52 protein-coding genes, 1 tRNA gene and 1 riboswitch (1 of these 54 cut by a window edge) are annotated in these 56536 nt (G+C 56.8%); of the genes, 23 read left to right on the top strand and 30 right to left on the bottom strand.

From position 1 onward, the window contains the following. From kdpB to AFL22_RS02685, 6 genes are all read right to left on the bottom strand, one after another. Nucleotides 1-454: the start of a potassium-transporting ATPase subunit KdpB gene (kdpB, locus tag AFL22_RS02710; protein WP_010671495.1), read on the bottom strand. It extends 1595 nt beyond the left edge of the window; the window shows 454 of its 2049 coding nt (coding positions 1-454); the start codon lies at nt 452-454; its stop codon lies beyond the left edge, outside the window. After that, nucleotides 451-2139, bottom strand: coding sequence for a potassium-transporting ATPase subunit KdpA (kdpA, locus tag AFL22_RS02705; RefSeq protein ID WP_052270751.1), 1689 nt, complete (start codon nt 2137-2139; stop codon nt 451-453). The genes kdpB and kdpA overlap by 4 nt, the downstream gene beginning before the upstream one ends. Further along, nucleotides 2139-2228 carry a K(+)-transporting ATPase subunit F gene (gene kdpF, locus AFL22_RS02700; protein ID WP_010253443.1) on the bottom strand — a complete coding sequence of 30 codons (90 nt, stop codon included), beginning with the start codon at nt 2226-2228 and terminating at the stop codon, nt 2139-2141. Before kdpF ends, kdpA begins: the two co-directional genes overlap by 1 nt. Before the next feature lie 108 nt (nt 2229-2336). Beyond that, the gene (locus AFL22_RS02695) at nt 2337-3503 is read right to left on the bottom strand and encodes an HD-GYP domain-containing protein (protein ID WP_010253446.1); all 1167 of its coding nucleotides are present in this window, start codon (nt 3501-3503) and stop codon (nt 2337-2339) included. Nucleotides 3504-3662: 159 nt separating this feature from the next. Beyond that, nucleotides 3663-4619 carry a 2-hydroxyacid dehydrogenase gene (locus AFL22_RS02690; protein ID WP_052270750.1) on the bottom strand — a complete coding sequence of 319 codons (957 nt, stop codon included), beginning with the start codon at nt 4617-4619 and terminating at the stop codon, nt 3663-3665. Then, nucleotides 4600-5991, bottom strand: a complete 1392-nt coding sequence (locus AFL22_RS02685; protein WP_010253452.1) for an MFS transporter — start codon at nt 5989-5991, stop codon at nt 4600-4602. The genes AFL22_RS02690 and AFL22_RS02685 overlap by 20 nt, the downstream gene beginning before the upstream one ends. 420 nt (nt 5992-6411) lie before the next feature. Between AFL22_RS02685 and AFL22_RS02680 the strand changes: the two genes are divergently transcribed. Beyond that, the gene (locus AFL22_RS02680; RefSeq protein WP_052270749.1) at nt 6412-7329 is read left to right on the top strand and encodes a sugar ABC transporter substrate-binding protein; all 918 of its coding nucleotides are present in this window, start codon (nt 6412-6414) and stop codon (nt 7327-7329) included. A 35-nt stretch (nt 7330-7364) separates the two neighbouring features. On the opposite strand, the gene AFL22_RS02675 is transcribed toward AFL22_RS02680, so the two are convergent. Further along, nucleotides 7365-7865, bottom strand: a complete 501-nt coding sequence (locus AFL22_RS02675; RefSeq protein WP_010253457.1) for a GNAT family N-acetyltransferase — start codon at nt 7863-7865, stop codon at nt 7365-7367. Nucleotides 7866-7937: 72 nt separating this feature from the next. Between AFL22_RS02675 and AFL22_RS02670 the strand changes: the two genes are divergently transcribed. Then, a complete protein-coding gene (locus AFL22_RS02670; RefSeq protein WP_052270748.1) occupies nt 7938-9770 on the top strand; it encodes an ABC transporter ATP-binding protein in 1833 nt (610 codons plus the stop codon). Here AFL22_RS02670 and AFL22_RS02665 read toward each other — a convergent pair. Continuing rightward, the gene (locus AFL22_RS02665; RefSeq protein ID WP_010253462.1) at nt 9767-10891 is read right to left on the bottom strand and encodes a GNAT family N-acetyltransferase; all 1125 of its coding nucleotides are present in this window, start codon (nt 10889-10891) and stop codon (nt 9767-9769) included. The two genes, AFL22_RS02670 and AFL22_RS02665, sit on opposite strands and share 4 nt — an antisense overlap. A gap of 141 nt (nt 10892-11032) precedes the next feature. Here AFL22_RS02665 and AFL22_RS02660 point away from each other — a divergent pair, with 141 nt between their 5' ends. The 3 genes from AFL22_RS02660 (at nt 11033) to AFL22_RS02650 (ending at nt 13600) form a co-directional block, all read left to right on the top strand. Beyond that, entirely contained in the window at nt 11033-11944 is a 912-nt protein-coding gene (locus AFL22_RS02660) for a LysR family transcriptional regulator (RefSeq protein ID WP_052270747.1), read from the top strand. Between the two features lie 98 nt (nt 11945-12042). Further along, complete coding sequence (locus AFL22_RS02655; protein WP_010671487.1) at nt 12043-12984, top strand: glutathione S-transferase family protein; 942 nt, start codon at nt 12043-12045, stop codon at nt 12982-12984. A gap of 10 nt (nt 12985-12994) precedes the next feature. Then, complete coding sequence (locus AFL22_RS02650; protein ID WP_010253470.1) at nt 12995-13600, top strand: prolyl oligopeptidase family serine peptidase; 606 nt, start codon at nt 12995-12997, stop codon at nt 13598-13600. Here the strand turns inward: AFL22_RS02650 and AFL22_RS02645 are convergent. Further along, nucleotides 13597-14412, bottom strand: coding sequence for a sugar phosphate isomerase/epimerase family protein (locus tag AFL22_RS02645; RefSeq protein WP_033773108.1), 816 nt, complete (start codon nt 14410-14412; stop codon nt 13597-13599). The two genes, AFL22_RS02650 and AFL22_RS02645, sit on opposite strands and share 4 nt — an antisense overlap. A 132-nt stretch (nt 14413-14544) precedes the next feature. Next, nucleotides 14545-14922, bottom strand: a complete 378-nt coding sequence (gene crcB, locus AFL22_RS02640; RefSeq protein ID WP_022623971.1) for a fluoride efflux transporter CrcB — start codon at nt 14920-14922, stop codon at nt 14545-14547. Nucleotides 14923-15010: 88 nt separating this feature from the next. Then, nucleotides 15011-15086, bottom strand: a riboswitch (Fluoride riboswitch). 117 nt (nt 15087-15203) lie between these two features. Between crcB and AFL22_RS02635 the strand changes: the two genes are divergently transcribed. Beyond that, a complete protein-coding gene (locus AFL22_RS02635) occupies nt 15204-16124 on the top strand; it encodes a nucleoside hydrolase (protein ID WP_045139528.1) in 921 nt (306 codons plus the stop codon). 23 nt (nt 16125-16147) lie between these two features. Here the strand turns inward: AFL22_RS02635 and AFL22_RS02630 are convergent, their stop codons facing one another. Next, nucleotides 16148-17176 (bottom strand): zinc-binding alcohol dehydrogenase family protein, encoded by a 1029-nt coding sequence (locus tag AFL22_RS02630; RefSeq protein WP_033780926.1) that lies wholly within the window; start codon nt 17174-17176, stop codon nt 16148-16150. A 137-nt stretch (nt 17177-17313) separates the two neighbouring features. Between AFL22_RS02630 and AFL22_RS02625 the strand changes: the two genes are divergently transcribed. Further along, entirely contained in the window at nt 17314-18216 is a 903-nt protein-coding gene (locus AFL22_RS02625; protein ID WP_010671481.1) for a GntR family transcriptional regulator, read from the top strand. 170 nt (nt 18217-18386) lie between these two features. Then, nucleotides 18387-19739 carry an MFS transporter gene (locus AFL22_RS02620; RefSeq protein ID WP_010253488.1) on the top strand — a complete coding sequence of 451 codons (1353 nt, stop codon included), beginning with the start codon at nt 18387-18389 and terminating at the stop codon, nt 19737-19739. A gap of 21 nt (nt 19740-19760) precedes the next feature. On the opposite strand, the gene AFL22_RS02615 is transcribed toward AFL22_RS02620, so the two are convergent. Both AFL22_RS02615 and AFL22_RS02610 read right to left on the bottom strand, forming a co-directional pair. After that, nucleotides 19761-21152 (bottom strand): hypothetical protein, encoded by a 1392-nt coding sequence (locus tag AFL22_RS02615; RefSeq protein ID WP_052270746.1) that lies wholly within the window; start codon nt 21150-21152, stop codon nt 19761-19763. Beyond that, a complete protein-coding gene (locus AFL22_RS02610) occupies nt 21145-22056 on the bottom strand; it encodes an alpha/beta fold hydrolase (RefSeq protein WP_052270745.1) in 912 nt (303 codons plus the stop codon). Before AFL22_RS02610 ends, AFL22_RS02615 begins: the two co-directional genes overlap by 8 nt. Before the next feature lie 167 nt (nt 22057-22223). Between AFL22_RS02610 and AFL22_RS02605 the strand changes: the two genes are divergently transcribed. Continuing rightward, complete coding sequence (locus tag AFL22_RS02605) at nt 22224-22409, top strand: hypothetical protein (protein ID WP_052270744.1); 186 nt, start codon at nt 22224-22226, stop codon at nt 22407-22409. Nucleotides 22410-22590: 181 nt separating this feature from the next. On the opposite strand, the gene cspA is transcribed toward AFL22_RS02605, so the two are convergent. Together cspA and AFL22_RS02595 are read right to left on the bottom strand one after the other, a co-directional pair. Continuing rightward, complete coding sequence (gene cspA / locus AFL22_RS02600; RefSeq protein WP_010671477.1) at nt 22591-22803, bottom strand: RNA chaperone/antiterminator CspA; 213 nt, start codon at nt 22801-22803, stop codon at nt 22591-22593. Nucleotides 22804-23460: 657 nt separating this feature from the next. After that, nucleotides 23461-23724, bottom strand: coding sequence for a DUF2798 domain-containing protein (locus AFL22_RS02595; RefSeq protein ID WP_039388063.1), 264 nt, complete (start codon nt 23722-23724; stop codon nt 23461-23463). Nucleotides 23725-23852: 128 nt separating this feature from the next. Between AFL22_RS02595 and AFL22_RS02590 the strand changes: the two genes are divergently transcribed. Then, nucleotides 23853-24755: a LysR family transcriptional regulator gene (locus AFL22_RS02590; protein WP_033766567.1), complete on the top strand. Its 903-nt coding sequence runs from the start codon at nt 23853-23855 to the stop codon at nt 24753-24755. Between the two features lie 226 nt (nt 24756-24981). Here the strand turns inward: AFL22_RS02590 and AFL22_RS02585 are convergent, their stop codons facing one another. After that, nucleotides 24982-25995: an NAD(P)-dependent alcohol dehydrogenase gene (locus tag AFL22_RS02585; protein WP_022623962.1), complete on the bottom strand. Its 1014-nt coding sequence runs from the start codon at nt 25993-25995 to the stop codon at nt 24982-24984. A gap of 168 nt (nt 25996-26163) precedes the next feature. Here AFL22_RS02585 and AFL22_RS02580 point away from each other — a divergent pair, with 168 nt between their 5' ends. Continuing rightward, a complete protein-coding gene (locus AFL22_RS02580; RefSeq protein ID WP_033773308.1) occupies nt 26164-27069 on the top strand; it encodes a LysR family transcriptional regulator in 906 nt (301 codons plus the stop codon). A 509-nt stretch (nt 27070-27578) separates the two neighbouring features. On the opposite strand, the gene mntP is transcribed toward AFL22_RS02580, so the two are convergent. Continuing rightward, nucleotides 27579-28154: a manganese efflux pump MntP gene (gene mntP, locus AFL22_RS02575; protein ID WP_010253515.1), complete on the bottom strand. Its 576-nt coding sequence runs from the start codon at nt 28152-28154 to the stop codon at nt 27579-27581. 316 nt (nt 28155-28470) lie between these two features. Between mntP and AFL22_RS02570 the strand changes: the two genes are divergently transcribed. Then, nucleotides 28471-28713, top strand: a complete 243-nt coding sequence (locus AFL22_RS02570; protein WP_010253517.1) for a DUF1158 domain-containing protein — start codon at nt 28471-28473, stop codon at nt 28711-28713. Here AFL22_RS02570 and AFL22_RS02565 read toward each other — a convergent pair. Beyond that, nucleotides 28703-30142, bottom strand: coding sequence for a PLP-dependent aminotransferase family protein (locus AFL22_RS02565; RefSeq protein ID WP_052270743.1), 1440 nt, complete (start codon nt 30140-30142; stop codon nt 28703-28705). The two genes, AFL22_RS02570 and AFL22_RS02565, sit on opposite strands and share 11 nt — an antisense overlap. 59 nt (nt 30143-30201) lie before the next feature. Between AFL22_RS02565 and AFL22_RS02560 the strand changes: the two genes are divergently transcribed. The 3 genes from AFL22_RS02560 (at nt 30202) to AFL22_RS02550 (ending at nt 35296) form a co-directional block, all read left to right on the top strand. Next, entirely contained in the window at nt 30202-30657 is a 456-nt protein-coding gene (locus AFL22_RS02560; RefSeq protein ID WP_052270742.1) for a carboxymuconolactone decarboxylase family protein, read from the top strand. Nucleotides 30658-31168: 511 nt separating this feature from the next. After that, nucleotides 31169-32785: a malate dehydrogenase (quinone) gene (gene mqo, locus AFL22_RS02555; protein WP_052270741.1), complete on the top strand. Its 1617-nt coding sequence runs from the start codon at nt 31169-31171 to the stop codon at nt 32783-32785. Between the two features lie 126 nt (nt 32786-32911). Then, on the top strand, nt 32912-35296 hold the full coding sequence (locus AFL22_RS02550) for a phosphoketolase family protein (RefSeq protein WP_052270740.1): 2385 nt from the start codon (nt 32912-32914) through the stop codon (nt 35294-35296). Here the strand turns inward: AFL22_RS02550 and AFL22_RS02545 are convergent. Continuing rightward, on the bottom strand, nt 35293-35880 hold the full coding sequence (locus tag AFL22_RS02545; protein WP_031593770.1) for a LysE family translocator: 588 nt from the start codon (nt 35878-35880) through the stop codon (nt 35293-35295). The two genes, AFL22_RS02550 and AFL22_RS02545, sit on opposite strands and share 4 nt — an antisense overlap. Nucleotides 35881-36014: 134 nt before the next feature. Between AFL22_RS02545 and AFL22_RS02540 the strand changes: the two genes are divergently transcribed. Further along, nucleotides 36015-37502 (top strand): PLP-dependent aminotransferase family protein, encoded by a 1488-nt coding sequence (locus AFL22_RS02540; RefSeq protein WP_052270739.1) that lies wholly within the window; start codon nt 36015-36017, stop codon nt 37500-37502. On the opposite strand, the gene AFL22_RS02535 is transcribed toward AFL22_RS02540, so the two are convergent. Then, complete coding sequence (locus tag AFL22_RS02535) at nt 37469-38092, bottom strand: glutathione S-transferase (protein ID WP_010253536.1); 624 nt, start codon at nt 38090-38092, stop codon at nt 37469-37471. The genes AFL22_RS02540 and AFL22_RS02535 overlap by 34 nt on opposite strands. A gap of 107 nt (nt 38093-38199) precedes the next feature. On the opposite strand from AFL22_RS02535, the gene AFL22_RS02530 reads away from it, so the two are divergent. Continuing rightward, nucleotides 38200-39048, top strand: coding sequence for a PhzF family phenazine biosynthesis protein (locus tag AFL22_RS02530; RefSeq protein WP_010253539.1), 849 nt, complete (start codon nt 38200-38202; stop codon nt 39046-39048). A 44-nt stretch (nt 39049-39092) separates the two neighbouring features. On the opposite strand, the gene AFL22_RS02525 is transcribed toward AFL22_RS02530, so the two are convergent. Continuing rightward, nucleotides 39093-39851: an SDR family oxidoreductase gene (locus AFL22_RS02525; RefSeq protein WP_052270738.1), complete on the bottom strand. Its 759-nt coding sequence runs from the start codon at nt 39849-39851 to the stop codon at nt 39093-39095. Nucleotides 39852-39966: 115 nt separating this feature from the next. Here AFL22_RS02525 and AFL22_RS02520 point away from each other — a divergent pair, with 115 nt between their 5' ends. The 3 genes from AFL22_RS02520 (at nt 39967) to AFL22_RS02510 (ending at nt 43535) form a co-directional block, all read left to right on the top strand. Then, entirely contained in the window at nt 39967-40866 is a 900-nt protein-coding gene (locus tag AFL22_RS02520) for a LysR family transcriptional regulator (protein ID WP_010253546.1), read from the top strand. Nucleotides 40867-40911: 45 nt separating this feature from the next. Beyond that, nucleotides 40912-41931 (top strand): inner membrane protein YhjD, encoded by a 1020-nt coding sequence (yhjD, locus tag AFL22_RS02515; protein ID WP_010671463.1) that lies wholly within the window; start codon nt 40912-40914, stop codon nt 41929-41931. 272 nt (nt 41932-42203) lie between these two features. Continuing rightward, nucleotides 42204-43535: an MFS transporter gene (locus AFL22_RS02510; protein WP_010671462.1), complete on the top strand. Its 1332-nt coding sequence runs from the start codon at nt 42204-42206 to the stop codon at nt 43533-43535. 530 nt (nt 43536-44065) lie between these two features. Here AFL22_RS02510 and ilvC read toward each other — a convergent pair. Next, entirely contained in the window at nt 44066-45541 is a 1476-nt protein-coding gene (gene ilvC, locus AFL22_RS02505) for a ketol-acid reductoisomerase (RefSeq protein WP_010253551.1), read from the bottom strand. A gap of 162 nt (nt 45542-45703) precedes the next feature. Between ilvC and ilvY the strand changes: the two genes are divergently transcribed. Beyond that, nucleotides 45704-46585 carry an HTH-type transcriptional activator IlvY gene (ilvY, locus tag AFL22_RS02500; RefSeq protein WP_008926355.1) on the top strand — a complete coding sequence of 294 codons (882 nt, stop codon included), beginning with the start codon at nt 45704-45706 and terminating at the stop codon, nt 46583-46585. Here the strand turns inward: ilvY and ilvA are convergent, their stop codons facing one another. The 6 genes from ilvA to ilvL form a co-directional block, all read right to left on the bottom strand. Beyond that, nucleotides 46586-48133, bottom strand: coding sequence for a threonine ammonia-lyase, biosynthetic (gene ilvA, locus AFL22_RS02495; RefSeq protein ID WP_052270737.1), 1548 nt, complete (start codon nt 48131-48133; stop codon nt 46586-46588). Nucleotides 48134-48135: 2 nt separating this feature from the next. Then, nucleotides 48136-49986: a dihydroxy-acid dehydratase gene (gene ilvD, locus AFL22_RS02490; protein ID WP_010253556.1), complete on the bottom strand. Its 1851-nt coding sequence runs from the start codon at nt 49984-49986 to the stop codon at nt 48136-48138. A gap of 62 nt (nt 49987-50048) precedes the next feature. Further along, nucleotides 50049-50978, bottom strand: coding sequence for a branched-chain amino acid transaminase (locus AFL22_RS02485; protein WP_010253558.1), 930 nt, complete (start codon nt 50976-50978; stop codon nt 50049-50051). A gap of 18 nt (nt 50979-50996) precedes the next feature. Next, nucleotides 50997-51254: an acetolactate synthase 2 small subunit gene (gene ilvM / locus AFL22_RS02480; RefSeq protein WP_008926359.1), complete on the bottom strand. Its 258-nt coding sequence runs from the start codon at nt 51252-51254 to the stop codon at nt 50997-50999. Then, nucleotides 51251-52897 carry an acetolactate synthase 2 catalytic subunit gene (ilvG, locus tag AFL22_RS02475; RefSeq protein WP_033759177.1) on the bottom strand — a complete coding sequence of 549 codons (1647 nt, stop codon included), beginning with the start codon at nt 52895-52897 and terminating at the stop codon, nt 51251-51253. Before ilvG ends, ilvM begins: the two co-directional genes overlap by 4 nt. Nucleotides 52898-53047: 150 nt before the next feature. After that, the gene (gene ilvL / locus AFL22_RS23910; protein ID WP_072101316.1) at nt 53048-53146 is read right to left on the bottom strand and encodes an ilv operon leader peptide; all 99 of its coding nucleotides are present in this window, start codon (nt 53144-53146) and stop codon (nt 53048-53050) included. Nucleotides 53147-53476: 330 nt separating this feature from the next. On the opposite strand from ilvL, the gene AFL22_RS02470 reads away from it, so the two are divergent. Further along, nucleotides 53477-54997 carry a YifB family Mg chelatase-like AAA ATPase gene (locus AFL22_RS02470; protein WP_052270736.1) on the top strand — a complete coding sequence of 507 codons (1521 nt, stop codon included), beginning with the start codon at nt 53477-53479 and terminating at the stop codon, nt 54995-54997. A 25-nt stretch (nt 54998-55022) separates the two neighbouring features. On the opposite strand, the gene AFL22_RS02465 is transcribed toward AFL22_RS02470, so the two are convergent. After that, nucleotides 55023-55361, bottom strand: a complete 339-nt coding sequence (locus tag AFL22_RS02465) for a DUF413 domain-containing protein (RefSeq protein ID WP_010253568.1) — start codon at nt 55359-55361, stop codon at nt 55023-55025. A 120-nt stretch (nt 55362-55481) separates the two neighbouring features. Here AFL22_RS02465 and hdfR point away from each other — a divergent pair, with 120 nt between their 5' ends. Then, complete coding sequence (gene hdfR, locus AFL22_RS02460) at nt 55482-56315, top strand: HTH-type transcriptional regulator HdfR (RefSeq protein ID WP_010253571.1); 834 nt, start codon at nt 55482-55484, stop codon at nt 56313-56315. 118 nt (nt 56316-56433) lie between these two features. On the opposite strand, the gene AFL22_RS02455 is transcribed toward hdfR, so the two are convergent. Continuing rightward, nucleotides 56434-56509 (bottom strand) — tRNA-Trp (locus AFL22_RS02455). Nucleotides 56510-56536: the final 27 nt, after the last annotated feature.

The raw sequence follows: 56536 nt of genomic DNA, 5'->3' as shown, positions 1-56536 counted from the left end.
AGGCACCGCCTTCCATCACTTCACCGTCGCAGGGGATGATGTCGCCCGCTTCCACCAGCACGGCATCGCCTTTGCGCAGCTCATCGGCACTGACCTGCTGCCACTCGGCGCCATAGCGCGCCGCTGAGAGTTTTTTGGCAAAGCTGGTCTTTTTCACCCCTTTCAGGCTGCTGGCCTGGGCCTTACTGCGCCCTTCTGCCAGCGCCTCCGCCAGGTTGGCGAACAGCACGGTGAACCAGAGCCAGACCGCGATCGCCCCGGTAAAGCTGGCGCTGCCGCTGATCCGGCCGGTCAGCATCGCCAGCGCCAGCAGCGAGGTCAGAATGCTGCCGAGGTAGACTACAAACATCACCGGGTTACGGAACTGCACCCGGGGATCGAGCTTTTTCACTGCATCCCAGGCCGAGGTACGCAGCAATGCTGCGTCAAATAACGCCTGTTGTTGACGACTCATGAGGATTGTCCCTGAACAAGTTGCAGATGCTCAGCCACCGGGCCCAGCGCCAGAGCAGGAATAAAGGTCAGTGCACCCACCAGCAGCACCGTGCCAATCAGCAGTCCGATAAACAGCGGACCGTGGGTTGGCAGCGTGCCGTTACCCACCGGCTGCACTTTTTTCACCGCCATCGCACCGGCAATCGCCATCACCGGAATGATGATGCCGAAGCGGCCCAGCAGCATGCAGGCAGCCAGTAGCAGGTTCCAGAACGGCGTGTTAGCACTCAGTCCGGCAAAGGCGCTGCCGTTGTTGTTAGCCGCCGAGGAGACCGCGTAGAGCACTTCGCTGAAGCCGTGAATGCCGGGATTGGCCATGGCACTGCGTCCGGCGTCGGTCATCATCGCCAGTGCGGTACCGATCAGCACCAGCGCCGGTGTGACCAGAATCGCCAGCGCGGTCATTTTCATCTCCCAGACGTCGATTTTTTTACCGAGGAATTCCGGGGTACGACCGATCATCAGCCCGGCGATAAACACCGCCAGCAGCACAAACAGCAGCATGCCGTAGAGACCGGCACCGACGCCGCCAAACACCACTTCGCCCAGCTGCATCAGCCACATCGGCACCATGCCACCCAGCGCAGTAAAGGAGTCGTGCATGGCATTCACCGCACCGCAGGAGGCGGCAGTGGTGATAACCGCGAACAGGCTGCTGTTAAGAATGCCAAAGCGCGTCTCTTTACCTTCCATGTTGATGGCGCTGTCAGCACCCAGTTGAAGGAAGTGCGGGTTGCCCTGCAGTTCGGCCCACATGACGACCGATACCGCCGCCACAAACATCAGCGTCATCGCCCACAGCAGCATGTGGCCCTGACGACGGTCACGCACGCTTTCGCCAAACGCGAAGCAGAGCGCCGCCGGGATCAGGAAGATGCTCAGCATCTGCACCAGGTTAGTCAGCACCGTTGGGTTTTCAAATGGATGGGAGGAGTTGGCGTTAAAGAAGCCGCCACCGTTGGTGCCCAGCATTTTGATCGCTTCCTGCGACGCCACCGGCCCCATCGACAGCGTCTGCTGCACGCCTTCCAGCGTGGAGAAACTGTGATAAGGCGCGAAGTTCTGGATGCTGCCCTGGCTGACAAAGAACAGCGCCATCAGCAGGCTGATAGGCAGTAAGACATAGAGCGTGATGCGCGTCAGGTCGCGCCAGGCGTTACCCAGGGTCGCAGAGCTGCGATTAGCGAAGCCACGGATCAATGCAAACGCCACGGCGATACCGGTCGCGGCTGAGAGGAAATTCTGCACCGTCAGGCCCACCATCTGACTGAAATAGCTCAGGGTGCTTTCGCCGCTGTAGGATTGCCAGTTGGTGTTGGTGACGAAGCTCACGGCGGTGTTAAGCGCCAGATGCCAGCTCAGGCCAGGCAGCTGCTGCGGATTCAGTGGCAGCGCGCCCTGCATCAGCAATATTGCCAGCAGCACCACGAAACCCAGCGCATTAAACAGCAGAATCGCCAGCAGGTAGTGCGGCCAGCGCATGTCCGATTGTTGTGCGCCCAGCAGTCGCCACAGCGGCGCTTCCAGGCGGGTAAACACCGGCTTGTCAGCCACTAACGACGCCAGACCCCGTCCGAGCGGCTGCGCCAGCACCATCAGCAGTAGCAGATAGAATGCGATGAGTAAAAAAGCATTGGCCGCCATCAGAAGGCCTCCGCATTTAACAGGGCATAGATCAGATAGCCCAGTAACAACACCACCAGCACAATGCCGGTTATTACGCCCACGCTCACAGGAACCTCCAGAGGATTGGATTTATGGCTTAGCTTGCGCGGAGGCGTATAAAGAAGGGGTTAAAATGCAGCGGGCGGGCGTAAAAATAGTGTAAAAATGGCGAAAAATCAGGCGACTTCCAGCGCCCAGATACGATTGAGATCGACGTTACCCCACAGCGTGCTGTCCTCTGCGCCCACAATGCTGTCGGTGCAGAAGCTGTCGCCGAGGTCGAGCTCTTCCGGTTTCACTTCACGCTGGGCGTGCAGCGACCAGAAGACATGCACGCAGGGACGCATCAGCGATTTTTCGCCCGCTTTCACCACCAGCGCCACCCGGCCGGAGGCCAGACGCACCAGCGATCCCACCGGATAGATGCCGATGGTCCGTACGAAGGTGTGCAGCAAGCCAGGGTCGAAATGGCCGCGCCAGCTCAGCATCTGGTGCATCGCCTCGGCGGGTGTCCAGCCGTTGCGATAGGAGCGGGTCGAAGTGACGGCATCATAGACATCGCACACCGCCGCCATGCGGGCGTAGAGCGAAATCGCCTCGCCTTTCAGGCGGTGCGGATAGCCGCTGCCATCATATTTTTCATGATGATGCAGGGTGATATCGAGCAGATCGTCATCGGCGTCGGCTTCTATCAGCATCTGCGCACCGACCACCGGATGCTCACGCATCACCCTGAACTCCTCTTCAGTCAACTTGCCCGCTTTGTTCAGGATCGCCAGCGGCACGGCCGCTTTGCCGACATCATGCAGTAAACCGCCCATGCCCACCCGACGCAGCTCCTGCTCATCCAGTCCAAGTTTTTTACCCAGCGCAATCATCAGCCCGCAGACCGCCATGGAGTGCAGGTAGGTGTAGTCATCATGATTTTTCAGTCGCGCCACGCTCAGCATGGCAGAGGGTTCACGCGTGATCGATCCGGCGATTTCATCCACCAGATCCATCATATAATCGAGCTTCAGGCCGTTACCCAGCCGCGCTTCGTTGAACATCGCCAGCACTTTCGGTTTGCCCTGCAAAAAGATCTGCTGTGCCTGATCCAGTTCCTGGAAAAACGGGGTGCGGCCAATGGTTCTCTTCGCGACCGTGGAGGCGATCGGCGCCTGCACCGATCGATCGAGGTCGATCCAGAGCTGGCGGATCCCTTCAGTGCGAAGCATGGCGATTTGTCGGGGATCGGTGATCAGCATCTCATTATGAATGCGCTGGTCTTTTATCCACCAGACCTCCAGCTTGTGGATAAACATCCCTGGGCGCAATTCATCAATGGTAATCAGCTTTATCACGCTATCACTCTTTAATATCAGCGGGTGGTAAGGTGATATCGGCAGCCGGACAAATTTTCTTCAGGCTGTTTTGTGCGAAGGTGAGGGTCTGGTGAGTGGTCAGAGGAGAGGCGTCCTGCCTCGCCCCCGTTTCAGCAGGGGGTTAAGGCGCCGCTGTGGTTACACTACCCGGGTCAGCACCGGCTCACCACGGGCAAACGCCAGCATATTCTCAAAGACCAGGTCAGCCATCGCCGCCATGGTTTCGCGGGTGCTGCTGGCGATATGCGGCGTGATCACCACATTGTCGCGCTGGCGCAGTGCGTCAGGCACCTGCGGCTCCTGTTCAAACACATCCAGCCCGGCACCGGCGATCTGCCCGGTTTCCAGCGCATCCACCAGCGACTGCTGATCCACCACGCTGCCGCGCGCAATGTTAATCAGATAGCCCTGCGGTCCCAGCGCCTGCAGTACTTCCGCATTGATAATGTGGCGCGTCGCGGCACCGCCCGGCAGGGTCAGCACCAGAAAATCGGCCTGCTGCGCCAGCGCCACCAGGCTCTCATGACGGGTGTAGGGCACATCGGGGCGTGAACGCGGGTTGTAATAGTGAATCGCCATATCAAACGCCTGCGCGCGCCTTGCCACCGCCTGACCGATATTGCCCAGCCCGACGATTCCGCACACCTTGCCACCGATTTTGCTGCTCAGCGGAAAGCGGCCCTGCGTCCAGTGACCGGCGCGTGTGAAGCGATCGGCCTCGCTGATGCGGCGCGCCACATCCAGCAGCAGCGCCATCCCCAGATCGGCGACACAATCATTGAGCACCTCCGGCGTGTTGGTCACCACAATGCCGCGCGACCGGGCGGCTTCCGTATCGATGCAGTCATAACCGACGCCGTTACTACAGATCGCTTTCAGGTTTGGCAGCGCGGCGATCAGCGCGGCCGGTGCGCCCATCACCGCGTTGCCGCTGGTGACCAGCATGTCGATATCTGCGCCCTGCTCAGCCAGAAAGGCTGCCTCATCTTCCGCCTCCCACAGCCGGAACGCGGTGAACGTCTTTTCAATGTTCTCTATCAGCTGCGGTGGCAGGAATTTCCCTCTGATCAGCACATTACATTGCTTTAATGCCATCTTCTTTCTCCTGATTGTTATAGGATGCCGGGCGATCGCTCTCTTCACCAACGCGTTCAATCGGCCCCATCACCAGCAGGAACAGCAGGGCCGCTACCACGCAGTGTGCCGCCACAAACGCCAGCCCGATGCTGTAGCTGCCGGTCAGACCGACGATGATGCCGAACAGCAGCGGCGTGGTGAAACCGGCAATATTGCCGATGCCGTTAAAAATGGAACCTGCCAGGCCCACCGCCTCTTTGGGTGCGGTGTCGCTGATCACCGTCCAGGTGCCTGCCCCGGCCGCTATGCCTTTACCGAAAAAGGCGAAGGACATAATGGCGATAATGCCGCTATTGCCCGGAATGATCGCCGCCAGCACCAGACTGGACGCCATCAGCATGCCGACGATATAGGGCGTTTTACGCGCCCAGGAGACGCTCCAGCCCCGAGCGATTAACTTGTCTGACAGGTAGCCGCCGCTGATCCCGCCCAGAAAACCAAACAGCGCCGGAGCAACGGTGGCGAAGCCCGCCTCCATGATGTTCATGCCGCGCGCCTGCACCAGATAGATCGGAAACCAGGTAATAAAGAAGTAGCTGAGCGCGATGATGCAGTACTGACCGAGATAGGCGCACCAGAGCATGCGATTAGTGAGCAGCTTTCTGAACATCGCTTTACTGACCGGTGGCCGCGCTTTCAGCGTCTGCGCCGAGTCGATATCCACCAGCGCACCACCGTCGACGATGTGGCGCAGTTCACTCTCTGACACGCCAGGGTGATTGCGCGGCTCGCGCATCCAGGCAGCCCAGACAAACACCGCCAGCAGGCCGATGCCGCCCAGCACAAAGAACGGCCACTCCCAGCCAAAGCGCGACACCAGCCAGCCTGACAGCGGCGAGAAGATGGCGACGGCAAAATATTGCGCCGAGCTGAACAGCGATGAAGCCCGTCCCCGCTCTGCGCCAGGGAACCACATAATCACCACGCGCGCATTGGCGGGAAAGCTGGGTGCCTCGATCAATCCCAGCATAAAGCGCAGACCAAACATCAGCATCAGCGCGCCGGTCATGCCGCTGGAGAACTCACCAACGAATCCCATCGCCAGCGTCGAGACTGACCAGAGCGCCAGCGTGACGCCATACACTTTTTTAGCCCCGAAGCGGTCAAGAAACAGCCCGCCGGGGATCTGACCGATAACGTAGGCCCAGCTGAAGGCAGAGAGGATCAATCCCAACTGGATAGCTGACAGGCCGAACTCCTCTTTGATCGCCGATCCGGAGATCGAGAGGATCGAACGGTCAGCATAAGCCACGACCGACAAAAAGAGGATCAGGCAGAGGATCCAGATGCGTACATGAGACGTCCGGTGAGTCGTTTGGTCTTTAAGCATGAGCTGAATTCCTTAAAAAGCGGCAGGTTGCGCCACGAGGTTTTTTTCAGGAATAACGCTGAGATTTCCCGCTTAAGGAAATATAGATAGGAGGCTAACGATGGATCATTGTGCGGATGTTGAGATCGTCAGGCCCGATTCAGCGGTTTTCTGACAACCACCACAAAGGCCAGTGCGATGCTGCACAAAAGCGCAAAAAGCCGCGACTGCCTGCCGCAGAGTGTGCGCCACGTCGAGGATTTCATCGGCGCGGCCAGCTATGACGCGGCGTTTTTACGGCAAAGTGTGGCGGCGCTAGCAAGAGTGAAAAGGGCCGGTTGTCAAACCCGGCGACAGTTCATAAGCTGCAAATGATAATCTTTGTCCATTTTTATAATAAATGAAAAATATATTCCACTCAGTTAACCTCGGGAGTCTGCAATGAAAAAACGTGCATGGGCAATACTCTGTCTGCTCTCTCTTTCCACGTCGGCGCTGGCAGAGAAGATTGGCGTCTCAATGGCCTATTTCGACCAGAACTTTCTGACCATTATCCGCCAGTCGATCGAGAAAGAGGCCAAAGCGCATCAACTGGATGCGCAGTTCGAAGATGCACGCGGCGACGTGGGCCGTCAGACCGATCAGGTGCAGAGCTTTATCAGTTCCGGGGTGGACGCGATTATCGTCGATCCGGTCGACTCCGCCAGCACCCCTGCCCTGACCAGGCTGGCGCAGCAGGCTCACATTCCGCTGGTCTACGTTAACCGCACGCCGGGCGATAAAACCCTGCCGCCGGGCGTGGTGTTTGTCGGCTCTGACGAACGCGAATCGGGCACGTTGCAGATGGAAGCGCTGGCGAAGCAGGCGGGTTATCGTGGCAAGGTCGCCATTATCATCGGTAACCTCAGCGATGCGGGTGCGCTGCAGCGCACCAAAGATGTCGAGCAGGTGGTGGCAAAGTATCCCGACATGAAAGTGGTGCTGAAGCAGACCGCCAACTATTCGCGTAATGAGGGCATGGATTTAATGCTCAACTGGCTGTCGAACGGGGAAGAGATCGATATTGTCGCCGCCAACAACGACGAAATGGCGATTGGCGCAACCATGGCAATTGCCCAGGCGAAACCGAAGAAAACCATTCTGGTGGGCGGCATTGATGCCACGCCGGATGGCCTGAAAGCCCTGGCAAGCGGCAAACTGGCCGTCACCGTGTTCCAGGATGCTGTGGGTCAGGGCAAAAAATCGGTCGAGGTGGCGCAGCAGATGATCAAAGGGGAAAAAGTCGATTCCCACCAGTGGATCCCGTTTGAACTGGTAACGCAGCAGAACATGCAGCAATACAGCAATAAAACTCCGTAATGAAAAGCGGAGCGGCAGCGCTGCCGCTCCGGTTATCACTTCTCGTGCAGCAGTTTCGCCATCATCACCACATCGCGCAGTTGACCGTCGCGCAGGGCAGCCTGCCGCATCACCCCTTCACGCTCAAAGCCCAGCCGCTCATAGAGCCGCAGCGCCCGTTCGTTGTCGTGAAACACCTCCAGCTCCATACGCGTAATCCCCAGCCAGTTACGGGAATAGTCGAGCGCGGTGCGGATCAGGCGCTCACCGACGCCGCGACCGGCGTAATCGGGATGCACACCCAGCCCAAAGCTGATGCAGTGGCGGGTGCGCGGCTTGTTATCCACAAACAGCGTCAGCTCACCGGCCAGCACGCCCTCGATCTCCGCGACAAAGGCGATAAACCCCTCAGCATCCATTCTGGCGATTTTTTTCTCCCAGGTGGCAACGCTGGGAAACGGCAGCTGCAGCGTCCAGGGATAGACATCGGGATGACTGTAGAGTCGCTGATAGGCGGCGGCATCCTGCGGTTCCCGTGCCCGAATAATGATTTCCATATTTTCTCCTTTTAGCCGAACGGGGTTCATGCACTAAGCTGTAGCTCTTTACCGGACGGAAAGAGTATCGCTATGTTGTATCGCCGTTTTGAGCGTTTTATCAATATTTTTCATGACGCGCCCACCGAATCGCCCCCCTCAACGGTCTGGTCGTTTTACCTCTACTATCTGCGGCAGGTCTGGCCGAGTTTCGCGGCACTGCTGGTAGTGGGACTGGCGTCAGCCCTGATTGAAGTGTCGCTGTTCAGCTATCTGAGCCGCATTATCGATATGGTCAATCACTCCACGCCCGCCAGCCTGTTTCGGGATAACTGGCCGATACTGCTGTGGATGGGGGCGGTGGCGCTGATTCTGCGGCCGATTTTTATCGCCCTGCACGACATGCTGGTGCATCAAAGCATCAGCCCGAGCATGACCAGCATGATCCGCTGGCAGAATCACAACTACGTGCTGCGCCAGAGCCTCAATTTCTTCCAGAACGATTTCGCGGGTCGCATCGCCCAGCGCATTATGCTGACCGGCAGTTCACTGCGCGATTCCGCGGTGCAGCTGGTGGATGCCATCTGGCACGTGCTGATCTACGCGGTGACTTCACTGGTGCTGTTTGCCGGTGCCGACTGGCGGCTGATGATCCCGCTGATTCTGTGGATGGTGGCCTACAGCGCCTCGCTGCGTTTCTTTGTGCCGCGCGTTAAAGCGCGTTCGGTGGTCTCCTCAGAGTCGCGATCTAAGCTGATGGGCACCATTGTCGATGGTTATACCAACATCGCCACCATCAAGCTGTTCGCCCACAGCGATCTGGAAAGGCAGTATGCGCGTGAGGCGATTCAGGAGCAGACCGAAAAAACCCAGAACGCCGGCCGCATGGTCACCAGCATGGATCTGACCCTGTCGGCGCTGAACGGCCTGCTGATTGTCTCGACCTCCGGGCTGGCGCTGTGGTTATGGAGCCAGTCGCTGATTAGCGTCGGGGCGATTGCACTGGCGACCGGTCTGGTCATCCGCCTGGTGAATATGTCCGGCTGGATCATGTGGGTGGTCAATGGCATTTTCGAAAATATTGGTACGGTACAGGATGGCCTGAAAACCATCGCGCAGCCGCTGAGCGTGCAGGATGCGCCGCAGGCGAAGCAGCTTAAGGTGATGCGCGGCAACATCCGTTTTGAGGATGTGCGCTTCGATTATGGCGGTGGCCGTCAGGTGATTAACGGTTTTAACCTCGACATCAAACCTGGTGAGAAGATTGGGCTGATTGGTCCCTCGGGTGCCGGTAAATCGACGCTGGTGAACCTGCTGCTGCGCCTCTATGACCTGAACGCGGGGCGGATTGTGATCGACGATCAGGATATCGCCACCGTGACGCAGGAGAGCCTGCGCAGCCAGATTGGTATGATTACGCAGGACACCTCGCTGCTGCACCGCTCAATCCGTGAAAACCTGCTGTATGGTCGTCCCGACGCCAGCGAAGAGGAGCTGCAGCTTGCGATTCACCGCGCCCGCGCCGATGAGTTTATCCCGCTGCTCTCTGACTCACTGGGTCGCACCGGGCTGGATGCGCACGTGGGCGAGCGCGGCGTGAAACTGTCAGGCGGTCAGCGTCAGCGTGTGGCGATAGCCCGCGTGCTGCTGAAGGATGCGCCGGTTCTGATCATGGATGAGGCCACCTCGGCGCTCGACTCTGAGGTGGAAGCGGCGATTCAGGAGAGCCTGGAGTCACTGATGCAGGGTAAAACCGTTATCGCCATCGCGCACCGCCTGTCGACCATCGCGAAGATGGATCGGCTGGTGGTGCTGGATAAAGGCGGCATTGCCGAGATGGGCAGCCATCACGAGCTGCTGGCGCAAAACGGCCTCTATGCCCGGCTGTGGCAGCATCAGACCGGCGGTTTTGTCGGCATCGATTAATCGCCGCGTCGATAGGGTAAGGCGTCGCGTGCTTCTTCCGCCCAGCCGCGCACGCCTTCCCGCTCCTGCACCAGAAAATCTGCCACGGCATCGCGCAGGCCGGGATGCAGCAGATAGTGCCAGGAATGGGTAATCTGCGGCTCGAAGCCGCGCACCAGCTTATGCTCGCCCTGCGCGCCGGCATCAAACCGCGTCAGCCCCTCATCAAGAGCTAAATCCATTCCCTGATAGAAACAGGTTTCAAAGTGCAGCCGGTCAAACTCCGCCAGACAGCCCCAGTAGCGGCCATAGAGCGCGTTGCTGTCCCGCAGATAAAACGCCATCGCGGCCGGTTGCTGCTGTAAACGGGCGATCACCACCACAATATTCTGCGGCATGCGTTCCGCCAGCAGGCTGAAAAAGTCACGTGTCAGATAGGGACGCTGACCGCGCACCGCATAGGTGTTAGCGTAACAGGTGTAGACAAAATCCCACTGATCTTCGCGCAGCTGGTAGCCCAGGTAGCGGTCAAACTCAAAGCCGCTCTGCATCACCTGCTCACGCTCTTTACGCAGCTGTTTGCGCTTGCGCGACATCAGCGAATCCAGGAAATCCTGAAAATCGCGGTAGCCACGGTTATGCCAGTGATACTGACAACCGAGCCGGGAGAGCCAGTCGGGCTGATCGGCCAGCAGCTGGTTAGCCTGCGCATCGGTAAAGTTGATATGTGCCCCGCTTAAGCCCTGCTGTAACAGGCTCTCAGGCAGGGCCGACAGCAGTTGCGCTGCGGCAGCGGTTTCGCCCAGCAGGCGCGCACCGCTGACCGGGCTGAAGGGGATCGCGCCCAGCCATTTCGGGTAGTAGCGGATCCCGGCGCGCTGGCTGGCATCCGCCCAGGCGTGATCAAAGACGTACTCGCCCTGTGAATGGCGTTTGCGGTAGCCTGGCAGCGCGGCGCGGGTCACCCCCTCCTCCCGCCATAGCAGATGATCGGGCTGCCAGCCCGCCTCTAACCGCACGCTGCCGCTCTGTTCTAACGTGAGCAGAAAGGCGTGGCGCAAAAAGGGCTGGTCATCAGGCAACAGCGCATCCCACTCGGCGGCCGGGATCTCCGCCAGTGACGTCAGGTGAATCAGCGACATGAATTACTCCAGAGAACGTCGGGCAGAGAGTCAGTCAAGCAGGTTTTCCGCGTCAGCGAAAGGGTTAAGGCACGCAAAGTGAAGGCTGCATCAGCGGAGCACTGCTTCTATACTGCGACTTTATCTCCACAGGACACCGCCATGGATCGACTCGATTGTGACCGGATGTTTGTCACGGTGCTGGAAACCGGCAGCTTTTCTGCGGCGGCGTTGCGTCTCGGCACCAGCAGCAGTCAGGCTTCCAAGCTGGTTTCAAAGCTGGAGCAGCGGCTCGGCGTCCAGCTGTTTAAACGCAGCACGCGCGCCCTGTCACCCACCGATGTCGGGCGCAGCTATTATGAGCGGGTCAAAAATCTGCTTGATGCGTTTGAGACGCTGGATGCCAGCGTGCGTGAAAGCGCTACGACGCCTACCGGCAGGCTGAAAATCAGCGCCCCCGGCTCCTTTGGTACTGTGGTGTTGTCTGAGGTGCTGGTGGCGTTTGCCCGGCGCTATCCGCTGATTGAACTGGATGTCAGCTTTTCAGACCGGGCCGTCAACATCGTCGATGAAGGCTTTGATATGGCGATCCGTATCGGCACCCTCAGCGACAGCAGCCTGGTCGCGCGCAAGCTGGGTGAGGTGCATGTGCGCATCGCCGCCTCGCCGGTCTATCTTGAGCAGTTTGGCACGCCGCAGCACTGGCGCGAGATGCCCCAGCATCAGTGCATCATCGACACCAATTTTCGCGATCCCTGGCACTGGCCGTTTGCCGGCGGCGGCGGCGGCGGCGGCGGCGAGATTGTCACCGTACCGGTCCGCGGGCGTCTGCGCTTCGCCAACACCGAAGCCTGCCTGCAGGCCGCGATGGCCGGACTGGGCATTGCGCGGCTGCCCGGTTTTATCGCGGCTCCCGCGCTGCAACGCGGTGAGATTGTCCGGCTGCTGGAGAATTTTGACACGCCACCACTTGGCCTGTTTGCGGTTTATCCTCCCGCCCGTCATCTGGCACACCGGGCGCGCCTGCTTATCGACTTCCTGGTGAGCCACTTTACCCGTTTTCCGCCCGCGTAATTTCTTCCAGAATGGAAGAAATGATTGTCTTTATGACCGGATTATCAGCCGTTTAGTCATCAGTTAAGCTGCTTCTCACATTACAGAGGAGTCGCGCGATGTTAGTAGAAGGCAAATGGAGTAGTGACTGGCACCCGGTGCAGTCGACCGATAAACAGGGCGGATTTGTTCGTCAGACGTCCGGTTTCCGGCATTTTATCAGCAGCGATGGCTCCACTGAATTTGCGGCAGAAGCGGATCGCTACCATCTCTATGTGGCGCTGATCTGTCCGTGGGCGTCGCGCGCGTTAATTGCCCGCAAGCTCAAAGGGCTGGAGTCGCTGATTAGCGTGACGGTGGTTGAACCGCAGCTCGGTGCTCAGGGCTGGCGCTTTGGCAATTTCCCCGGCGCACAGCAGGACCCGCTGAATCACGCGCAGTACCTGCATGAAATCTATACCCGCGTCGCGCCCGATTACACGGGCCGGGCCACCGTGCCGGTCTTGTGGGACAAGAAAACCGGCACCATCGTCAGCAACGAGTCCGCTGACATTGTGCGTATGTTCAACAGCGGCTTTGGCGATCTGGCCGATAACCGCATCGACCTCTATCCCGCCGCGCTGCGCCCTGAGATTGATGCGCTGAATGAGAGTCTCTATCCGCGTCTGAATAATGGTGTCTATCGCGCCGGGTTCGCGACGACATCAATCAGCTATCAGCAGGCCTTTAACGACGTCTTCAGCCAGCTCGACGAACTGGAAGCCCTGCTCAGCGATGGTCGCACCTTCCTGCTGGGTGAACGGCTGACTGAAACCGATATTCGCCTGTTCGTCACCCTGATTCGCTTTGACGTCGCCTATCATGGCCTGTTCAAATGCAACCTGCGCCGGATACGCGACTATACGCTGCTGAATCGCTATCTTAAGAGCATGCTGTCAGTCTCCGGCGTGCGAGAGACGGTCAGCATCGATCATATCAAACAGGGTTACTACTCAATCAAGGCACTGAACCCGAACGGGATCGTTCCGGCAGGCCCGGATCTGAGCGAGTACGGCCTATAAAGGAGCAATAATGGCAAAAGCACTGGTAATTTTTCTGCATGGCGTAGGCAGTAACGGCGACGATCTGGCACCGATTGGCCGTCACTGGGCGACGCTGTTGCCGGATGTGATTTTTGCCTCACCCAATGCGCCCGAACGTTTTGCCGCCGGTTTTGGCTGGCAGTGGTTCAGCCTGGAGGAGGTGACGCCAGAGAACCGGCCAGGTCGGGTACGGGCCGCGCGGGCGGCGTTTGACGCGACCCTCAGCGACGTTATCGCACAGCACGGCTTCGCCGACCGCTGGCAGGATGTGGTGCTGGTCGGCTTTTCACAGGGGTCGATCATGGCGCTGGATGCGCTGGCATCTGGCCGTTATCCGCTGGCGGGCGTGGTCGCCTTTTCGGGTCGTCTGGCGGTTGACGGTGAGCTGACGCCACAGCCTCATCTGCCCGCGCTGCTGATCCACGGCCAGGCCGATGAGGTGATTCCGTGGCAGGAGAGCGAATCTGCCGCAGCACGCCTCAGAGCCGCATTGGTGCCGGTAGAAGCGCGATTTGAACCCGCCACCGGCCACACCATCTCCGCTCAGGGTGCCATGCACGCCGCCGCGTTTATCGGGCAGTGCTTACAGGATTAACCCCAGCAGCGCTTTAATGCCTGCCAGGCATGACGGGCAGCAACCTCAGGCGGCAGGCGTTTCAGCGCATCATTAAAGACTTCAATGCCCACCGGCCCCTGATAGCCCGCGCTTTTGAGCTTATCGACAAAGCGTTCAATGTCGATAATGCCATCGCCGGGCAGCAGACGCTGGTGCTTCGCCATCGCCATCAGGCTCTGCTTATCCTGCGCGGGAACGGCGGCCATGTCACACAGCTGCACTTCATAGATGCGATCGGCCGGAATGCCGTCCAGCTGCGAGGCATCGCCGCCCAGCGCGCAGATATGAAACAGGTCGACCACCAGCCCGATATTGGGCTGATCGAGCCGCTGCAATCGCTGCCACGCCAGCGGCAGGGTGTTATCCACGCTGCACCAGGCCATCGGCTCATACATAATGCGCATGTTGTAGCGCGCAGCTTCAGAGGCCATCCAGCGCAGGTCATCATCAATCTGGTCGGCGCAGCAATCCTCACGGGTGCTGGCCGGCGCCTGAATGGTGTCGCAGCCCAGCGCCTGGGCAATCTGAATAAACTGGCGCAGCTCTTCGCGCTTCTGTCCGCGCAACGCGCTGGGTGCCCCGGTGAAATCGCGCAGCACCTGGAGATTGGTAAAGCCAGGTCCCTGCCGGGCAGCGATCTCAGCCAGTGCCGCCGCGCCGCCCTCGCACGCCTCGACATCCTCGCGCCAGATCTCCACCTGATCGAAACCGGCGTCATGCGCCGCCTGGAGCTTCTGGCCGGGTTCACCGTTTAACAGCACCAGGTTAAGGAATGTGGGGTTAGTTCGCATTGCTCGGCTCCTTAATCGTCCGGAATAATCGGTGACGTTCAGCTTCTGCGCCCGTTCATGCAGGATGGTCGGGCGTAAAACCTGAAACAGTATCTACCTCTTAAGGAGTATGACAAGCGCCGCTTAGCCGGATCAGCCCAGCATCGTGACCAGTGCGAAACCGGCAAACGCCATCAGCAGCGAACCGATCACATGCACCAGCGCGCTGGTCATCGCCCAGAAATAGTTCCCTGATTGTAGCAACCCCATTAATTCCGCCGTAAAAGAGGAGAAGGTGGTCAGCCCGCCGCACAGTCCGGTGACGATCAGCAGTTTCCAGATCGGGTCGATGTCGGGATGGCGAACAAACCAGGCCATCGCGCCGCCGATCACCAGACCGCCGATCAGATTCACCAGCAGTGTGCCAGGTGGCAGATTGGGAAAGAGCGCATTAAAGCGCATCGCAAAGAGCCAGCGCAGTACACAGCCGGCAGAGCCGCCGATCATCACAGCCAATAACGGTTTCAACATGTCTTGCTCCTGATTGCAGATTGACGCCGGGCTGAGGGGGAAAGGCAGAGATAAACTGCGCCTGACACCTCAGCTCCCGCGAAAGGATTGAGTGTCAGGCGTCATCAGCCGGTGTAAAGCCCACCGGCGGTTGGGAAAGGTGGCACGCCATCACCTTGAGCCGGTGATAATACGACGCCCGTTTCAGGCTGGCAACAGTGAGGTCATGGCGGCTGAAAACCTTGACGCGCACGCCACAGACGGAGTAATGCTGATGGTTTACAGCCTGTTGCGGAGACCCTATGCGTACCCTGATTTTTGATACCGATATCGGCGTGGATGACGCCTTTGCGCTGGCCTATGCGGCGCGGACGCAGCATCTGCTGGGGATTACCACGGTCTTCGGCAACGTGGCAGTGGGTCAGGCGGTGAAAAACGCCCGACTGTTTTGCGGGAAAATGGCGATTAACGCGGAGGTCTATCGCGGCTGTTCGCGACCGCTGGCGCTGCCACCCTCTGCGCCTGCCAGACTGCACGGTGAAGATGGGCTGGGCGATGCGTTTGATAATGCCTGCAGCGATCAGGCGCCGGGCGCGGTGCAGTTTATTATCGACAGCGTGCGGGCGCAGCCGCATCAGATCACCCTGGTGGCGATTGGTCCGCTGACCAATATCGCCACGGCCATTAATCAGGCGCCGGATATTATTCCGCTGGTGAAAGAGCTGGTGATCATGGGCGGCGCATTTGGCACCGACGGGCACAGTGGCAACGTGACGCCCTTCAGCGAATTTAATATCTGGAAAGATCCGCATGCTGCCGATCAGGTGCTCGCCTCGGCGCTGAACGTGGTGGTGATCCCGCTGGATGTCACGCACAAGGTGCTGATCAGCGGCGATGAGGTTCAGCGTCTGAATCAGCCGGTGCTGAGTGCGATCTGTCGCCCTTACCTGGCTTACAGCCTGCAGAAAGAGGGGTTCGAGGGTATGGCGCTGCACGACACCCTGGCGGTGGCGTGGCTCACTCTGCCACAGGCGTTTACCCTGACCGAAAGCCCGCTTCGGGTGATCACGGAGGGCATCGCCTGCGGTCAGACGGTGCGTAAGCTGAGCGCGCTGGCATCCCGCCAGGATCCCTTTAACGGCCTGCCCGCCCAGCGTATCGCACTTGGCGTGGATGCTGACGCGGTGCGGGCGCACTTCTTTCAGACTCTCACCGCGCCCTGAACCACGCGAACCGACTGGCCGCGTTACCGGTCGAAATGAATCACGCCTTTGATCAGCTCGCGGTTGTTGATGATTTGCGCCTCGAAGGTTTCATCCAGCGTGGAGAAGGCCAGATGGTGATTCAGCATCATTTCGGCGCGCAGCTGGCCGCTGGCCATCAGCGCACGCACCCGATCGAAATCTTCACGGGTGGCGTTGCGGCTGCCCATCAGGGTGGTCTCTTTTTTATGGAATTCACTGTCCGGGATCACCAGATCGCCTTTGTGCAGGCCGACATAAACGATCGTGCCGCCGTGTCGCATCAGGTTGACCGCATTGTTCATCGCCGCCGGGCTGCCGGTGGCGTCGATCACCTTCAGCGCCAGACGGCCACCAAACTCCTCGCGCAGCGCGCTGTAAAACGCTTCATCAGCCGGATTCAGTGTCGCCAGGCCGAGCTGGTCAGCAACATGCTGGCGACGAAATTCGCTGGTATCCGCCACCACCACCTGCGCGCCGCTGGCGGCGGCGATAGCGGCAACACCCAGCCCAATCGGTCCGGCTCCCACCACCAGCACCTGCTCATCCGCCACAATTGCGGCACGACGCACTGCATGGGCGCTGATGGCAAACGGCTCAATCAGCGCAGCCGCTTCCGGCGCGACATCATCCACCACCAGCAGCGTGCTGACTGGCACGCTTAAGTAGTCGCAGAACCCGCCATCCTGATGCACACCAATCACTGAAATCTGCTCACAGCAGTTGGTCTTGCCGCTCTGGCAGGCGTCACAGCGCAGGCAGGAGATGTAGGGCATTAACGCCACCCGCTGGCCCGGCTGAAAGCTCTCCGCACCACTTCCCGGCGCCACGACTTCGGCACAGATTTCATGGCCCAGCACCCGTGGATAGCTGAAGAATGGCTGATTACCGGACCAGGCGTGGATGTCGGTGCCGCAGATTCCCGCGGTGAGGATTTTAATCACTACCTCGCCAGCGGCGGGCGTGGGGATATCGCGGGTGGTCCATACCATCTTACGTGGTTCAGCGATGACCAGTGCTTTCATTGTTGTCATGGTGATTCTCCGGTTGTCCTGCAGGCAGTTATGGCGAATCCTGCACGCGCTGCGGTGTTCGTTTGCGGGAAGTGTGAAGCACCGCGATTTTTTTGGGCTTTGAATGGTTTTTAATGCATAAAAAACCGGAGAGTGAGATGAGCCGCAGCCAGAATTTGCGCCAGAACGTCATCAACCAGATGCTGGAAAGCATCGCTCAGCACCACATTCGTTCACCGCTGCCGCCCCAGGCGGCACTGGCGGAAATGTTCAATATCAGCCGGACTACGGTGCGCCACACCCTGCACTATCTGCATCAGTGCGGCGTGCTGGATAAGGTGGATCAAACCTGGGTTATCGTGCGCGATCCGCGCGAAGATGACGGTTTTAGCGCGTTAACGCCGCCGATTGAGCAGCAGGCCAGCCACTTTGAGCAGATGTTTTTTAATATGATTAATCAGCGGCAGCTGGTGCCCGGCGATACCTTCAGCGAGCTGCAACTGGCGCAGCAGGTGAAAGTCAGTCCGGTGGTGGTGCGCGAATTCCTGCTGCGCTTTATGCGCTATGACCTGCTGGAGCCGGTCAGACGCGGCCAGTGGCGGATGAAAAAATTCACCCAGGATTACGCCGAGAAGCTGTTTGAACTGCGCGAGATGCTGGAAACCCATGCCCTGAGTCGTTTCCTGAATCTGCCCGCAGGCGACGAGCGCTGGGTTCAGGCGCGGGATCTGCTGGATCGTCACCGATCGATGCGCGATACCATCGCCAGCAACTATCGCCACTTTGCCGCGCTGGATCGTCAGATGCATTCGCTGATTTTATCCGCCGCCAACAACCCGTTTTTCAATCAGTCGCTGGAGATTATCTCGGTGATCTTTCACTCGCATTATCAGTGGGATGAGAGCGACCTCAAGCAGCGAAATATTGTGGCGCTGGAGGAGCATATGGCGATTCTGACCGCGCTGATTGGCCGTCAGGATGTCGACGCCCTCTGTGCATTACATAACCATCTGGCGACCGCTAAAACCTCGATGGTGCGCTCAATCGGTCAGTACAATTAAAAACCGATTAAAAACCACAAAGCATTAGCTCCCGCACGATTCAGAAACATCTTTGCAACATCCTTAACCCTTTGCTCTTAGTCTCGACTGCAACGTCACGGCGGCCTTTTGCCGCTGCGCGCAGACCCCTTCTCACCATAACGATAAGTACCCAGTTTCGGGAGAGTGCAATGGAAAAGACTTCAGTAACCGGCCGCGACAGCGCAGCTGGTGACACGCCACCAGACCAGGATTTCGTGCCGATGCGTAGCGACGTGGTGCGTTCACCGCGTATCCGCAAGATTCAGATCACGGCGATGCTGCTGTTGCTGTTCGCCGCCATCATCAACTATCTGGATCGCAGCTCGCTGTCGGTCGCGAATATGACCATCCGCGAGGAGATGGGGCTGAGCGCCACCGAAATCGGCTTCCTGCTCTCCGCCTTTTCGCTGGCTTACGGCCTGGCGCAACTGCCGTGCGGCGCGCTGCTGGATCGTAAAGGGCCGCGCATTATGCTCGGCATTGGCATGTTTATCTGGTCGCTGTTCCAGGCCGCCTCTGGCCTGGTGCATAACTTTACCCAGTTCATCCTGGTGCGCATCGGCCTCGGCATTGGTGAAGCGCCGATGAACCCGTGCGGCGTGAAAGTGATCAACGACTGGTTCAACATTAAAGATCGCGGCATGCCGATGGGGATGTTCAATGCGGCTTCGATGATTGGACTGTCGGTGGCTCCGCCGATTCTGGCGGCGATGATGCTGGTGATGGGCTGGCGTGGCATGTTTGTCACGATCGGTATCCTCGGCATGTTCCTCGCTATCGGCTGGTATATGATCTACCGCGACCGCGACAACAACACCCTGAGCGCTGAAGAGATCCACTATCTGCAGGCGGGCAGCGTCGCCTCGCGTAAAGAGCCGATCAGCTTCAAAGAGTGGCGCGGCCTGTTTAAGCAGCGCACCATGTGGGGGATGATGATTGGCTTCAGCGGCATCAACTACACCGCCTGGCTCTATATCGCGTGGCTGCCGGGCTATCTGCAGTCGACCTATCATCTCGATCTTAAAAGTACCGGCCTGCTGGCGGCGATTCCGTTCCTGTTCGGTGCGGCGGGCATGCTGCTGAATGGCTATGTGGTCGACTCGCTGGTACGTCGCGGCTTTAACGCGGTGAAAACCCGCAAAGTCTGCATCGTCAGTGGGATGCTGCTGTCCGCCGGCTTTACCGCCGTGGTGACCCGCGCGACCGACACCACCAGCGCCGTAACGCTGATTGGGATGGCGCTGTTCTGTATCCACTTCGCCGGAACGTCGTGCTGGGGATTGATCCACGCCAACGTCACCGCCCGTATGACAGCGTCTGTCGGCAGCATCCAGAACTTCGCCAGCTTTATCTTCGCCTCGTTCGCGCCGGTCATCACTGGCTGGGTGCTCGACACCACCAAATCGTTCAGCATGGCGCTGATGATTTGTGCCTGCGTGACGCTGGTTGGCGCACTCGCCTACCTGCTGCTGGTGCGCCAGCCGATCACCGACGGCGAATAATCACGACTGACGGCGCGACTGCTACGTCAGCGCCGTCAGGGTGACCCCATATTTCGCACCATAACGCTGAATACCCGTCATCACCTTCTCCGCGCTCAGCGCGGGTGGAGGTGGCAACAGCGGCGCCCGTTCACGCAGCGCCGAGTCGAAGCGGGCAAACGTCGCGAAATCACGCGGGAAACGTTCTTCATCCACGCCAATCAATACGCCTTCATCACGTGCATGGGAGAGCAGCGCCCGCCAGCGGTCAATCTCCGCCAGCCCGATGCTGTCGGTGCCGTGAGAAAAGAGCATCATGTCGATGTTGCGGAACGGCGGCTGTTTTTCCAGGAAGCGTTGCAGGGCCGCGGCCGAAGGCTCGGTGCAAAAGACCAGCCAGAACGGGATGGCGTGCTGATGCATGCTGCACCACGGGTCCATCAGCAGGAAGCTGTCCACCGTCAGCCGGGTCGGTAAAATTCCCGCCGCCAGATACCAGTCGCGGTAGATCTCTGCCACCACATAGCTCATCGCCTCTGGATCTTCATAACGAATCTCCATCAGCTTCCAGTTCTGAGCTTCCGCCAGTTTTTTCAGCGGCGAAATCAGATAACCATCCAGTCCCCACTCCGCTTCCGGCACGTGGTCAGTAATGGCCGGCGGCGTCCAGCGCTCGCGATCGATGCCATAGCGTGCCAGATATTCCGCCACCCGCGGGCCGCCCTGTAAGTACTCTTTTTCGGTTGCGCCGCCGAGCGCACCAAACTGGAAAAACGAGCGATCGCTGGTGCGGGTTACCGGCCACTGTCGGGTACAATGATTGATAAACAGCGTTGATCCGGCGGGCAGACTTCCCATCAGGAATTCGTTGAAGGCCAGCGGCAGCTCGCGCAGTTTTAGCCGGAAGTAGCGCATCTGATCGAGCATCAACCGATCCTGATTCGGGTCCTGCATATGGTGCACCGCCAGCCGTGGCCAGGCAGCCAGCAGCGCGGCAGCAATCTCTTTGCCCTGCTCAAAGCTGGTCTGTGCGTCATCGGGATCGTTATTTGCGGCCCGCACCGGGCAAAGAAAAGTCTGGGGCAACCAGGGCACACCCATCGCCGCCGCCAGATGCACCAGTGCACCGTTCGATGAACCGATAAAGGCCGCCGGATAATCCTGTTGCGGGTATTCACTCACCATCCATTCGGCGATCCCTTCCACATCCAGTTCACCCGCCTGACGCAGGCTGATGCCTTCTGCCATGCCGCCCAGCGCATAGCCCCACTCACGCAGCCCGGTCGGCAGCCGGTTAAGCGACGGCAACAGGCGATCCAGCGTCGGTGACTGGCTGGGGCTGGCAAAGGGGCGGTCGTGCAGCGCATTGGCCAGCGCAAGCAGCATGGCGGCAGCAGAATCAAAGCGGGCAATCCCTCTTGGTGGTTTACTCATGTTGATCCTCCTGCTGAATACGTGCCAGGAACGGGCGGATGGCGTGACAGAAACTCCACGGGTAGACGTAGTGCAAAGTGTGCGTCCCGTCGCGTAATGTCAGTCTTTCGCTGCGCGGCATCAGGGCGGCGAGTTCATCCAGCCAGCGGGCCGGACAGACGGGATCGCGCGAGCCCCGCAGCAGCAACGTGGGTGCGTTAATGTAAGTAAGGCGATGCTCAATGCGGTCGCGCATCATGGCGCGCAGGGTACCGAAGGCGCGCCGCAGGCCCGCTTTGGCGTAATCGATTCGGGCCAGTGGCCCCGGTGGACGACGTGATTCCAGCCGGCCATTACGCCAGTCGCGCCAGAGCTGACGCGGCAGACTGCGGGCATGACGATCGACCGTCGGCCCCTGCAGCACCAGTCCCGCCACAGCCTGTGGATGTTTCACCGCCAGCGCGGCCAGAATCTGGCAGCCAAACGAATTGCCGACCCAGATAGCACGCTGGAAACCGTTATGCTGTAACCACAGCCACAGCGCATCCGCCAGCTGCTCCACCGACATGATCGGCGCAGAAGGGGGCAGTGTGCTGGCGCCAAAACCGGGCAGATCCGGCACCAGCACGTGATAGTCGCGCCCCAGCGCCAGCGCCAGTGACTCCATCGCCCGGCCCGACATCACCAGACCGTGGATTAACACGACCGGCAGTCCCTGATCCTCATTGGGCGTAACGCGGGTAAACATGCGCCAGTCACCAATCTGCTGATAATAACCGGCCAGACCGGCGTGATGACTGTTCGGCGACACCGGCGGCGTCTCCTTAAGTTGCCGCCAGCGTTTCATGCCCCATAACGTGGCCGCCACACCCAATCCAACACCTGCCACAATCGCTGCCTGTTTTCGTCGATGCTTCTGGATCATCCGCTGCTCCTGGTTTGGGGAGAATAATTCAGTGTAGGTCGGGATCAGGCAGCAGGCGGGTTATCCGCGCGATGGTGTGAAAAAGTATGGGGTTTCGCCTAAGAAGACGCTGGCATTGCGGGTGATGAACTCTGGCGGGAGATCTGTCTGGTGTAAGCGGGAAGGCAATGACTGAAACACTCGAGGAGTATCGCTTTACATTCAATGCCCGATATCCAGCGTTAGCAAAAGAAATGGATTACTTGCTGGTAATCAGTAATACACCTCAGGGGAGCATCGCTGATTTCAAAAGGCGCGTTATGGCTTTTGCCCGATGGCTTAACGTAACATTTCATAACGAGCAGGGCTTATGAAGAGAGGATTAACTTCGGGGTGGACTAATAAACACGGAGCAGGTTAACGGATCAGAGATAATACGAATTTCAGGCAATAAAAAACCCGCACTGGGCGGGTTTCTTTTATTATCAGCAGATCTTATCTGCTCAGACTTATGTCTTCATCGCTATTGTAAGCGTCGCTGATAATGAGCGCGGCTTACTGCGCTGTGACGTTGCCAGCTGCAGGGCCTTTGGCGCCATTTTCAATGGTGAAGGAGACTTTCTGACCTTCATCAAGCGTTTTGTAGTTATCACCCTGGATAGCAGAGAAATGTACGAATACATCTTTGCTGCCATCATCGGGAGTGATAAAGCCAAAACCTTTATCTGAATTAAACCATTTTACTAAACCAGTCATTTTGTTAGACATAGATATTTCCTTAATCGATTAGCCACTAAGAGCGGCGAAGATGGCCTGTAGTTAGAGATTTACTTATTGGGCACTTAGGAGGAGGCTCTCGAAGAAGGATATCTGTGGATAACACTTGAACTGAGGACTACTTTACTAAAACTGCTTTCATAAGGTCTGTGTTCCAAACCGATGACGCATTAAGACATAGCGATAATAATTTAGCAATGTATATGTTTATTTATTTTAACCATTTAAACGCTCAGATGGCTGAATGGCTGTTTTATTTTGACTGCTCAGGAAGTGCTTCAGGCTCCGCTGTGTGCGAAGAGGAGCAGGCCAGCCCAGTCATAATGACGGTGCGGATTTAACGTTGATGCTTAACAATAAACAGAGCCAGTAATATCACATCGCGTAAAATTACCGCACGGCCAGTGAAGCGCTGTCATCGCCCTCTTCATCTGTGAGCTTTACCTGCTGCATATCGTACGCCCGACTCTTCGGTATCTTTCATCCTGATACCGGTCAGTATCCGGACGACCTGCCCGCCCTCACCCCGCATCTGAAATGCTGGAGATTTGCCACCCGCCTCCATTCTGGTGCAGAAGCAGCCTGACGCGATGAGCGAGAAGCGGGCTAAACCCTACCTGTACGCCCGTAATGGGCATGCTGACTGTCTCAGTGACCGTGAACGGTCAATCCTACGAGCCGGATAACAACAGGACGGACAACCAGTATGCAAAAGAAAGCCGCTGGCATGGCGACCTGGTAAGCATTCATCACATTTGTCATGTAATGAGGCCCCATTCCGAATTCGGCTAACGTGATGACCAGACTCATCAGGAACGCCATGATGATCGCCATATAAAGCGCAAATATGTAAGGTGTCGTGCGCACCGGCAAGCGGGTTCGTAAGGTTTTTTTTGTTGCAGCATCAGTCATCTGAATATCCTGTTTAACAAAAGTAGATAAGACTGCGGCTAACTTAACAAGCTTATGCGGGGGGTTGTAGAGCGGTTATGCTTTAATCATTATTAAGTAAAAGTGACGAATTAACGGTTGAGGATACGATGGACATTTTAGGGCTGATTAGCACTTTTATCCGCGTGGTAGAAAACGGCAGTATTGCAGCGGCGGCACGCGCTAAAGGTATGAGTCCGGCAGCAGTCAGCCAGAGTCTTTCGCGTCTTGAAGCGCATCTGGGCGTGCGACTGCTATCGCGCACCACCCGCAGCATGACCTTAACGGAAAACGGTAAACGCTATTTCGAGAAAGTCCGTCACATCCCACATGATATCGAACTCGCCTCGCAGGCTGCTGCGAATGAAACCAAACCACAGGGGCCACTTTGTATCGCTACGACAGCCGCGTTTGGCCGGTACGTTCTGGCTCCCCTTATGCCCGCTTTCAAAGCGTCTTTCCCCGATATAGATATTGAACTGATCAGTACCGATCGCAACGTCGATCATCGCCTGGAAGGCGTCGATGTCAGTATCCGCATTGAAGCACAGCTGAATGATCAACTGATCGCCAGAAAAATCGCATCGTTACCCTTTATATTCTGTGCGGCTCCCGCTTACCTTGATCGCGCTGGCACGCCTCAGACGCCTGGAGAACTTAGCCAGCACGCCTGCCTGGTTTTCCGCTATCCCACCGACAGACGGTTTCTGCCATGGACGTTTATGGTCAACGGACAGCCTGTTAATGCAAAACTTAACCCCAGTTTTATCAGCGATGATATTGATATCATCGCCAGAATAGCCGTAAACGGCGGCGGCATTGCCCGTCTGGCAAGTTTTGTTGCTCAGCCACTGATAGACAGCGGTCTGCTAAGGCCTTTGTCCTGGTCAGGTCACAGTGGCGAGAGCACCATTGAGTCCCTGCCGATGAATATCTATGCCTGTGTCACCGAACGTTCGGCACTCAATTCGAAAGTACGGACATTTATTGAATTTTTGGCCGATGCAATTTAAGACAGGAGCGTTTTTGCCGGGCGAAAATTGACGTATTTTTCTGCTTATCCACCCGCAAAAGTAACTCACCGCTGCCGGTCGTGGTGATACGAAAAGCGGCCCTTTTGACGATGTGCAGAAGGAATATAAGCACGCTTTGAGAAGGGGTTTAACGCGGTGAGATTGGGATCCAAAAGTATCTGGCAGTCGGTGAAAACTGCCAGAATTGAGGAATAAAAATTCGTTATCAGTCACTAATTCTGATGACGATTTTGCCAAATGCACCACGGGAGAGATGCCGGAAGGCTTCAACCGCCTCATTAAAGCTGTAAACCTGTTCAATGACGGGTTTAATATTATGTTTATTGAGGAACGGATTCATCCGATCAAACGAGGAGCGTGGTGCAACCGCAATGCCCCGGATTTTTGTCTGACGGAAAATTAACGGCATCAAATCAAGTTGTGCTGTCTGGCCGGTCAGAAATCCTACCTGAGCAATCGTACCGGCAACTTTTGTCGCAGCAATTGACTGATTGATGCCATTGCCCCCAGCGACATCTATCGTTACGTCAGCGCCTTTACCATCAGTCATTTCAAGCACTTTTCTTTCCCACTCAGGGTATTTTTTATAGTTAATCCCTTCATCGGCTCCCAGTGATTTAATGCGCTCAAGGTTTGCATCGTTACTGGAGGTGGCAATGACACGTGCACCATAGGCATGCGCTATCTGAGCAGCGAAGACCGATACACCACCGGTTCCCTGTACGAGCACGGTCTGACCAGGCTGCAGATTGCCGATATCCATTAGCGAGTACCATGCCGTAAGTGCAGCGATGGGAAGTGTAGAGGCTTCTTCATCGGTCATGCTGTCAGGCGCTTTAACTGCGCTGTCCTCATGAATGATCATGTACTCAGCCAGCCCGCCGGGTAACGGCATTCCAATACACCATGCTGGCTCATCGGCCGCAGGTTCACCCTCTAACCAGCGTGAATAGAGATGCGAGTTAACGCGATCACCCGTGCTAAAACGGGACACACCCTGCCCCGTGGCAACAACGGTACCCGTGGCATCAGAGACAGGAATCAGTGGCTTTGGAACCAGATGAGGCTCATAGAAACCCTCTACTATTGCCTTATCCCTGAAGTTCAGAGACACCGCACCAACTTTAACCAGAAGTTCACCCGGACCAGGTACAGGCGTTTCCACCTCTTCAAGCTTTAAGTTTTCAAGGCCAAAATCTTTCAGTAACCATGCTTTCATTTTGTCATTTCCCATGTGTATGCATCGAATAGGGCGATGATAAAAAAAGCAGGCAGGCGTAAAAAGCCACGTAAAAGGACTTCAGTGTTACTGCAGGAGAAACAATCGGAATGAGATATAATCCGCAATACACTATTTCGGCAGGAATATTTTTTGCGGAGTTAAATGATGCGCTCGAACATGCTGGAATTGATGGATATTTTTGTTCACGTCGTTGAATTCCGTAGTTTCACCCGGGCCGCTGACGCCTTGCAGCTGCATCGCCCTGCGGTCAGTAAGTCCGTACAACAACTGGAAGACAAGCTTGGCGTTAAGCTATTGCACCGCACCACGCGCAGTCTGAGTGTGACCGTTGAAGGGGAGGAAATTTATCAGCGGGCTAAAACGCTGCTGAGTGATGCCAGCGATATCATGGCTTCTTACTCTTCAAATCAGCGACCTCGTGGCCAGCTGCGCATTGATGTTCCACTGGCGCTGGCGCACAGTATCCTGATCCCACAATTAAGCGAGTTTCAGGCTTTATATCCTGAAATTGAAATAGTCTTAACCGCTTCAGATCGCCTGACCCATTTAATTACAGAAGGTGTGGACTGTGTTATTCGTCTCGGTGAGCTTGCTGATTCGAATTTTATTTCGCGCAGAATGGGCAGCCTGCAGATGGTCACCTGTGCAGCACCCTCTTATCTGGATAAATATGGCACTCCTTTAACGCCTGATGACCTTAAAGATCATAAAGCCATTTATTTTTTTAATGAACACAGTCGGGACGTCCAGGAATGGAAATTTGTCATGAACGGCGAAATTGTTTCACGGCATCCGGGAAGCAGCGTACGAGTTAACAATTCTGACGTCCTTCTTTCCTGTGGCGTGGCGGGCCTTGGCATGCTTCACGCATTATATACGGCATTAAAGCCCTGCCTCGAAACAGGCCAGCTGAAGGAAGTATTATCGGGTTATGCGACTGTGACGAAACCGGTTTCTATACTCTACCCTGACCGACGCTATCTTCCGCCTAAGGTCCGGGTTTTTATCGAATGGTTTACTGAAATATTCAGGAAGAATCATCAGGGTTAACCGTGAATCTAAGCTTCGGCACAGGCAATCCCGTGACCCATTAAAAGTGCTTGTTTCCTGTTTAAGGTATGCCGCCATTTTGTCTGGCATCCGGAAATCTCCCGGGCAGATTAGATCGCTACAGCAACGTCCGTTTCTGGCACAAAGTGGCGCATAACGGGAAATCAGAAGGAGAGGAGTAGCAACAAACAGGATGCACCCGAAGTGCAAAAACGCGGGTTTAAATCAGCAGAAGCAAAGGCAGAAAAAGCAGAAAAGGTGATAATCACAGGTCGATCCCTGACCGCGATTATCGAGGGTTTCTTGCGGGGTGCTTAGTACATGGCACCCGGCGGTACGTGTTTGAACGTCTCAACGTAAGCGCGGAACACGTGTTTAAAAATACGTTTCATGGAACACCTGATTCAAATTTAGTTGAACATATACCGAAAAAGTATAGCTCCTGTGCGTTTTAACAGCAAATAAATTTGAACCAGATCACAAAAATGGCGGTTTTATGTGCAAAAGCCCTACGCGGTGTAGCCGAGATGCTGCAACAGAATGGTGGAGCCGACGGCAATCAGCACTACTCCACCCAGCACTTCAGCCCATTTTCCCAGGATCGGACCAATAAAGCGCCCGACTAATACGCCAGTCGTCGCCATCACCGTAGTGGCTGCACCAATGGTCAGCGCGGTAGTAATGATGTTCACCTGCAGGAAAGCCAGACCCACACCAACAGCCAGCGCATCCAGGCTGGTCGCTACCGCGGTGGTCGCCAGTACCATAAAGCCATGGCTTTGCGGGGCTTCACAGGGTTCTGCGACGGCAGTCTGACGGAAGCCTTCCATCATCATACGGCCACCCAGAAACGCCAGCAGGATGAAGGCGACCCAGTGATCCCACGCCATGATGTAACGGCTGGCGGCCAGGCCAAGCGCCCAGCCAATCAGCGGCGTCAGCGCTTCAATTGAGCCGAAAATCAGACCGGTACGCAGCGCTTCTTTAAAACCGGGACGATGCAACGTGGCACCTTTGCCCAGAGCAGCAGCAAACGCGTCCATCGACATGCCCAGCGCAAGAATTAAAGTGGCAATAAAGGTCATGATTTATTCACCTGGGGCGAAAAAGCGGCAATTCACGCTGAATTCACCACACAAAGTGTTCAGTTATGAAAAAGTGGGCGCAGTCTACCATGCAAACCCAAAGATAAAAAGACAGTAAAATCAGGGATTTAAGTATAGCAAAGGCTATAACTCTTATCATCCGCTATGACTCGCGCTAAGTCGATGGTAGCAAAGCATTTTCTGACCATTCGTCTGGCCATGCAGCATGCCGGATGCGCACGAAGCAGCGCGCCACCATTGAACCGTGTCGCCGTTTACCGGAAAATGCCGGGCTGATAAATATGGGATACCGGTTATGAATAACCCTTTTGAAACGTTGATCGTGCCTGGTGGCATTTTACTGCTGGGCTTTCTCTCGGCGCTGCTGCTGCCCGCGCCCGCCTTTAGCGTGACGGTGGCGCAGCATCTGTTGCAGATGTTCCATTTGCAGGACCTGAATCAGCTCTACACGGTGGTGTTTTGCGTCTGGTTTTTGCTGCTGGGCGCACTGGAGTTTTTTGTTATCCGTTTTGTCTGGCGTCGCTGGTTCAGGGGCTGACAGCAGGATACGCATCGACCAGCGCCTTTAGCCGTTCGGCACTGCGCGCATAACCTTCACGTGGCAGATGGGCCGCCCCCAGTAACAGGCCCGCACCGCGCTGATCCGCCTGCTGATACCAGATCGACAGCGGCGACGGCGCCATGCCCCACTCCACCGCCTGCTGCGCAATCACCTGATCCGGTGAACCGGCGGGTAAACGGACAATCACCGCCAGCCCGGCGCGTTGCAGGTCAGGAAAGTGAGGATGCAGCGCCGCGATCATCTGCTCCAGCCGCTCATGATAGACGCGCTTCATGCGCCGCAGATGCCGCATAAAGTGGCCATCCCGCAGAAATTCCGCCACCGCGTTGTGCAGCAATCCGGAGGAGGCAGGCGAAAGCAACGCGCAGACCTCGCCGAACCGGGCCGTCAGCGCGGGTGGCACCACCATAAAACCGAGCCGCAGTTGCGGCGTCAGCGTCTTGCTGAACGTGCCGATGTGCAACACCCGCCCCTGGCTGTCGAGCGCGGCCAGTGCCGGCGCGGCGCGATTGCCGGGCTGAAGCTCGCCGAGATAGTCATCTTCGATAATCCAGCGCTGCGCGCGGCTGGCCCAGTTAAGCAATTCATGGCGGCGTGCCAGGCTCATCGTCATGCCAAGCGGCGCCTGCTGTCCCGGCGTGACCAGCGCAAAAGCGGCATCCGGCGCGCGGGCAATCCCGGCCTCAACCTGCAACCCTTCGGCATCAACCGGCACGGCAACCGGCGTGACGCGCAGCGCTTCAACCGCGCGACGCGCCACCCAGAATCCGGGATCTTCCAGCCATGCTGTTTTACCCTGAAAATTCATCGCCAGCCCAATCAGTCCCATTGCGCCAGCATAGCCGCTGGTAATAATGATCTGGTCCGCCTGACAGCGCAGGCCGCGTGCCACCGCAAGGTAGGCCACCAGCGCCTGCCGCAACGCTAAGCTGCCGCGGGGATCGGGATAGCTGGCCGGTCTGCTGACCTGCAGGCGCGTCTGACGCTGCAGAATGCGCAGCCAGACTTTGGCCGGGAATGCATCGCTGGCAGGAATGCCCATCTGGAAGGTCAGCGGTGGCGCTTCATACTCCTCTGCACCTTCCAGCAGCTGGCGTTCAGCATCGGCGCTGACCGGTTTTAACGGTGGTAATGGGCTGACGAAGGTACCCGCCGCGCCTCTGGCCTGCAGAAACTGACCATCAACCAGCATGTCGTAACTGGCGCGAACGGTGCCACGCGCCACGCCGAGCTGAGCCGCCAGATCGCGACAGGAAGGCAGACGCGCGCCAGGTTGTAAACGTCCTTCACCAATCGCCTGTTCGATCAGCTGGCGCAGTTGTTCACTGAGGCCACGTGACGCGCCGCGCTGCAGTGTCATCGTGGAAAGCGGCGATGGACCAGTCAGACTCTCATTTTTTGGCACTTTATCTGCTCCATTGAAAGGCTGAAAATCGCCTTATCAACCCTGAATGAGGCAATAAGATGAGCGAACGTATCGATTTTCACAGTGCAGCACCGGCAGGCATGAAAGCGCTGGGCGGCGTATACAGTTATCTGGCACAAACCGATCTGCCGCTCACTTTACTGGAACTACTGTTCCTGCGCATATCGCAGATTAATGGCTGTGCCTACTGCATTGATTTACATACCAAAGCACTGAATAAAGCGGGCATGGGCTGGGATAAGATCGTGCTGACCTCGGTCTGGCAGGAATCCGGTACGCTGTTCAGTGATAAAGAGAAGGCTGCCCTGCACTGGGCTGAATGCCTGACCCTGATTGCTCAGCAGGGTGCGCCAGACAACCGCTATACCGCACTGAAAGCGCACTTCAGTGAAAAAGAGATTGTCGATCTGAACATCGCGATTGGTCTGATGAACACCTACAACCGCATGGCGATAAGTCTGAAAAAGTTGCCCGCCAGCGCCAGTCAGTCATAAGTGAATCCGATGCGTGCGCCGGTGTGCACGCATTTTCAGACTCACAAAAATGTAACATTATTTTTACACAAGCAGCCTTTCAGCCTCTCTTCCCCCGATTCCCGTTATTCCTTACTGCATAATAAATCGCTAAATTTCAGCGGATTAAATAATTCCGCACGGTTCATATCCATTCCGTCGTTGCACCAGTATGGGGCTTTTCAGCAACATGCCATTTCCGTTAACCCACTGACTTCACACTAAAAAACCCCTAATACGCCGCTGGCCCTGATGATTAATTCTTATGCTGAATCATTTCTGCATTTAAAAAATAAACAAATGTTTAATTCAGATGCGAGAATGTTATATTCAGATGACAAAGCATAACGTGCAGTTAACGCGTTATTACCGCTTTAACCCTATACCTGAGACTTAACCTTTGAGAAATAGCGCAACGCGCTCGTAAGAAGCGTGACTATTTCGCCTGCAAAACTGTTGGGCTTCAGGTCAACAGAAGAGGAGATGTCGCCTCATGTGCAATTCAGCTGTAAACCTTGCGCTCGCGATGAGTGCCATGGCAATGGACACCACTACTACCGCGCAGGAGCGCAAAGACGTTGACGTGCTGCTGATTGGCGCAGGTGTGATGAGCGCCACCCTCGGCGCGTGGCTGCAGGATTTAGAGCCGGACTGGTCCATCGAAATGGTGGAGCGGCTGGATAGCGTGGCCGAAGAGTCGTCCAACGGCTGGAATAACGCGGGCACCGGTCATGCGGCGCTGGCAGAGCTGAACTATACGCCTCAGCAGGCGGATGGCAGCATCGACATCTCTAAAGCGGTGACGATCAACGAATCGTTCCAGATTTCCCGCCAGTTCTGGGCTTATCAGGTTCAGAAAGGCAACCTGCGCAACCCTAAAAGCTTTATTCACAGCACGCCGCACATGAGCTTTGTCTGGGGTGACGACAATGTCGACTTCCTGCGCAAGCGCTTTAAGGCGCTGCAGAAAAGCACCCTGTTCCGTGGCATGGCCTACTCCGAAGATCCGCAGCAGATTGCCCGCTGGATCCCGCTGGTGATGAATGGCCGTGACCGCAGCCAGAAAGTGGCCGCGACCTGGACGGAGATGGGCACCGATGTGAACTTCGGTGAAATCACCCGTCAGCTGATCGCCTCGCTAGAGAAGAAAGCGAATTTCCAGCTGCGTCTGCGCCAGGAAGTGCGTGAGCTGAAGCAGCTCGCCGACGGTCGCTGGCAGGTGACGCTGCAGTGTCTGAACAGCGGCACACGTCGCACACTGACGGCGGGTAGAATATTTATCGGTGCTGGCGGCGCAGCGTTACCGCTGTTGCAGAAGGCTGGCATCCCGGAAGCCAACGGTTACGCTGGTTTCCCGGTGGGCGGTTCATTCCTGGTAACGGAAAATCCGCAGGTCGTCGCGCAGCACATGGCTAAGGTCTATGGCAAAGCCAGCGTCGGTGCGCCGCCGATGTCCGTGCCGCACGTCGACACCCGCGTGCTGGATGGCAAGCAGGTGCTGCTGTTTGGCCCGTTCGCCACCTTCTCGACTAAGTTCCTGAAGCAGGGTTCGCTGATGGATATGTTCACCTCACTGAACAGCAGCAATATGCTGCCGATGGTGAAAGTGGGACTGAAAAGTTTTGATCTGGTGAAATATCTGATGGATCAGGTGCTGCAAAGCGATCGCGACCGGATGGACGCCCTGCGCGCCTATGTGCCGCAGGCGAAGCAGGAGGACTGGCGCTTAGTGACTGCCGGTCAGCGTGTGCAGATCATCAAGAAAGATGAAAAAGAGGGCGCCGTGTTACGTCTGGGCACCGAAGTGGCCGCCTCACAGGATGGCTCGATTTCAGCACTGCTGGGTGCATCGCCTGGCGCCTCTACGGCGGCACCGATCATGCTGGAGCTGCTGCACAAGGTCTGTCCTGAGCAGATGGCTTCGCCGGAATGGCAGAACAAAATCCGTGCGGTGATCCCATCCTGGGGACGTAAGCTGAACGGCGACGTAGCGCTGACAGAGAAAGTGTTAGCCGAAACCAGCCGGATTCTGCAGCTCGACTATTCGCCGGTTACCCCGATGGCGGCAAACGATGAAGGACGGGAAACCGCGTTCGTCGTCGGCAAATAATTCAGCGCCATTGATAAAAAGGCTCCGCACTGCGGGGCCTTTTTTATTGGCCGGTTACCTGGTCGATCCGGGCATTCTCTATTAGGGTTAAGGCATCTTTTAGCTGCACGATCAGGAGGAAACTGCATGTCTTACTCCCCTGCTTCACCGGAATTCACGCTGCTCGACCGCTACTGGCGGGCAGCAAACTACCTCTCCGTCGGACAAATTTACCTGATGGATAACCCGCTGTTGCGTGAGCCACTCAGGCCTGAACACATTAAACCGCGTCTGCTGGGTCACTGGGGCACTACGCCAGGCCTGAATTTTATCTATGCCCACCTCAACCGCGTTATCCGGAAGCAAAACCTGGATATGATCTACATCTGCGGACCAGGACATGGCGGCCCCGGCATGGTGGCGAATACCTGGCTTGAGGGCAGCTACAGCGAGATTTATCCGCACATCACGCAGGATGCGGCGGGCATGCAGCGTCTGTTCAAACAGTTCTCCTTTCCGGGGGGCATTCCCAGTCACGCGGCACCGGAAACGCCTGGCTCGATTAATGAAGGCGGTGAACTGGGCTATTCGCTCTCCCATGCGTTTGGCGCGGCCTTCGATAATCCCGAACTGGTTGTACCCTGCGTGATTGGCGACGGCGAAGCGGAGACCGGTCCACTGGCCTCCAGCTGGCACGGCATTAAATTCCTGAATCCTGAACGTGACGGCGCGGTCCTGCCGATTCTGCACCTCAATGGCTACAAAATCGCCAACCCGACGCTGCTGGGTCGCAGCAGCGATGAAGATTTGCACCAGTTGTTCAGTGGCTACGGCTATGAGCCGCTGTTCGTCTGCGGGCATGAGCCTGAAAAAATGCATCCGCTGATGGCGGAGGCGCTGGATAGTGCCTTCAGTAAAATCGCCGCTTATCAGCGCGAGGCGCGCCAGGGCAAAGCCACCACCGGGGTGCCGCGCTGGCCAATGATTATCCTGCGCAGCCCCAAAGGCTGGACCGGTCCGAAAACGGTCGACGGAAAGAAAGTGGAGGATTTCTGGCGGGCGCATCAGGTGCCGGTCGCGGCCTGTCGTGAAGATGAAGGACATCGCCAGATCCTTGAGACGTGGATGCGGAGTTATCAGCCAGACGACCTGTTTGATGAACAGGGTCGCTTAAAGCCGGAACTGCAGGCGCTGGCACCGGAAGGTGATAAACGCATGGGGTCTTCGCCTTATGCCAATGGCGGCCTGTTGCGCCGTGAGCTGGATGCGCCTGAACTCGCGGAGTTTGCCTGCGATGTCAGCGAGCCAGGCGCACAGATGGCGCAGGCCACTGAGCATCTGGGCCGCTACCTCAGCGTGCTGTTCCAGCGCAACCGCGATAATTTCCGCCTGTTTGGCCCGGATGAAACCGCCTCTAACCGCCTGACGCCGGTCTTCGACGTGACCAGCCGTACCTGGCTGGAACGAACAGAGCCTTACGATGAGCAGCTGGCGCGTGATGGCCGGGTGATGGAAATTCTCAGTGAGCATCAGTGTCAGGGCTGGCTTGAGGGCTATCTGCTGACCGGCCGCCACGGGCTGTTTAACTGTTATGAAGCTTTTATTCACATCGTCGATTCGATGTTTAACCAGCACGCCAAGTGGCTGAAAGTCTCGCGTAAACTGAGCTGGCGTAAGCCGATCTCGTCGCTGAACTATCTGCTCTCTTCACACGTCTGGCGACAGGATCACAATGGCTACAGCCATCAGGATCCGGGCTTTATCGATCACGTTGCCAATAAAAAAGCGGACATTGTGCGCATCTATCTGCCGCCCGATGCCAATACGCTGCTGTGGGTTGGCGATCACTGCCTGCGCACCTGGGACCGCATCAATGTGATTGTGGCGGGCAAGCAGCCTGCGCCGCAGTGGCTGGATATGGCGAGTGCGGTGACCCATTGTGAAGCGGGCATGGGCGAGTGGCGCTGGGCGGGCACCACCCCAGAGCATGAGGAGCCGGATGTGGTGATGGCCTGTGCCGGTGATGTGCCGACCATGGAGACGATGGCGGCGGTGGATCTGCTGCGCGGTATGCTGCCCGAACTGCGTATCCGCGTGGTGAACGTGGTCGATCTTCTGGCGCTGCAGCCGCAGGATCAGCATCCGCATGGCAAATCTGATGCGGAATTCGACGCGCTGTTTACCCCGGATAGACCGGTGATCTTCGCCTTCCACGGCTATCCGACGCTGATACATCGCCTGACCTATTCGCGTACCAACCACCGCAACTTCCATGTGCGCGGCTTTAATGAAGAGGGAACCACCACCACGCCATTTGATATGACGGTGCTGAACGAGCTTGACCGCTATCATCTGGCGCAGGAGGCGATTCTGCGCGTGCCTGGCCTGGCCGATGCGCATCCTGAGCTGCTGGACGATCTGCAGGAGCGCATCGCTGAACATCATCGCTATGTGCGTGAACACGGTGAAGATGTGCCGGAGGTGCAGAACTGGAAATGGCCGTCGGCCACTGCACCTGGTGCACCCGATTAAGCGGCCAGCAAGGCGTCGGTCAGCATCCAGATGGTAGTCGCCACCAGCGACAGCGCCATCAGGCTGTTAAATAACTGACGCTTCCAGGCAATCTGCAGATGGCTGCGCAGGCGATCGCCCAGCGCAGCCCAGATCAGAATGCAGGGCAGGTTCAGCAGCATAAAGCCGATCATCACCGTCAGCACGCCGCTGCTGGCGCTGTACAACAGCGCCACATTGGTCGCCATCAGCCAGGCTTTGGGATTGATCGCCTGGAAACAGGCACCGCCCAGCAGCGTCATGGGCTGCGGCTTGCTGCGCACTTCAGGTGCTGCCGCACGGAAAATCTTCCATGACAGCCACAACAGATAGGCACAGCCTGCCAGCGTCAGCGGCAGGCGAATCGCCGCCATCCAGTGCAGTAAGACCTCCAGTGCGACGCCGGCGATCACCGTTTGCAGCGCACAACCTACCAGTATGCCAAACACCATCGGCAGCGTGCGGCGCATGCCGAAATTGACGCCTGAGGTCGCCAGCAGCAGATTGTTCGGGCCTGGCGTAATCGACATGACGGTAACGTAACTGAAGAAAGAGGGATCGAGCATGGTGACTCTCCTGAAAACAGACAGAGTTCTATGCTACGGCGGGAAAAGGGATGGTAACAGTGACACAAAATCACTATTGTTATGGTTACAGTTCCCGTTAACAGCAATTGTACCCATCCAATCCGGAGGCTACTGTGTCCCTTGCTCCCACTTCCGATCGGCCTCTCTATCAGCAGCTGGCAGACAGCTTCGCTGAGGCTATCCATCAGGGCACGCTGAAACCCGGCAAACGTCTGCCGGCGATCCGCCGCGTCGCCCAGTCACATCAGGTCAGTGTCAATACGGTACTGAATGCCTGGCAGTTGCTGGAAGATCGCGGGCTGATTGAGGCGCGTCCCCAGTCGGGCTATTACGTGCGCGGCGTGTTGCCCGCCGTGACCCGTCATGGTCAGCATAAAACCCGGGTACGCGACCCCAGCAGCAGCAAGCTCGACCTGATCGATAAGGTATTTGCGGCGCAGAACCATCCCGACTACATCAATATTTCCCTGGCCTGTCCCCAGGATAGCGAGCTGTTTCCTGCGGCACGTATTGCCCGGATTACCGCCTCACTGCTGCGCCGTGATCCGAACATGATTGGGCGCTATGCGCTTCCGCCCGGTAGTGAGCGCTTACGGGAGGAGATTGCGCGACGGGCGCTGCACGCCGGACAGACGCTCACCGCCGATGAGATCACCCTGACCCACGGCTGCATGGAGGCGCTTCAGCTGGCGCTGCGGGCGGTCACGCAGCCCGGCGACTGCGTCGGACTGGAGTCGCCGACCTACTTTTTCCTCTTCCCGCTGCTGGCTTCACTGGGCCTTAAGGCGCTGGAAATTCCCACCGATCCGCAGCATGGGCTGTCGCTGGATGCGCTGGAGATGCTGCTTCAGGAGCAGCGAATTAAGGCGCTGATTGCGATGCCGAGCGCGCAGAACCCGCTGGGCTGCGGCATGTCGCTGGAGAACAAGAAGCGGCTGGCGAAGTTAGTGAATACTTACCACGTTCCGCTGATAGAAGATGGGCTGTATGACGAGTTACAGTTCGACTGGCCGCTCTCGCCCGCGGTAAAAGCCTTTGATCGCGACGGCTGGGTGATCTACTGCACCAGCTTCACCAAAACCGTGGCGCCCGATTTCCGTATTGGCTGGACCGCCGCTGGCCGTTTTCATGATGCGATTGCCCGACTGAAAGCGGTGTCGTCGATGGCAGAATCCGCCCTGCTCTCTGAAACGCTGGCGGAGTTTCTTGCTTCCGGCGGTTATGACCACCATCTGCGCACGCTGCGCCGTCGCTACGCGGCCAATCTGGATGAGGCGCGGGGACTGATCGCCCGCTACTTCCCGGAGGGCACCCGCGCGACGCTGCCGCGCGGTGGCTTCGTCTTCTGGGTCGAGTTACCGGGCGGCGTAAATACCACCGAGATGTTTGATCGGCTGCTGCAGGAGCAGATTTGCGTCACGCCCGGCGCGCTCTATTCGCTGAGCGAGCGCTACAACCATGCACTGCGCCTCTCCTGCTGCTATCCGTTTGATGCGCGCTACAGCTGGGCGATCAGACGCGCGGGCGAAATCGCCTGTGAACTGGCGGGAGTATCCTGCGGCGAGGCTCAGGGTGTACCGTTGCGGCCCCAGACGGTATAGCCGTGGCGTTCAGTCAGGCGTTCGTAATAGGTGCGTACCGCCGGATAATCAGGGTGTTCGAGCGGGGTTTCAAACCAGCGGTTCACCGCCAGACCAATCGGAATGTCTGCCAGCGTGAAATTACGTCCGGCAACGTAGCGACCGGTTTTTTCCAGCTGCTGATTGAGAATGCTCATGGTGTGTGCCCAGCCTTTGCTGGCCGCGGCCAGCAGACGTGGATCCTGATGAGCCGGTGAGTTTCGCACCAGCGACATAAATGCGTAGCGCCATGAGGTGTTGAGTTCAGTGGACTGCCAGTCCATCCACTGATCGACAGGCGCACGCGTTTGAGGATGATGAGGATAGAGCCACTCGCCGCCATAGGCATTCGCCAGATAGCGCAGGATGGCGTTGGATTCCCACATCACAAAGTCATCATCTTTCAGTACCGGCACCATCGCATTGGGATTAAGTGCCATAAATTCGGGCAGGTGCGTTGAGCGGAATCCATCGCCCCACTCTTCGCGCTGGTAATCAAGGTCAAGCTCGTCACACAGCCATAATACTTTGCGCACGTTGATTGAGGAGGCGCGTCCCAGGATCGTTAGCATTCACAGTCTCCGGTAAAATCTTTAACTTATTGATAACGCTGTTAGCTGTTATAAGCAATCATCCGGCAGAGAAAAGGCCGCACTGAACCCAATCGCAAGGAGTCATCATGAAGGTCGCGTTTAAGCAAGTCGATGTGTTTACCTCAGCAGCCTTTAATGGCAATCCGCTGGCGGTGATTATGGATGCTCAGGGGTTGAGCGACAGCCAGCTGGCGGCGATTGCCCGCTGGACTAACCTGTCGGAAACCACCTTTGTGCTGCCGCCACAACATGAAGAGGCGGACTACCGGGTGCGTATTTTTACCGTTGAAGGCGAACTGCCGTTTGCCGGTCACCCAACGCTGGGCACCGCACACGCGCTGCTGGAGGCGGGCTGGCCAACCCGTACGCCGGGTGAAATCGTGCAGGAGTGCGGCGTCGGTAACGTGACGGTGAAGATTAATGAGACGGGCGGACTGGCCTTTGCCGCGCCAGCTGCCACCCTGATGCCATGGCAGGATGCGCTGATGGGTAACGCCTTAAACAGCGATGCATTCGATCTGACGCAAAGCCCCACCGTGGTGGATATGGGTATCCGCTGGCTGCTGGTGCCAATGGTCAGCGCCGAGGCCGTGCTGGCGCTGCAGCCCAATGTCAGCGATTTGCAGCGCCTGATTAAACATGCGGGTGTCTCGGGCGTGATGCCTTTTGGCCGTTTGCCCTCGGGCGAGCATGAACAGTATGAAGTGCGTGGCCTGCTGGTGGAAAATGGCAGCCTGACCGAAGATCCGGTGACCGGCAGCGCCAACGCCTGTCTGGCGCGTTACTTTGCAGCCGCAGGCCATACCACCTCCTATCGCGTGCGTCAGGGTACTGCCCTGCAGCGTGCCGGTCGGGTGAACGTAACCTTTAATGGTGAAACCATCTGGATTGGCGGTAATACCGTAACCGTCATTGATGGCACCATTACGCTGTAAAAGGCTGCGACGTCGCGGGGTGCTTTCCGCGACGCCACCAGCGGTTAAATCCCCTGCCCGCCTGAGGCTTCAATACGCTGAGCGGTGATCCAGCCGGTTTCGTCACTGAGGATCGCGCTGATGGCGTCGCCGATATCATCCGGCAGTCCGACCCGGCCCAGCGCCGTCAGCCCGGCAATCTGATGGTTAATCTCGGGGGTATCGCGCACCCGGCCACCGCCAAAGTCAGTCTCTATCGCGCCAGGTGCAAGGATATTGACGCGAATGCGCCGTTCGCCCAGCTCCTTCGCCTGATAGCGCGTCAGTACCTCCATCGCCCCTTTCATTGACGCATAGGTCGAGGAGCCAGGATAGATCAGCCGGGTCAGACCGCTGGAGATATTCAGGATGCGGCCACCGTCGTTGATCAGCGGCAGCAGCTTCTGGGTCAGGAAGTAAGGCCCTTTGAAATGCACATTAACCAGCGCATCAAATTCCGCCTCGGTAGTGTCGGTAAATGGTTTGTAGTATCCGTGTCCGGCGTTGTTCACTAAATAGTCAAAGCGCTCCCGCTGCCACTGCTGTTGCAGTGCCTCTTTCACCTGGCCGACAAAGCGATCGAACTGACCGGTTTCGCCGACGTCCAGCGCCAGCGCCACTGCACGCCGTCCCAGCGCCTCAATCTCCTTCACCACCGTCTGTGCTTCATCGGCATGGCTGCGGTAAGTCAGGATAATGTCTGTCCCCCTGGCCGCCAGTTTTAACGCGCCATTACGGCCTAAACCGCGGTTTGCACCGGTAATTAACGCCACTTTCTGATTCATCTCTCGCACCTGTTGAAAAATTGAACACAGGTTAAGGATATTCGCGAATTATTGATCTATAAACAGTGTTAAATGCGCATCACTGTTTCAATAAAAACAACAATCGGTGAACAACATGGACAAAATTCACGCAATGCAGGTGTTTGTGCGGGTGGCCGAAATGGGCAGTTTTACCCGAGCGGCAGAGAGTTTAGGTGTCCCCAAAGGCAGCGTTTCGCGGCAGATACAGGCGCTGGAGAATCAAATGGCAACACGTTTGCTGCATCGCACCACGCGCCGGGTGCAACTAACCCAGGACGGGTTGGTCTATTACGATCGCTGTCTTGATTTATTGTCGATGATTGACGATATGGACAGCCTGTTCCAGCACGAGCCTGCCTCGCTCAGCGGTAAGCTCCGGATTGATATGTCTGTGGCCATGGCCACCAGTTTTATCCTGCCACGGCTGCCGGAATTTTTGCAGCACTACCCCGGCGTAGAGATTGAGCTGAGCAGCAGCGACCGTCAGGTGGATGTAATCCGGGAAGGTTTTGACTGCGTAATCCGCGTCGGTGAGCTCAAAGATTCTGGCCTGATTGCGCGAAAAATTGGTACCCATACCTTGATCAACTGCGCCAGCCCTGGCTACCTTTCGCGTTTCGGCATGCCGATCCGGCTGGAAGAGCTGTCGCAGCATGCGATGGTGCATTACAGCCAGCAACTGGGTCAGGCCTCACCGGGTTTTGAATATTTTGATGGCAGGCAGTGTCACTATGTTCACACCGGCGGTGTGGTCACCGTGAACAGCACCGAAACCTATCGCGCCGCCTGTCTGGCGGGGTTAGGCATTATTCAGGTGCCTGCCGCCGGGATTCAGACATTACTGGAAAGAGGCGAGCTGGTAGAAGTGCTGCATCGCTTTCCCGCCAGACCGATGCCGATCCACCTGCTCTATCCGCACCGGCGCAATGTGGCGCGTCGCGTGCGGGTTTTTATGGAGTGGCTGAGTCAGGTGTTACAGGAGTACGTCACCTGAGCGGCTATACTTTGATTTTAATGATAAACAGGACAGTGAAGGTCTATGACAGACAAGCAGGAAAACCCGCAGGATACGCAGCCGCAAAAGCCGCTTATCGATATTAAAACCGGCAACGAGACGGTTGATCATTCGATTGTGCGCGTGTCGCGTTTTGCCGCCTGGTTTCAGGCGATCCCGGCAGTGGCGCATTTTATTCGCGCCCTTGACCGCTTTAACGATCGGCTCGGCAGCCAGTTTGGCGCGGCCATTACCTATTTCTCTTTTTTATCGCTGATCCCCATTCTGATGGTGTCGTTTGCCGCCGTGGGTTTTGTGCTGGCATCGAACCAGGATCTGCTGACCGATATCATCAACAAAATCGTCAGCAGCATCAGCGACCCGACGCTGGCCACCACGCTGAAGAATACGGTAAATACCGCCATTCAGCAGCGTGCCACCGTGGGTATTACCGGTTTACTGCTGGCGCTCTACTCCGGTCTTAACTGGATGGGTAACCTGCGCGAAGCGATTCGTGCCCAGTCGCGCGACGTATGGGAACGCAAACCGGATGACAAAGAGAAGATCTGGAAGCGTTATATTCGCGATTTCCTGTCGCTGACCGGTCTGATGCTGGCGCTGGTGATTACGCTGTCGCTGACCTCGGTAGCCGGTTCGGCGCAGGCAATGATCGTCAGCGCACTGGGGCTGGATGGCATCGACTGGTTACGGCCCGCCCTGACCATTATTGCCACCTCGATTTCCGTTATGGCTAACTATCTGCTGTTCCTGTGGATTTTCTGGATCCTGCCGCGTCACAAGCCGCGTAAGAAAGCACTGTTCCGCGGCACTCTGCTGGCGGCAATCGGTTTTGAGGTGATCAAGTTTGTGATGACGCTGACGCTGCCGAAGCTGGCGACCTCGCCTTCTGGTGCGGCCTTTGGTTCCGTGCTTGGCCTGATGGCGTTTTTCTACTTCTTCGCCCGTCTGACGCTGTTCTGTGCGGCGTGGATCGCCACCGCCAAATATAAAGACGACCCACAAATGCCTGAAGCGGGCAGCGCGTCACGACACAAATCATCGTAATCCGTTAACAACAGCGGAAAATATTACCCCTCGGCTATTTTTTAACCAGATAACAGGATGAATAGCTGAGGGGTCACTTTTATTTAGCCCTTTCGTAGAGTATCCCGCCAGATATCGTCCGGATTACCCCGGTATCACCCGACATTCGTCGCACCTCAGAAATTATCCTCTTTTTGCCCGCTGAAGCCAGACGCGGCGCGGGTTTTCTTCATTGAATGCGCTCTGGCAGATGCGTAAGATTCTTTGTCTGTATTTACAAATAAGAAACAGTTATGCAAGCCTCCCTCACAGACACGCTCGACAAACAGCAGGATCCCACGCCGGTTAACTCACGCAGTAAAGTGGTGATTGCCTCGCTGGTCGGAACGGCCATCGAGTTCTTCGACTTTTATATTTATGCTACTGCTGCGGTGATTGTTTTCCCGCACATTTTCTTCCCGCAGGGTGATGCCACGGTCGCGACGCTACAGTCGCTGGCCACCTTTGCTATCGCCTTTATCGCGCGTCCGATTGGCTCCGCCGTGTTTGGTCACTTTGGCGATCGCGTGGGTCGCAAAGCCACGCTGGTTGCCTCACTGCTGACCATGGGGATCTCTACCGTGGTGATTGGTCTGCTGCCGGGCTATGAAACCATCGGCGTGATGGCTCCGTTGCTGCTGGCGCTGGCGCGTTTTGGTCAGGGACTGGGACTGGGTGGTGAATGGGGCGGCGCAGCGCTGCTGGCGACGGAAAATGCCCCGGCGAAGAAGCGTGCGCTTTACGGTTCCTTCCCTCAGCTGGGTGCGCCGATTGGCTTTTTCTTCGCTAACGGCACTTTTCTGCTGCTATCGTGGCTGCTGACCGACGAGCAGTTTATGCAGTGGGGCTGGCGCGTGCCGTTTATTCTCTCCGCCGTGCTGGTGCTGATTGGCCTGTATGTGCGCGTTTCGCTGCATGAGAGTCCGGTGTTTGCCAAAGTACAGAAAGAGAAGAAGCAGGTTCGGGTGCCCATTGCGGCGCTGCTGAGTAAGCATCTGACTGCCACCATTCTCGGCACCTTTATCATGCTGGCGACCTATACGCTGTTCTATATCATGACCGTCTATTCGATGAGCTACGGCACCACGGCAGCACCGGCCGGTCTGGGTATTCCGCGTAATAGTATGTTGTGGATGCTGATGCTGGCGGTGATTGGCTTTGGAGTGATGGTGCCGATTGCCGGTTTGCTGGCTGACCGTTTTGGTCGCCGCAAGACGATGATTACCATTACGCTGATGATTATCGCGTTTTCGTTCCTGTTCCCGGCGATGCTCGGTTCCGGATCGCAGGCGCTGGTGATGGCGTTCCTGTTGCTGGGTCTGAGCATTATGGGCCTGACCTTTGGTCCGATGGGCGCCCTGCTGCCGGAGTTGTTTCCGACCGAAGTGCGTTATACCGGCGCATCGTTCTCTTATAACCTCTCATCGATTCTGGGTGCTTCTGTTGCGCCTTATATCGCGACCTGGCTGAATGCGCATTATGGTTTGCAGGCTGTAGGGCTTTATCTGGCATCGATGGCCGTACTGACGCTGATTGCATTGCTCGCCTGTAAAGAGACGCGTAATCAGACGCTGTATGACGTTTAATCCGGCTGGATGAAGGTCAGTGAAAACCCGGCGGCTGCCGGGTTTTTTTATGGAGCAGGCTCACAGAGTACAACCGCTCTGAAGGGCTAAACAAAACATCGCCTTATGGTCAGGCGACAGGCTCAGGGAGCATACGCCTTAAGCGGGTTAGCTTTCTGTTTGAAAAAACCGGACCTCGCTGAAAGGCGTATTGATATTGGCAGCAATAAAGAAGCTTAAGGGCACAGGGAATACGGTCAGAAGAGGAAAGCGTCCCGCGCCAGGGACAAAAACGCCGGGAGCGTTTTTGAACAACGCAAAGCGTTGGCCCGGAAACGGGCGCACCTCAGGGATGAGGTGCGTAATCGCGCGGGCCGAGCATGCCATGGATGGCGGTTTTGCGTCTTTCCGATCTGACCGTGTTGCCTGTGCAGGCACGGTCTCACAGCAGTGCAGGCACGGTCTCACAGAGAACCGTCCAGCCGTTGTTCACCAACAAAAAACCCCGGCAAGCCGGGGTTTAATTTGCTGAAAACTGTGTTGCCGGTTTATTAGCCCGCGACAGCGATACGCTTCATATCGGTCATGTAGCCACGCAGCTTACGGCCAACGGTTTCAATCGGATGCTGGCGAACCGCTTCGTTAACGTCACGCAGCTGCGCGTTATCAACCTGCGTGCCTTCTACCGCTTTACCCAGATCGCCTGGCTGCAGCGTGGTCATGAACTCTTTCAGCAGCGGCACCGCGGCGAAGGAGAACAGGTAGTTACCATATTCGGCGGTATCAGAGATCACCACGTTCATTTCATACAGGCGCTTACGGGCGATGGTGTTCGCGATCAGCGGCAGCTCATGCAGTGATTCGTAGTAAGCAGACTCTTCAATGATGCCGGCGTCCACCATGGTTTCAAACGCCAGCTCAACGCCCGCTTTAACCATCGCAACCATCACCACACCTTTATCGTAGTACTCCTGCTCTTCGATTTTGCCTTCATACTGTGAAGCGGTTTCGAACGCGGTCTGGCCGGTCTCTTCACGCCAGGTCAGCAGGTTTTTATCATCGTTAGCCCAGTCCGCCATCATGCCGGAAGAGAATTCGCCGGAGATGATGTCATCCATATGTTTCTGGAACAGCGGTGCCATGATGGTTTTCAGCTGCTCTGACAGCGCATAAGCGCGCAGTTTAGCCGGGTTAGAGAGGCGATCCATCATCAGTGTGATGCCGCCAAACTTCAGTGATTCGGTGATGGTTTCCCAGCCGAACTGGATCAGTTTTTCTGCGTAAGCCGGGTCAGTGCCTTCAGCCACCAGCTTGTCGAAGCAGAGCAGTGAACCAGCCTGCAACATGCCGCACAGGATAGTCTGCTCACCCATCAGGTCAGATTTCACTTCAGCAACGAAAGAGGACTCCAGCACGCCAGCACGATCGCCGCCAGTTGCTGCTGCCCAGGCTTTGGCAATCGCCATGCCTTCGCCTTTTGGATCGTTTTCCGGGTGAACCGCGATCAGCGTCGGTACACCAAAGCCACGTTTGTACTCTTCACGAACTTCTGTACCCGGACACTTCGGTGCCACCATGACCACGGTGATATCTTTACGGATGCTTTCGCCCACTTCAACGATGTTGAAACCGTGCGAGTAGCCCAGCGCAGCGCCATCTTTCATCAGCGGCTGAACAGCCTGAACTACAGCGGAGTGCTGCTTGTCTGGCGTCAGGTTTACCACCAGGTCAGCCTGCGGGATCAGTTCTTCGTAGGTGCCCACTTTGAAACCGTTATCGGTCGCTTTGCGCCATGAAGGGCGTTTTTCCGCAATTGCTTCAGCACGCAGTGCATAGGCCACATCCAGACCGGAATCACGCATGTTCAGACCCTGATTCAGGCCCTGCGCACCACAGCCAACGATAACGACTTTTTTGCCTTTCAGGAAACTGGCACCATCCGCGAATTCATCGCGCGCCATGAAACGGCACTTGCCTAATTGCGCCAGCTGGTTGCGCAGGTTCAATGTGTTGAAATAGTTAGCCATGGGTACTCCGGTAAGGTTGTGTTTGCTTTTTTTGTTCAGGAACGGCATGTCATGCAGCGCCGCGAATGACCCCATCATATGACAGGAATTCTGTTGCTTAAATTGATATATTAACAACGTCACATTGCAATAAATGCAACACCACCCAGAGGCGACACGCACATGGATTTACGGGATCTGAAACTGTTTCTTCATCTGGCAGAAAGCTGCCACTTCGGGCGCACTGCGCGTGCTATGCACGTCAGCCCTTCCACGCTGTCACGCCAGATCCAGCGGCTTGAAGAAGATGTCGGCCATGCGCTGTTTCTGCGCGATAACCGCACCGTGACGCTGACAGAAGCGGGCGAACGCCTGCGCCAGTTTGCCCAGCAGACGCTGTTGCAGTATCAGCAACTGCGCCATGTGATGGATCTTAACGGTCCGTCGCTCAGCGGCGAGCTGCGCCTGTTCTGCTCAGTGACGGCGGCCTACAGTCATCTGCCGCCCATCCTCGACCGCTTTCGCGCTGAACATCCGCAGGTCGAAATCAAACTGGATACCGGCGATGCCGCGGATGCGGTGGAAAAAGTGCACTCCGGCGATGCCGATCTGGCCATTGCCGGCCGTCCTGAAACGCTGCCCGCCAGCATTGATTTTATGCCACTGGGGCTGATCCCGCTGGTGCTGATCGCGCCTGCACTGCCCTGTGCCGTTCGTACCCAGGCAACACAGCCGCAGCCCGACTGGTCAAAAATTCCGTTTATCCTGCCGGTACAGGGACCGGCACGGCGACGTATCGATCTCTGGTTTCGCCGCCAGCGCATCCCGAATCCGGTGATTTACGCCACGGTCTCGGGGCATGAGGCGATTGTTTCGATGGTGGCGCTGGGCTGCGGTATTGCACTTTTACCGGATGTGGTGCTGGAAAACAGCCCGGATCCGGTGCGTAACCGCGTGCTGCTACTGGAGAATATTGACTCGGTTGCGCCGTTCGAACTCGGCATCTGCGTGCAAAAAAAGCGGCTCGGAGAGCCGCTGATCAGTGCTTTCTGGAGCCAGCTGTAATCAGCTGCCTGACAGGAAGAAGCGGAATGCCGGGTTCTGGCTTTCGTCATGAAAGTCGTAACCCAGATCGGTGAGATGCTCTTCGAAGCGTGGCTCATCGCTGCCAAGTTCAAAAGCGGCCAGCACACGGCCATAATCGGTGCCGTGGCTGCGATAATGAAACAGCGAGATATTCCAGTGGGTGCCCAGCGTTTGCAGGAACTTCAGCAACGCGCCGGGTGCCTCCGGGAATTCAAAGCTGAAGAGGCGTTCACGCAGTGGTTTAGAAGGGCGTCCGCCCACCATGTAACGCACGTGCAGTTTCGCCATCTCATCATCCGAGAGATCGACCACCTGATAACCGCCGCTGGTGAGCTCGCTGATGATCTCGCTGCGCTCTTCTACGCCGCGCGTCAGTCGTACGCCAACAAAGATGCAGGCTTTGTCCGCATCGGCGTAGCGGTAGTTGAACTCGGTAATCGACCGTCCACCCAGCGTCTGGCAGAAACGCAGGAAACTGCCCTGCTGTTCCGGGATCGTTACGGCCAGCAGCGCTTCACGCTGTTCGCCCAGCTCGCAGCGCTCAGAAACGTAACGCAGGCCGTGGAAATTGACGTTGGCCCCGGATAACACATGCGCCAGCCGCTCGCCTTTGATCCCGTGCAGCTGGATATACTTTTTCATGCCAGCCAGCGCCAGCGCGCCAGAGGGCTCCGCCACAGCACGGACATCTTCAAACAGATCTTTCATCGCGGCACAAATCGCATCGCTGTCGACGGTGATGATGTCATCGATGTATTCCTGACAGAGCCGGAAGGTTTCGCTGCCAATCCGTTTCACCGCCACCCCTTCGGCAAACAGCCCGACGCGCGGCAGATCGACCGGATGACCCGCCTCCAGCGCTGCTTTCAGGCAGGCTGAATCTTCTGACTCCACCGCGATCACTTTGATTTGCGGCATCAGCTGCTTGATCAGCACCGCGACGCCGGCTGCCAGACCTCCACCGCCAACCGGGACAAAGACCCGGTCGAGATGCGCATCCTGTTGCAGCAGCTCCATCGCCAGCGTGCCCTGTCCGGCAATGACGGCCGGATGGTCAAACGGCGGCACGAAGGTGTAACCGCGCTGTTCAGAAAGTTCTATCGCTTTGGCTTTCGCCTCGTCAAAGTTGGCCCCGAACAGGAAAGCCTCACCGCCAAATGCGCGCACCGCATCAACCTTGATGTCTGCCGTCGCCAGCGGCATCACAATCAGTGACTTGATCCCCAGCTTAGTGGCGGAGAGCGCCACGCCCTGCGCATGGTTACCGGCTGACGCCGTCACCACGCCGCGCGCTTTCTGCTCTTCGTTCAGACCGGCAATCATCGCGTAGGCACCGCGCACCTTGAAACTGTGCACCGGCTGACGATCTTCCCGCTTCACCAGAATGGTGTTGCCGAGACGCGATGAGATTTTTTCCATAACCTGCAGCGGCGTCACCTGTGCCACTTCATACACCGGTGAACGCAACACTGCGCGCAAATACTCGGCGCCACAAGGCGCCTCGGGTAGCGGTTGAGACTCGGCCATCGTTAGCCTCCCAGCTTGCTCTTATCGCGGACGGCGCCTTTGTCAGCACTGGTCGCGAGTAATGCGTAGGCACGCAGCGCAAAGGAGACTTCACGCTGACGATTGACCGGCGTATACGCCGCATCGCCACGTGCCTGCTGCTCTTCACGACGGGCGTGCAGTTCGTTATCCGGTACGGCGAGTTTGATACCGCGGTTAGGGATATCGATTTCGATGGTGTCGCCATCTTTGACCAGCGCAATGGTGCCACCGTTGGCTGCTTCAGGCGAGGCGTGACCGATAGAGAGGCCCGACGTACCGCCAGAGAAACGACCATCGGTGATCAGCGCGCAGCTTTTGCCCAGCCCCATCGATTTCAGATAAGTGGTCGGATAGAGCATCTCCTGCATGCCTGGCCCGCCTTTTGGACCTTCGTAGCGAATGACGACCACATCGCCCGCAACGACTTTGCCGCCCAGAATCGCTTCAACGGCGTCATCCTGGCTTTCATAGACTTTGGCCGGACCGGTGAAGGTCAGGATCTCTTTGTCTACGCCCGCAGTTTTTACGATACAGCCATCTTCCGCGATGTTGCCGTAGAGCACGGCCAGACCGCCATCCTGCGAGTAAGCGTTTTCACGGGTACGGATACAGCCTTCGGCACGGTCATCATCCAGCGTGTCCCAGCGGCAGTTCTGTGAGAACGCCTGGGTGGTACGAATACCCGCCGGACCCGCGCGGAACATATCTTTTACCGCCTGATCTTTGGTCAGCATGATGTCGTACTGATCCAGCGTTTCACGCATGGTCTGCTGCAGGATATTACGGGCGCTGCTGTCGAACAGGCCGGCACGATCCAGCTCGCCGAGAATGGCGAACACGCCACCCGCGCGATGCACATCTTCCATATGGTATTTCGGAGTGCTTGGCGCCACTTTACAGAGCTGAGGCACTTTGCGTGACAGGCGATCGATGTCGGAGATATTAAAGTCGATATCGCCTTCCTGTGCGGCTGCCAGCAGGTGGAGCACGGTGTTGGTGGAACCGCCCATGGCGATATCCAGCATCATGGCGTTCTCAAAAGCGGCCTTGTTCGCGATGTTACGCGGCAGCATGTTGACATCATCCTGCTCGTAATAGCGCTTGGTCAGGCTTACGATGCGCTTACCGGCATTGATGAACAGCTCTTTGCGATCGGCGTGTGTAGCCAGCAGTGAACCGTTGCCAGGCTGCGACAGGCCGAGTGCTTCAGTCAGGCAGTTCATCGAGTTGGCGGTGAACATACCGGAGCAGGAGCCGCAGGTCGGACAGGCAGAGCGTTCGATCTGCTCGCTGTCGGCATCGCTGACGTTCGGGTTGGCACCCTGAATCATCGCATCTACCAGATCCAGCTTGATGATCTGGTCAGAAAGCTTGGTTTTACCCGCTTCCATCGGTCCGCCTGAAACGAAGATCACCGGAATATTGAGGCGCAATGACGCCATCAGCATACCCGGGGTGATTTTGTCGCAGTTAGAGATGCAGACCATGGCGTCAGCACAGTGGGCGTTGACCATGTACTCGACCGAGTCAGCAATCAGCTCACGCGACGGCAGTGAATACAGCATGCCGCCATGACCCATGGCAATACCGTCATCCACCGCAATGGTGTTGAACTCTTTAGCCACACCGCCTGCCGCTTCGATCTGCTCGGCGACAAGTTTACCAAGATCACGCAGGTGAACGTGGCCCGGCACAAATTGGGTGAATGAGTTAACCACAGCGATAATCGGCTTGCCGAAATCGTCGTCGGTCATTCCTGTCGCGCGCCATAAGGCACGGGCACCCGCCATATTGCGGCCGTGGGTGGTGGTGGCGGAACGGTACTTAGGCATACTCTATTTACTCCAGTAAGAATAAGCTCGCGGACGTCAGATGACGCCCGCGCTGTATCTGATTATGGGTTAACCGGATCTAACCAGCCCCATTTGTCTTCGGTTTCGCCGGTGAACAGGCCAAAGAAGGCCTCCTGGATGCGTTTGGTCACCGGGCCACGTTTGCCTTCGCCGACCTGAATGCGGTCAACGCTGCGCACCGGTGTAATTTCTGCCGCGGTGCCAGACATAAAGACTTCGTCAGCCAGATAGAGAGATTCACGCGACAGGGTCTGCTCACGCACTTCAATGCCCATATCACGCGCCAGAGTGATGATGGCATCGCGGGTGATGCCCGGCAGTGCTGAAGAGGTAAATGGCGGGGTAAAGAGCACGCCATCTTTAACTTCAAACAGGTTTTCGCCTGCACCTTCGGAGATCAGGCCATTGGTATCCAGCGCAATCCCTTCCTGATAGCCGTGACGACGGGCTTCGCTGCCCACCAGCAGTGAGGAGAGGTAGTTACCGCCCGCTTTAGCGGCGGTTGGCAGGGTATTCGGTGCTACGCGGTTCCATGAGGAGACCATGGCATCGATGCCGTTCTCCAGGGCTTCAGCGCCCAGGTATGCGCCCCACGGGAACGCCGCAATGATCACGTCGGTGGTGAAGCCATCTGGCGGGTTCACGCCCAGGCCCACATCGCCGACAAAGGCCAGCGGACGGATATAAGCACTTTTCAGTTTGTTCACGCGGATGACTTCGCGGCACGCTTCCATCAGCTCATCAACGCTGCTTTTAATCGGGAAGCGATAGATTTTGGCGGAGTCGTGCAGACGTTGCATGTGTTCGCGATGGCGGAACACAACCGGTCCTTTGTGAGAGTCGTAGCAGCGCACGCCTTCAAATACCGACGTACCGTAGTGCAACGCGTGGGACATGACGCTGACCTTCGCCTCTTCCCACTTAACCATCTCGCCATTGAACCAAATAAAGTCTGCTTTCTTCGTGCTCATTGTTATTCCCTCTCGCGGCTAAGCGCGGATTTGTTGTGTTGTCTGTTGTTGAATCTGAACGCATGCAACGTCGATCAATTTGCTTAACTGCGAAGACAGTAAATCGACGGAACGCTGACTGGCAACGGTCATTTCAATATTAATGTTTTCTGCGTTGGCGACTGAGGCCATGTTCATAGAACAGACCTGAAAACCGCGGTGACGCACTACGCGTAAAATGCGCTCCAATATTTCAGGGCGGAAACGGGCTTCGATAGACAATTGATGCTGGTTCATACAGTTTTCTCCATCATGTTTGCATTGCTGGCACCCGGCGGTACCAGTGGCCAGACGTTTTCATGCTCATCAATTGCAACATGCAGGAAGTAAGGACCTTCGCTGTTCAGCAGAGCATCAAGGGCGGCGTCGACCTGATCTTTACGGGTAATGCGCTGGCCGGGAATATTGAAAGCGCTGGCCAGCGTGAGGAAGTCGGGGTTGTCGGACAGATTGGTTTCACTGTAGCGGCCATCGAAAAACAGCTGCTGCCACTGACGCACCATGCCCAGACGCTGGTTATCCAGCAGCACGATTTTGACCGGCAGCTTGCCGCGCTTGATGGTACCCAGCTCCTGGATGTTCATCATGATGGAGCCATCGCCCGAGACACAGATAACCGTATCTTCCGGGCGTGCAACCTGCGCACCGATGGCGGCGGGTAAACCAAAGCCCATGGTGCCTAAGCCGCTGGAGGTGATGAAGTTCTCCGGCGCGCTGAATGCCATGTGTTGCGCCGTCCACATCTGGTGCTGACCGACGTCGGTGGTCACTACGGTATTGGCCGGTTTGCGATCGGAAAGCTGCTTCAGCAACAGCGGTGCATAGATCGCTTCGCCCGGATGGTCGTAGCGCCATGGGTGACTGGCCTTAAGCGCTTTCATCTCATCGCGCCAGGCGTTGATATGCAGAGGCTGACTCAGGGCGGGCAGCAATTCGTTGAGATCACCCTGCAGAGAGACGTGTGCACGACGTAATTTGTTTAACTCAGCGGGATCGATATCGAGATGAATTACGCTGGCATGGGGGGCAAAGGTGTCCAGCTTGCCGGTCACACGGTCATCGAAACGGGCGCCGACCGCGATCAGTAAGTCACAACTCTGCACCGCCAGGTTGGCGGCTTTAGTACCGTGCATCCCCAGCATGCCGAGATACACCTCGCTGTGGGGATCTACGCTGCCCAGCCCCTTTAAGGTGGCCACTGCCGGGATGCCGGTCTCTTCTGCCAGCGCGCGCAGTGCCGGAACAGCCTGTGCCAGGCCAACGCCTCCACCAACATAGAGCATTGGTTTTCTGGCCTGCGCCATCAGTGCGCGTGCTTCCTGAATCGCCTGATGCGGCAGCGCGCTTCCCTCTTCTACCGGAACCAGATGCGGGGCAGGTTCTCCCTGCGCAATCTGAATATCTTTAGGAATGTCCACCAGTACCGGACCCGGACGGCCTGACTGCGCCAGCGCAAAGGCTTCTGCCATGATGGCGGGCAGCTCATCTAACGATTCGACCAGGAAGCTGTGTTTGGTGCAGGCCAGCGACAAGCCCAGCACGTCGATTTCCTGAAAGGCGTCGGTGCCGATGAAGGCCGAGGTGACCTGACCGGTTACTGCCACGACCGGAACCGAATCCATCATGGCATCTGCCAGGCCGGTAATCAGGTTTGTCGCGCCAGGGCCAGAGGTGGCGATACAGACGCCGGTTTTGCCGGTTGAGCGCGCATAACCGATCGCCGCCATCACAGCGCCCTGCTCGTGACGACACAGTAGGTGTTCCACGCCGCCGTCGTAGAGCGCGTCGTATACCGGCATGATTGCGCCGCCAGGGTAACCGAATACGGTATTAACACCCTGCGCGCGTAAAGCCTGAACTACCCACTGTGCACCTGTCATCGCTATTCTCCTGTGTCCTGACCGGAACAACAGAATTTTATGCTACTGTTCATTGTTTGTTCCTTGTGGATTTACTGATATTTCCTCTGGTCGAAAAAAAACCCCCGGACCTTTCGGTGCGGGGGTTTTTTCGGATTCGAGGCTTGATTTTTAAGCCTTTCTTTCTCCAAGCGTTGCCCCGCACGGTAGGTTAATAACCACCACCACGCTAATCACGACCAGGCTAATCACTTGTAGAAGGGCTTTCATGTGTTGTTCAATTCTTTCGCTTGTTCGAAGTAATGCCTACAGAGTTATCATAGTCAGGGGGCATGACACAACTTTTTTTACAGAGTTTTTTTAGCGCCTGGCGCTAAATCGCGGTCTATCAATTTGTAATACAAGAAATAATTACATGATGATAATTATTCATCACTTTACTGACGTAATAATTTTTTGGTGAATTTGCGCGCAGACACGCAGCGTTTTAACAGGTTGTGAAAAAACTTCTGATAGGTTGTGCAATGACCCGAATAGTGCTGATGATGCCCTGGCTTTCCTTTGATGCTGTCACCAGACTGACGGTAACAAGGAGCGAGTATGTCATTGTCAAAAGTTCTGACCCGGGCAGCGCTGGGAGTGGAAGCCCCGCTGGTGACCATCGAGGCACACATCAGTAACGGACTGCCTGCGTTAACGCTGGTGGGGCTGCCTGAAACCACGGTGAAAGAGGCGCGTGAGCGGGTACGCAGCGCCATTATCAACAGCGGTTTTGCCTTCCCGGCAAAACGCGTCACCATCAATCTGGCACCCGCAGATTTACCCAAAGAGGGCGGGCGGTATGACTTACCCATGGCGATTGCCATTCTGGTCGCCTCTGAGCAGCTTCCTGCCGACAAACTGACACACTATGAGTTTCTGGGTGAGCTGGCACTCGACGGCGCACTGTGCGGTGTACAGGGCGCGATTCCAGCGGCCATGGTAGCCATTCAGGCTGGACGACAGCTGGTCCTCTCCACCGAGAATCAGTGTGATGCCGGGCTAATCCGTCAGGGCTCGTCGCTGGTTGCCTCTCACCTCAGCGAAGTGTGCGCCTTTCTGCGCAATGAACTCACACTACCGACAGCCCAGTATCCTGAGCATCAGGGCGATGCACCTGCTGACGATCTCGCTGATATCATTGGTCAGGAACAGGGACGCAGAGCACTGGAGATCACTGCGGCTGGCGGGCACAACCTGTTGCTGATCGGGCCCCCTGGCACCGGTAAAACCATGCTCGCTACCCGGTTGCCCGGCATCATGCCCTCCTTAAGCGATCAGGAAGCACTGGAGTGTGCGGCAATCGCCAGCCTGGTGAACAGCAAGACCCTGCATCGACAGTGGCGCACCCGGCCTTTCAGGTCACCTCACCACAGCGCCTCTCTCTATGCTCTGATTGGCGGCGGCTCACTGCCACGGCCCGGTGAGATCTCCCTGGCGCATAACGGCGTGCTGTTTCTGGATGAATTACCGGAATTTGATCGCAAGGTGCTGGACTCCCTGCGCGAACCATTAGAATCGGGCATCATCGCTATTTCACGCGCACGGGCAAAAGTTACCTACCCGGCACGGTTTCAGCTGATTGCTGCGATGAATCCAAGTCCAACCGGACACTATCAGGGACAGCATAACCGCTGCTCACCCCAGCAGGTGCTGCGTTATCTCAGTAAGCTATCCGGCCCATTTCTTGATCGTTTTGATCTTTCGCTGGAGGTGCCGCTACTCCCCAGCGGCATGCTCAGCGGTCAGCGCGCCAGGGCGGAAGCATCTGAGCAGGTTCGTCATCGGGTGGTCGCAGCGCGTGACATTCAGCTGGCTCGTGCAGGAAAAATAAATGCGCATTTAAACAATGCAGAGATTATGCGCTGGTGTCAGCCTGCTAAAGAGGATGCGGAGTGGCTGGAGTCAGTGCTGGAGAAGCTGGGTTTATCTGTACGGGCATGGCAGCGGATTTTAAAAGTGGCGCGTACCCTGGCCGATCTGGCCGGGGAAGCAGACATCACCCGGCATCATCTGCAGGAAGCTGTCAGCTATCGCACGATAGATCGATTAATGATCCATCTGCATAACAGCCTGCAATAAAAAAGGGGCTTTCGCCCCTTCTCTGTTAATCGTCGCTGTCGGTGAAGTCTTCAACGGTGTCCATCTGCGGTTTACCGCCAGACAGCGTATGAAAACGTTTAGGACGCTTAATGCGGGTCATATACTTAGACCATACACGTTCAGCTTCCGTTTGCGGCTCACGCACGCCACGACACACTTCAATAAACAAACGTTCTTCTTCGGTTGCAGGCTCACGCTTTGATAAATCCAGCTCATTAAAGGCAAAACCGTGGCGTTCAAGAAGCTGAGCTTCTTTAATAGTAAAGTCACCGTGGCGTGAGAAACCACGCGGGTAATGTTTGTTATCAAAGAAACGATTCTCTGTTGAGAAGCTTTCCGCCATGTTACACGCTCCTGATTTTCTAATGCCGTGCTGTTAATGGCGCGGAGTATTAGATAGGCTTGACAGAGTGTAAAACAAAACATTTAAATCTATACGACAAACATTTTTTGGGAGAACGCTGTGGATACGGAATTACTGAAAACTTTCCTGGAAGTGAGCAGAACTCGCCATTTCGGGCGTGCTGCAGAAGCACTTTACCTCACGCAATCTGCTGTCAGTTTTCGCATCCGTCAGTTAGAGAATCAGCTTGGCGTTAACCTTTTTACACGGCATCGCAATAACATACGTCTGACGGCGGCCGGAGAGCGACTGCTCCCCTATGCTGAAAGCCTGATGAGCACCTGGATGATGGCGAAGAAGGAGGTTTCTCACACTCAGCAGCACCATGAGCTTTCAATAGGTGCCAGTGCATCACTATGGGAGGCTTATCTGACGCCATGGCTACAGACGCTCTACGAGAATCGGGAGAGCCTGCACTTAGAAGCGCGCGTGGCACAACGACATCTGCTGGTTAAGCAACTCCATGAGCGCCAGCTGGATCTGTTGATCACCACTGAAGCACCTAAGATGGATGAGTTAACCAGTCAGCAGATTGGTCATATTTCACTGGCGCTTTTCTGCGCCCGGCAGAGCGAGAAGCGTGAAAAATATGATTATATTAAGCTGGAATGGGGAGCAGATTTTCATCAGCATCAGAGCTATCTCTCCGGGGCTGATGATGTACCGGTACTGACCACCACGTCGGCACATGTCACCCGTGAACTGCTGCATACCACCGGAGCGTGCGCATTTCTGCCGGACTTCTGGCAGAGTGTGTACAGTGAGTTGATGGTGATTCCGGATACGCCCGTCGCCGTGCGTCCGCTCTATGCTGTCTGGTTGCAGAACAGCGATCAGCAGGCACATATCCGTCAGTTGCTTAAATTCCCGATTCTGGTCAGGCAAAATAGCTGAATTTGCAGGCAGGACAGTAGGCAGGGAAGATCAGAGGCCAGTTAGATTTAGCTGGTTTTTCTTTTTTGCTTTTTTAAAGGCAAAAAAAAATCCTTTGCCGAAGCAAAGGATCGTTTTCTGGCAGGGGCGGAGGGACTCGAACCCCCAACACCCGGTTTTGGAGACCGGTGCTCTACCAATTGAACTACGCCCCTAATAGGGTGGCGGAACGGACGGGGCTC

Origin of the sequence: Pantoea sp. CFSAN033090, from assembly GCF_001264395.1 — a bacterium.
In the GTDB taxonomy this organism is placed as follows: domain Bacteria; phylum Pseudomonadota; class Gammaproteobacteria; order Enterobacterales; family Enterobacteriaceae; genus Pantoea; species Pantoea agglomerans.
Note: the sequence above shows the minus strand (reverse complement) of the source record. Positions and strands in the feature narration are given on the sequence as shown.

What these genes read in the sequence shown, in the direction of transcription:
- ilvG (WP_033759177.1), bottom strand. Translation starts at nt 52,897, where the DNA reads ATGACAGGTGCACAGTGGGTAGTTCAGGCTTTACGCGCGCAGGGTGTT.
- AFL22_RS02615 (WP_052270746.1), bottom strand. Translation starts at nt 21,152, where the DNA reads ATGAGTAAACCACCAAGAGGGATTGCCCGCTTTGATTCTGCTGCCGCC.
- crcB (WP_022623971.1), bottom strand. Translation starts at nt 14,922, where the DNA reads ATGTTGAAACCGTTATTGGCTGTGATGATCGGCGGCTCTGCCGGCTGT.
- AFL22_RS02645 (WP_033773108.1), bottom strand. Translation starts at nt 14,412, where the DNA reads ATGCGAACTAACCCCACATTCCTTAACCTGGTGCTGTTAAACGGTGAA.
- ilvD (WP_010253556.1), bottom strand. Translation starts at nt 49,986, where the DNA reads ATGCCTAAGTACCGTTCCGCCACCACCACCCACGGCCGCAATATGGCG.
- AFL22_RS02545 (WP_031593770.1), bottom strand. Translation starts at nt 35,880, where the DNA reads ATGCTCGATCCCTCTTTCTTCAGTTACGTTACCGTCATGTCGATTACG.
- AFL22_RS02660 (WP_052270747.1), top strand. Translation starts at nt 11,033, where the DNA reads ATGGATCGACTCGATTGTGACCGGATGTTTGTCACGGTGCTGGAAACC.
- AFL22_RS02635 (WP_045139528.1), top strand. Translation starts at nt 15,204, where the DNA reads ATGCGTACCCTGATTTTTGATACCGATATCGGCGTGGATGACGCCTTT.
- AFL22_RS02650 (WP_010253470.1), top strand. Translation starts at nt 12,995, where the DNA reads ATGGCAAAAGCACTGGTAATTTTTCTGCATGGCGTAGGCAGTAACGGC.
- mntP (WP_010253515.1), bottom strand. Translation starts at nt 28,154, where the DNA reads ATGACCTTTATTGCCACTTTAATTCTTGCGCTGGGCATGTCGATGGAC.
- AFL22_RS02550 (WP_052270740.1), top strand. Translation starts at nt 32,912, where the DNA reads ATGTCTTACTCCCCTGCTTCACCGGAATTCACGCTGCTCGACCGCTAC.
- AFL22_RS02685 (WP_010253452.1), bottom strand. Translation starts at nt 5,991, where the DNA reads ATGCTTAAAGACCAAACGACTCACCGGACGTCTCATGTACGCATCTGG.
- ilvA (WP_052270737.1), bottom strand. Translation starts at nt 48,133, where the DNA reads ATGGCCGAGTCTCAACCGCTACCCGAGGCGCCTTGTGGCGCCGAGTAT.
- ilvM (WP_008926359.1), bottom strand. Translation starts at nt 51,254, where the DNA reads ATGAACCAGCATCAATTGTCTATCGAAGCCCGTTTCCGCCCTGAAATA.
- AFL22_RS02690 (WP_052270750.1), bottom strand. Translation starts at nt 4,619, where the DNA reads ATGGCATTAAAGCAATGTAATGTGCTGATCAGAGGGAAATTCCTGCCA.
- kdpA (WP_052270751.1), bottom strand. Translation starts at nt 2,139, where the DNA reads ATGGCGGCCAATGCTTTTTTACTCATCGCATTCTATCTGCTACTGCTG.
- AFL22_RS02510 (WP_010671462.1), top strand. Translation starts at nt 42,204, where the DNA reads ATGCAAGCCTCCCTCACAGACACGCTCGACAAACAGCAGGATCCCACG.
- AFL22_RS02625 (WP_010671481.1), top strand. Translation starts at nt 17,314, where the DNA reads ATGAGCCGCAGCCAGAATTTGCGCCAGAACGTCATCAACCAGATGCTG.
- ilvC (WP_010253551.1), bottom strand. Translation starts at nt 45,541, where the DNA reads ATGGCTAACTATTTCAACACATTGAACCTGCGCAACCAGCTGGCGCAA.
- AFL22_RS02590 (WP_033766567.1), top strand. Translation starts at nt 23,853, where the DNA reads ATGGACATTTTAGGGCTGATTAGCACTTTTATCCGCGTGGTAGAAAAC.
- ilvL (WP_072101316.1), bottom strand. Translation starts at nt 53,146, where the DNA reads ATGAAAGCCCTTCTACAAGTGATTAGCCTGGTCGTGATTAGCGTGGTG.
- AFL22_RS02610 (WP_052270745.1), bottom strand. Translation starts at nt 22,056, where the DNA reads ATGATCCAGAAGCATCGACGAAAACAGGCAGCGATTGTGGCAGGTGTT.
- AFL22_RS02605 (WP_052270744.1), top strand. Translation starts at nt 22,224, where the DNA reads ATGACTGAAACACTCGAGGAGTATCGCTTTACATTCAATGCCCGATAT.
- AFL22_RS02530 (WP_010253539.1), top strand. Translation starts at nt 38,200, where the DNA reads ATGAAGGTCGCGTTTAAGCAAGTCGATGTGTTTACCTCAGCAGCCTTT.
- AFL22_RS02465 (WP_010253568.1), bottom strand. Translation starts at nt 55,361, where the DNA reads ATGGCGGAAAGCTTCTCAACAGAGAATCGTTTCTTTGATAACAAACAT.
- AFL22_RS02670 (WP_052270748.1), top strand. Translation starts at nt 7,938, where the DNA reads ATGTTGTATCGCCGTTTTGAGCGTTTTATCAATATTTTTCATGACGCG.
- AFL22_RS02620 (WP_010253488.1), top strand. Translation starts at nt 18,387, where the DNA reads ATGGAAAAGACTTCAGTAACCGGCCGCGACAGCGCAGCTGGTGACACG.
- AFL22_RS02520 (WP_010253546.1), top strand. Translation starts at nt 39,967, where the DNA reads ATGGACAAAATTCACGCAATGCAGGTGTTTGTGCGGGTGGCCGAAATG.
- AFL22_RS02595 (WP_039388063.1), bottom strand. Translation starts at nt 23,724, where the DNA reads ATGACTGATGCTGCAACAAAAAAAACCTTACGAACCCGCTTGCCGGTG.
- AFL22_RS02630 (WP_033780926.1), bottom strand. Translation starts at nt 17,176, where the DNA reads ATGACAACAATGAAAGCACTGGTCATCGCTGAACCACGTAAGATGGTA.
- AFL22_RS02485 (WP_010253558.1), bottom strand. Translation starts at nt 50,978, where the DNA reads ATGAGCACGAAGAAAGCAGACTTTATTTGGTTCAATGGCGAGATGGTT.
- AFL22_RS02675 (WP_010253457.1), bottom strand. Translation starts at nt 7,865, where the DNA reads ATGGAAATCATTATTCGGGCACGGGAACCGCAGGATGCCGCCGCCTAT.
- AFL22_RS02470 (WP_052270736.1), top strand. Translation starts at nt 53,477, where the DNA reads ATGTCATTGTCAAAAGTTCTGACCCGGGCAGCGCTGGGAGTGGAAGCC.
- AFL22_RS02560 (WP_052270742.1), top strand. Translation starts at nt 30,202, where the DNA reads ATGAGCGAACGTATCGATTTTCACAGTGCAGCACCGGCAGGCATGAAA.
- AFL22_RS02665 (WP_010253462.1), bottom strand. Translation starts at nt 10,891, where the DNA reads ATGTCGCTGATTCACCTGACGTCACTGGCGGAGATCCCGGCCGCCGAG.
- AFL22_RS02655 (WP_010671487.1), top strand. Translation starts at nt 12,043, where the DNA reads ATGTTAGTAGAAGGCAAATGGAGTAGTGACTGGCACCCGGTGCAGTCG.
- mqo (WP_052270741.1), top strand. Translation starts at nt 31,169, where the DNA reads ATGTGCAATTCAGCTGTAAACCTTGCGCTCGCGATGAGTGCCATGGCA.
- cspA (WP_010671477.1), bottom strand. Translation starts at nt 22,803, where the DNA reads ATGTCTAACAAAATGACTGGTTTAGTAAAATGGTTTAATTCAGATAAA.
- AFL22_RS02525 (WP_052270738.1), bottom strand. Translation starts at nt 39,851, where the DNA reads ATGAATCAGAAAGTGGCGTTAATTACCGGTGCAAACCGCGGTTTAGGC.
- AFL22_RS02680 (WP_052270749.1), top strand. Translation starts at nt 6,412, where the DNA reads ATGAAAAAACGTGCATGGGCAATACTCTGTCTGCTCTCTCTTTCCACG.
- AFL22_RS02585 (WP_022623962.1), bottom strand. Translation starts at nt 25,995, where the DNA reads ATGAAAGCATGGTTACTGAAAGATTTTGGCCTTGAAAACTTAAAGCTT.
- AFL22_RS02535 (WP_010253536.1), bottom strand. Translation starts at nt 38,092, where the DNA reads ATGCTAACGATCCTGGGACGCGCCTCCTCAATCAACGTGCGCAAAGTA.
- yhjD (WP_010671463.1), top strand. Translation starts at nt 40,912, where the DNA reads ATGACAGACAAGCAGGAAAACCCGCAGGATACGCAGCCGCAAAAGCCG.
- AFL22_RS02570 (WP_010253517.1), top strand. Translation starts at nt 28,471, where the DNA reads ATGAATAACCCTTTTGAAACGTTGATCGTGCCTGGTGGCATTTTACTG.
- AFL22_RS02580 (WP_033773308.1), top strand. Translation starts at nt 26,164, where the DNA reads ATGCGCTCGAACATGCTGGAATTGATGGATATTTTTGTTCACGTCGTT.
- ilvY (WP_008926355.1), top strand. Translation starts at nt 45,704, where the DNA reads ATGGATTTACGGGATCTGAAACTGTTTCTTCATCTGGCAGAAAGCTGC.